Source organism: Streptomyces sp. NPDC032721, assembly GCF_055579625.1.
This window is the reverse complement of sequence record NZ_JBVIMX010000031.1, coordinates 1-57,205: the sequence shown is the minus strand read 5'-3', so window position 1 is coordinate 57,205 and position 57,205 is coordinate 1. Positions and strand designations below refer to the sequence as shown.

The following is a 57,205-nucleotide window of genomic DNA, read 5'->3' as shown; positions in this document are numbered from 1 at the left end:
GCGCCCGTACGGTGCACGTGGCGGGCGGGGTCAGCGGGTACGCGCTGGGCCGCGAGCGGCGGCTGCGCTCCGCCCTGGCCGCGCACGGCTGCGAGCTGGCGGTGCACGACGCGGTGGTCACGGTGCTGCCGCCGGGCGCGGAGACCCCGTCGGGATCGGGCAGCGACCACTTCGCGGTGTTCACCCCCTACCACCGCCGCTGGGCGGCAGCCGGGACGCGTGCGGTGCTGCAAGCGCCAAGGGTGGTGCGGGTGCCGGAGTGGATCGCCGGTGATCCGCTGCCGTCGCGGGACAAGGTCGAGGGCACCTCGCCGGGGCTGGCGGCCGGTGGCGAGCGGGAGGCCAGGAAGCGGTTCAAGTCCTGGCTGGCGGACGGCACTTCGGGCATCCAGGCGTACGAGGACCGTCACGACGACCTGCCGGGCGACGCCACCTCCAGGCTGTCCCCGCACTTCCACTTCGGCTGCCTGTCGCCGACGGAGGCGGTGCACCGGGCGCGGGCGAAGGGCGGTGCGGGCGCGGAGGCGTTCGTACGACAGCTGGCGTGGCGGGACTTCCACCACCAGGTACTGGCGGCCCGGCCCGCCGCCTCCTGGTCCAACTATCGCGACCGGCACGACAGTTGGCGGTCCGACCCGGCCGAGGTGGCGGCCTGGAAGGACGGGCTCACCGGATTCCCGGTGGTCGACGCGGCCATGCGGCAGCTCGCCCACGAGGGCTGGATGCACAACCGGGGCCGTCTCCTGGTCGCCAGCTTCCTCACCAAGACCCTGTACGTGGACTGGCGCGTCGGCGCCCGCCACTTCCTCTCCCTCCTCGTCGACGGGGACGTGGCGAACAACCAGCTCAACTGGCAGTGGGCGGCGGGCACCGGCACCGACACCCGCCCCAACCGGATCCTCAACCCGCTCGCCCAGGCCAAACGGTTCGACCCGCACGGCGACTACGTACGGCGCTGGGTGCCGGAACTGGCGGACCTCGCGGGCTCCGCCGTCCACCAGCCGTGGCGCCTCGAAGGACTGGACCGGGCCCGCTTCGACTACCCGGACCCGATCGTGGACCTCACCCAGGCCCGCACCCGATTCGAGCGGGCACGCGGCCAACACGCCTAGAACACTCAGGACTTGAACCGTGCCGCCACCGGGAGATGGTCGCTCCCGGTGGACGGCAGCGTCCAGGTCTCGGTCGGGGTGAGCCCCCGGTCGAGGATGTGGTCGAGCCTGGCCAGCGGGAACCCGGCCGGCCAGCTGAACCCGAACCCGCCGCCCACCGCGTCCTGCACCGGCCGCAGCCGCTGGGTGAGCGGGGCCAGGGCGCGGTCGGCGGTGGAGCCGTTGAGGTCGCCGAGCAGCAGCACCCGGTCCTGCCGCTCCTGGGCCAGTACGCGGTCGAGCTCCTGGATGTTGCGGTCGCGCGCCCCGGTGCCGAAACCGAAGAGTCCCACCCGTACCGACGGCAGATGGACCACGTACACGGCGATCGGACCGCCGGGCGCACGCACCTCGGCCCGCAGCGACCTGCTCCACCCCGGATCGAGGACCACCCGCCGGGTGTCGTTGAACGGGTAGCGGCTCCACAGCCCGACCGTCCCGATCCGCACATGGTGCGTGAGGACCGGCGACAGCACCCGCTCCACCGCCGTGAGACCCTCGTCGGTGAGCTCCTCCAGGGCCACCAGGTCGGGCCGGGCGTCGAGGAGGCCGCGTGCGGTGGCGGCCGGGTCGGGGTTGGCCGCGCCGACGTTGTGGGTGACCACGGTCAGCCGGGGCGTCGCGGCGGACGCCGTGCCGACCGTCACCGGCCAGAACACCGCGAGCCACACCACGGCGGCGAGCCCGGCCGCGACCGCACCGCTCGCGGACCGCTTGCGCAGCGCGGCCAGCAGCCCCAGCGGAACGACCAGCCCGCACCAGGGCAGCAGGGTGTCGAGCAGACTCCCCAGGTTCCCGAACGAGTTGGGCACCAGACCGTGCACCAGCGGCAGCATCCCGACGGCCCCGACGACCACGGCCCCGACCCGGCCGCGCCGCCAGGAGAGACGGCGGGACGCGCGGCGGGACGGCGGGCCCACCGGATTCACCGGGTCGGCCGGGTCCACCGGGTCCGCCGGGTCCGCCGGGTCCGCCGGGCTGGAGGGGTGCTCCTGCGGGTCCTGCGGGTCCAGCGGGTCCTGCGGCAGGTCGTCGTCCCTCATCGGATCGGAGAACCCGCCACCGATGAAGACGTCCGGACAGTGATCATCACGCAGCTGCGTCATTCGAGGGCTCCTCCGCTGTGGAATGCCCCCAGTCCAGCGGGCGCCGTGTTGTCCCGGTGTCTCGGATTCCGGATACGTTCGCGATATGTCCGCCGTAGTTCCCTTGAGGTGGGAAAACACACGAGGAGAAGATCACCGATGCGGGTGCTGATTGTCGAGGACGAGCTGTACCTCGCGGAGGCGGTGCAGGCCGGGCTGCGGCTGGAGGCCATCGCCGCCGACCTGGCCGGGGACGGCGACACCGCCCTGGAGATGCTGGACGTCCACGCGTACGACGTGGTGGTCCTGGACCGCGACATCCCCGGCACGCACGGTGACGACGTCTGCCGCACCATCGTGGAGCGCGGGCTCGGCTGCCGGGTGCTGATGCTGACCGCGGCGAGCCGGCTCGACGAGAAGGTGACCGGCTTCGAGATCGGCGCCGACGACTACCTGACCAAGCCCTTCGACCTCAAGGAGCTCGTCGTACGGCTGCGGTCGCTGGCCCGCCGCCCCAAGGAGGGCAGCCCGCCGGTCCTGGTCCACGGGGACCTGCGGCTCGACCCGTTCCGCCGGGAGGTCTACCGGCGCGGCCGCTATCTGGCGCTCACCCGCAAGCAGTTCGCCGTACTGGAGGTGCTGATGGCCGCCCGGGGCGGCGTGGTCAGCGCGGAACAGCTCCTGGAGAAGGCCTGGGACGAGAACGCCGACCCGTTCACCAACGCGGTCCGCATCACCATCTCCACCCTGCGCAGACAACTCGGCGAGCCTTCGGTCATCCTCACGGTGCCCGGTGTCGGCTACCGCCTCGGCGACGGATCGGGACCCACCTCATGAGCACCGCCACCGCACTCCCCGACGGCCCCCTCCTCGCCTGGCGGCCGCGCCGGCCCACCGCCAGGCTGCGGCTGACGCTGAGCTACGCCCTGTTCGCGGTCGTGGCGGCCGCGTGCGGGCTCGGGGTCATCTACGTCGCGATGTACAAGTTCCCCGACTATCCGCTGACCGCGTCCAATCCACGTGCCGGCGACTACGCGCCGAGCCGCTCCGAGGTCATGGACCTGGTGGTACGGGTCTCCGGCCTCGCACTCCTCGCTGTCACCGTGATCGGTCTGGTCGGCGGCTGGTTCATCGCGGGCCGGGTGCTGCGCCCGCTGCACGAGATCACCAGGGCGGCGGACCGGGCCGCCTCGGGTTCGCTGGAGCACCGCATCGGGCTCACCGGCAGGCGTGACGAGTTCACCGACCTCTCCGACACCTTCGACCACATGCTGGGCCGCCTCCAGGACTCCTTCGAGGCCCAGCGCCGCTTCGCCGCCAACGCCTCGCACGAGCTGCGCACCCCGCTCGCGGTCACCCGCACCATGCTGGATGTCGCCGCCGCCGACCCGGCCGGACAGGACTACACCCGGTTGGTCTCCCGGCTCCAGGAGACCAACCAGCGCGGCATCGAGATCATCGACGCGCTGCTCCAGCTCTCCGACCTCGACCACAGCGAACTCCCGCTGTCCGAGACCGACCTGGCCGACGCCGCCACCGAGGCGCTGTCCGTCGTCGGCGAGGAGGCCGCCGAAGCGGGCATCACCGTGAGCGCCGAAACCGGCCCGGCACCCGTGACCGGCAACCCCGTACTGCTGCGCCAGCTCGCCCTGAACCTGCTCCAGAACGGGCTGCGCCACAACCTCCCCACCGGCGGCACCGTCACCCTGACCACGGGCGGCGGTGCTTCGGGGACGAGCGTGCTGACCGTGACCAGCACCGGCGAGGAACTGCGGCCCGAGGCGGTCGCCACGTACGCCGAACCCTTCCTGCGCGGCCGTGGCCGGCTGGCGGGCACTGCGGGAGGCGCCCGCCGAAGCCACGGCCTGGGCCTGGCCATCGTCTCGGGCATCGTCGACGCACACGAAGGCAAACTGACCCTGGAGCCAGCCCCGGGCGGCGGCCTGACGGTGCGGGTCTCACTGCCCGGGTCGGGTGGATCGGGTACGGGGTCCAGGGCTTGAGCCACTGAGCCACGGCCCCCGGCTACCCGGCGCGCTTCCTCGGCGCCCACGGGAAGAACCCGTTGGTGCGCGCCGCGTACTCCGTGAATCCCGGCCGGTCCGCCATGCTCCGCTCCAGCAGCCGCTTCCCGCTGCCGAAGATCAGCAGGTAGCTCATCATCAGCGGGCCGATCACGCCGAGCCCGGCCGCCGTCCAGCTCCCGGCGGCGGCGAGGAAGAGGCCCCACCAGACGCAGAAGTCACCGAAGTAGTTCGGGTGGCGGGTGAGGCTCCACAGGCCCCGGTCCATGATCTTGCCCCGGTTGGCCGGGTCCGCCTTGAACCGGGCCATCTGCCTGTCCCCCACCCCCTCGAAGAACAGCCCCACGCCCCACAGCGCACATCCCGCCCAGGCGACCCACCCCAGCTCCACGGGCACGTACATCGCCGTCTGCACCGGCAGCGATACCAGCCACACCAGTGCCCCCTGGAGCAGGTAGACCATCCGGAAGGCGTACGCGTTCCGGCGGCCGCCGGGTGCTTTGGCGAGCATCGCCTCGTACCGGGGATCCTCCCCGTGCCCGCGCCCGCGCAGCCCGATGTGCACGGCGAGCCGCAGCCCCCAGACGCAGGTCAGCACGGTCACCAGCAGCCGCCGCCCGTCGTCCCCGAACCCGGCACCGGCCCCTGCCGACGTGATGTACGAGACGACGGCCACGGCCGCGAAGGCGGCGCCCCACGCCACGTCCACCACCCGGTGGAACCCCAGCCTGACGGCGATGCCGAAGGTGACCAGCATGACGGCGAGCGCCGCGGCCGCCGCCCAGAGGAGGCCGAGGGACCAGTCGGACCACGGGAATCCGTTCACCTGGCACCGGCCTCCGTCAGCAGCAGCTGGCGCACGTCGAGGTAGCCGGAGCGGAATCCGGCTTCCGAGTAGGCCAGGTAGAACGACCACATCCGGCGGAACACCGCGTCGAAACCGAGCGCCTCCACCGCGGCGGCACGCGCCTCGAAGCGTTCCCGCCACAGCCGCAGCGTCTCCGCGTAGTGCGCGCCGAAGCCCTCCGAGCGGGCCACCCGCAGCCCGGTGTGCCCGGCGGTGGTCTGTTCCAGGGCGTCCACCGAGGGGATGAGCCCGCCGGGGAACACGTACTTCTGGATCCAGGTGTACGTGTCCTTGCTCGCCAGCAGCCGGTCGTGCGGCATCGTGATGGCCTGCAACGCGACCCGGCCGCCGGGGGTGAGCAGCCGCTCCAGGGTGGCGAAGTACTCGGGCCAGAACTCCTCGCCGACGGCCTCGATCATCTCCACGCTGACCACCGCGTCGTAACTCCCCTCCACCTTGCGGTAGTCGTGCAGCAGCACGCTCACCCGGTCGGCGACCCCGGCCTCCGCGATCCTGCGCAGTGCGAGCTCCCGCTGTTCGGTGGACAGGGTCACGCTGGTCACCCGGGCCCCGCGCCGGGCCGCCCGGATCGCCAACTCGCCCCAGCCCGTGCCGATTTCGAGCATCTCGCTGCCGTCGCCGACTCCGGCGAGGTCGAGCAGCCGGTCGATCTTGCGGTGCTGGGCGGCGGGCAGCGCATCCGCGCTGGCGGGGAAGGCCCGGAAGACGGCGGAGGAGTAGCTGAGCGTCTGGTCGAGGAACAGGGCGAAGAGATCGTTGGAGAGGTCGTAGTGGTGGCTGATGTTGTCGCGGGACCCCTCGGGGGTGTTGCGCGCGGCGGCGGGCTGCTTCGGCGCCCAGATGCCGCGCAGCCGCTGGAGCGGTCCAGGGACCAGGGTCGCCGCGTGGTCGGCGAGCACGGTCAGTACGCCGACGAGGTCCTCCGCCGTCCACTCCCCCGCCATGTACGACTCGCCGAAGCCGATCAGACCGCCCGCACCCAGCCGCCGGTGGAAGGCGCCCGGCGCGTACACCCGCATCACGGGCCCGCCGCGCCCCAGCGTGGAACCGTCCCGGAACTTCACGCTCAGCGGCAGCCGGGCGAGCGCCTGCCGCACGATCAGCCGGGCGACGGCGGTACGCGCCGAGGACGCCTTCGGCAGCCGGGCCACGTCGGGCCACCGGGCCGGGTCCACCACGACGGTGGCCGGGGGCAGGGACACGCTCATTCGACACCCTCCTGGGGTTGGTGACAGGGGCGGCTGTGCACGGGCAGCCCGCGCAGGTACAGCAGGACGCCGTGCAGCCGGATCGCGGCGGAGACCGCGAGGGTGGACAAGGGGTGGCGCACCCCGGTACGGAGCAGGGCGGCCGTGGTGGCCGGCCTGCGTTCGCCGCGCACGGTCGCGGTGAAGGGGCTCGTACCCGCACGGTCGAGGCGGATACCGAGGCTGAGCCGCTCACCCGGTTCGGGCAGCCTCATGCGGTAGTGGCCGTCGACGGGGAAGAACGGTGATACGTAGAACTCCTTTGCCACGTCTGCCAGTTGACCGGTCCGCCGGTCGGCGCGCAACAGGTAGCAATGGCGTTCGCCGTAGGTGTTGTGGACCTCGGCGACGACGCAGCGCAGTACCCCGTCGGGGCCGTGGCACCAGTACAGGGTCAGTGGATTGAAGACGTACCCGAGGACGCGGGCGTGCGCGAGCATGGTCACCCGGCCGCCGCCGAGGTCGATGCCGCGTGCGGCGAGGAACCGCTCCAGCCCGGCGCGGATGCCGGGGGCGCCGCCGCCGAAGTGGTCACGGGCGTCGAACCGGGCGAACGGCCGCAGGGGGCGCGGCAGTCGGGGGAGCCGGTCCAGGTCGACGTACCACATGTAGGTGCGGTGCCTGAGGGAGTGGCGGCGGGGTGAGGTGCGGGCGTGGACGACGGTGCAGAGGTAGAGCGCGGCGGCCTCTCGGGCCGTGACGGGGACGGGTGCGGTGGTCACCAGATCACCCCCAGTGCGGCGGCCGCCTCGGCCCCCGAGCGGCAGCCGTCCTCGTGGAAGCCCCAGCCGTGGTACGCCCCCGCGAAGGCGGTCGTCGGCGTGTTGAGCGAGGGCAGCAGGGCCTGGGCGGCCACCGACTCCGTGGTGTAAAGGGGGTGTTCGTACACCATCCGCTCCACCACCCGGCGTTCATCGACGAGTTCGGCCCCGTTGAGGGTGACGAGGTACGTCTCGGGGGCGTCGAGCCGCTGGAGCCGGTTCATGTCGTAGCTGACCTGGACCCGTTCGGCGCCCGCGTCGCACCGGGGCATCAGGTAGTTCCAGGCGGCCCGGGCGCGTGGGCTGCGGGGCAGGACGCGGGTGTCGGTGTGCAGCAGCGTGGGGTTGCGGGAGTAGCGGAACGCGCCGAGCACCCGCCGCTCGGCCTCCGTGGCGTCGACGAGCAGCCGCAGCGCCTGCCCCGGGTGGACGGCGACGACCGCCCGGGCGTACTGCTCGGTGGTGCCGTCCTCGGTGGTCACCTCGACCCCGTCCGGGTGCCGCCGCAGCGCACGCACGGGGGTGGCGGTGCGGACCGCGGTGAGCTGTTTGGCGACGCGGTCGACGTACTCCCGCGACCCTCCGGTCACGGTCCGCCAGACGGGTGAGCCGCCGATGCCGAGCAGCCCGTGGTGGGCGAGGAAGCGGAACAGGTGGCGGGCCGGGTGACGGAGTGCGGTGGCGGGGTCGCAGGACCAGACGGCGGAGACGAGCGGGGTCAGGAAGTGCGCGACGAAGTACGCGGAGAACCGCCCGCGCCGCACGAACTCCCCCAGCGTCAGCACCTCTTGCGCCTCTGACGCCGCTGACGCGAGCAGCTGCCGGGCCCTGCGGTGGAACACCGGAACCTCGGCGAGCATCCGCAGGTAGGCGGGCCTGGCGGCGTTGCGCGGCTGGGCGAACAGGCCGCCGGGGCCGCGCGCGCCCGCGTATTCGAGGCCGCAGCCCTCGCACCGTACGGACATGCTCATCTCGGACTCCTGGGTGGCCACCCCGAGTTCGCGGAAGAGCCGCAGCAACTGCGGGTAGGTGCGCCGGTTGTGCACGATGAAGCCGGAATCGACGCGGTGCACCCGCCCGTCGGCGGACGGCACGTCATGGGTGTGCGCATGTCCGCCGAGCCGGGGCTCGGCGTCGTACAGCGTCACGTGGTGCGCGCGGGCGAGCACATGGGCGGCGGTCAGCCCGGCCACCCCGCCGCCGATGACGGCGACCGCCGACCGCTCCCCTGTACTTGTACCTATAGCTGTACTTGACACAGACCCTCCAGGTGTACGTGGCTCCCGTAGATGGTTCGGAGCCGTCCGCCCGGTGGATTGGTCGGGAACCCGAATGACGGAACCGGCCGATCGGACCAATCCGCGACCACCCGCCGCGCCGAATGCAGGGCGTGAGCGAGAAAACGGGAAGTCGACGCACCACCGCCGCACTGCGTGCCGCGGCGGCGCTCAGCGGCCTCATCGCCGGTTTCACGGCGCTGTGCGCGGCGGAGCTGGCGGCTGCGGCCGTACGTCCCGAGGCGGGGCCGGTCACGGCGGTGGGCGGCGCGGTCGTGGACCGTACGCCCGCCGCCGTGAAGGACTTCGCCGTCCGCACCTTCGGCACCGCCGACAAGCTGGTGCTCCAGCTCGGCATCCTGGCGCTGCTGGCACTGTTCGCCATGGCGACCGGAGCGCTGGCGGCCCGCCACCGCCGCACGGGCGCCCTGCTGGTGCTCGCCTTCGGCGCACTCGGCGCGTGGGCGGCCCTGAGCCGCCCCGACGGCCGCCCGCTGGACGTGCTGCCCTCCCTGGCGGGAGGCCTGGCGGGCGGCGCGGTGCTCCTCCTGCTCACCTCGAAGCTGGGCGCGGCGGGGACGAGGGATGCCGCGCCCGCACCGGGTGGGCGGCCGCAGGCCGCTGCGGGGCCGACGGCCGCCCACCCGGAAAGCCCCGCCGGCGCCCCCGGCTTCGACCGGCGCGCCTTCGTCCTGTCGGCCTCCGCCGCCGTCGCCGCCTCGGCAGGTGCCGGGTTCGCGGGCCGCCGGCTGAACTCGGGCCGGCAGGCCGACGCCTCGGCTGCCCGGGCCTCGATCACCCTGCCCGCGCCCGCCGACCCGGCCCGGCCGGTGCCGCGCGGCGCCGAACTGCGGGTGCCCGGCCTCGGCCCCCTGACCACGCCCAACCGGGACTTCTACCGGGTCGACACCGCCCTGGTCGTCCCCCGGATCGACGCCACCCGCTGGCGGCTGACCCTGCACGGGCGCGGTGTGCGCAGGCCCCTGACCTTCTCGTACGACGACCTCCTCGCGCGCCCGCTGGTCGAGCGCGACATCACCCTGACCTGCGTGTCCAACCAGGTGGGCGGCCCGTACGTCGGTAACGCCCGCTGGATCGGGGTCCGGCTGGCCGACCTGCTGCGAGAGGCCGGCGTACGGCCGCCCTCGCTCGGCGGCCCCGCCGACCAGCTGGTCGCGACGTCCACGGACGGCATGACCCTCGGCTCACCCGTCGAGACCGTCATGGACGGCCGGGACGCCCTCCTCGCCCTCGGCATGAACGGCGAACCGCTCCCCTTCGACCACGGCTTCCCGGTCCGGATGCTGGTGCCCGGCCTGTACGGCTACGTATCGGCGTGCAAGTGGCTCCGGGACCTCGAACTGACCACGTTCGACGACTTCGACGCGTACTGGGTGCGCCGCGACTGGGCCCGCGAGGCGCCCGTCAAGACGCAGTCGCGGATCGACACCCCGCGCCCGTTCGCCTCGCCCCGGGCGGGCACGGTGCAGGTCGCCGGGGTGGCCTGGGCGCAGCACCGGGGCATCGCCCGGGTGGAGCTCCGGGTGGACGGCGGCCCCTGGCAGGACGCGACGCTCGCCGCCGAGACCGGCCCCGACACCTGGCGCCAGTGGACGTGGCCGTGGCGGGCCACCCCCGGAAACCACCGCCTCGAAGTCCGCGCGACGGACCGCGAGGGCGACACCCAGACCGAACGCCGGGTCGGCACCGTTCCCGACGGCGCGACCGGCCTCCACTCGGTGGTGGTCACCGTGCAATGACCTGCCGACCCACCTCGTCCGCACCACCCACATCCACCAAGGAGAACGTCATGAGCACCACCCGTACCCTCGCCCGCCGTGCCGCCCTCGCCGTCTCCGCCGCGGCACTGCTCCCGCTGGCGCTGACCGGCTGTTCGGACGGCGGCAAGGACAAGGAAGCGGCGCCGAGCCAGAAGGCGAGCACGGCCGCCTCGCCGTCCGCGATGACCCCGGCGAGCGGCCCGTTCGGCCCGGGCTGTGCCGGAGTTCCGAAGGAGGGCAAGGGCAGCTTCGACGGCATGGCCAAGGACCCGGTGGCCACCGCCGCGTCGAACAACCCGGCCCTGTCCACGCTGGTCACCGCGGTGAAGAAGGCCGGCCTGGTCGACACCCTCAACAACGCGCAGAACATCACGGTGTTCGCCCCGACCAACGACGCCTTCGCCAAGCTGCCCAAGGCCGACCTGGACGCGGTCCTGGCCGACAAGGCGAAGCTCACGGACATCCTCACGTACCACGTGGTGGGCCAGAAGCTCACCCCGAAGCAGCTGGAGAACGGCACTTACCCGACCCTCCAGAAGACCAACCTCACCACGGCGGGCTCCGCCGAGTCCTACAAGATCAACGACACCTCAACGGTCGTCTGCGGAAACGTCCCCACCGCCAACGCCACGGTCTACATCGTCGACACCGTCCTCATGCCCCAAACCTGAGCGACGGGGCAGACCACCGCCCCCTCGGCCAGCGGGGCCGCCCCCACCCCCTAGCCCCCTTGGGCGGCGGGGCCGCCCCCCGGGGGCGGAACGGGCGGGCAAGGGGGCGGCCCCCGACGGAGTCGCACCCCTCACCCCCGCCCCACCTCCGCCCCCGCCCCCGCCCCCGCCCCCGCCAAACACCACCGCCCCACCCCACCCCCCACCCTCCGTACCCTTGACCCACCATGCCCCGAAGACCCCGCCCCCGCACCCCCCAATCCCCCCTCCCCCAACACCTGGGCATCGACCCAATCCGCCTGACCGTCCCCACCCCCGACACCCCCACCACCACTCCACCCCCACCCCTCCGCACCTACCTCCACACCCGCCTCGCCGCCGCCGGCCCCACCACCATCGACCGCATGCTCGCCAACGGCGCCTTCGTCGCCGCCGACGGCACCCCCCTCCCCCCGGACACCCCCTGCACCCCCGGCCTCACCCTCTGGTTCCACCGCGAACTCCCCCCGGAGCCCCCGGTCCCGTTCCCCATCTCCGTACTGCACCGCGACGCCCGCATCCTCGTCGCCGACAAACCCCACTTCCTGGCCACCACCCCCCGAGGCAGCCACGTCACCCAGACCGCCCTCGCCCGGCTCCGCCACGAGCTGGACCTGCCCGCGCTCAGCCCGGCGCACCGGCTGGACCGCCTGACCGCCGGCCTGGTGCTCTTCGTGGTCGACCCCACGCTCCGCGGCGCGTACCAGAACCTCTTCCGGGACCGCGAGGTGACCAAGGAGTACGAGGCCCTGGCCGCGTACGACCCCGCCACCGCCCCCGCCTTTCCCCGCACGGTCCGCAGCCGCATCGAGAAGATCCCCGGCATCGTCGCCGCCCGCGAAATCCCCGGCGAGCCCAACAGCGAGAGCCACATCGAACTCCTCGACCACCAACCCGGCCCCGGACCCGGCCCCGACCACCACCCCGGCCCCGGACTCGGCCGCTTCCGCCTCCTCCCCCACACCGGCCGCACCCACCAGCTCCGCGTACACATGAACGCCCTGCGGCTGCCGATCCTCGGCGACCCCTACTTCCCCGAGCTCGCGGACCCGCCCCCGGCCCCGGACGACTTCACCCGCCCGCTCCAACTCCTGGCCCGCACACTGGAGTTCACCGATCCACTCACCGGCACGCACCACCGCTTCGAGAGCCGCCGCACCCTGCGCGCCTGGACCGACCCCCAGGGCTGGGCCGCCCACACCACCGCATGACGAAGGCCCCGGCCGGAAAACATCCCGACCGGGGCCCTCACACCACCCCCAGCTCACCCCACCGAGCTGTAGGCCACCACCCCCCGCAGCACCGCATCCACCGCCTTGCGCGCGTTCTTCCCCACCGTGCTCCCGTCCCGGGGAGCCGCCGCGGCGACCTGTCCCAGCACGTCGATGACCTGCTTGCACCAGCGCACGAAGTCCCCGGCCGGCATCTCCGCCTCCCGGAGCACCTCGTCGAGGCCCTTGCCCGAGGCCCACATGTAGACCGCCCAGGCGAACCCGAGGTCCGGCTCGCGCTGGCCGACCCCCTCCGCCTGGTTGATCTTGTGGTCCTCCTCCAGGGCGTCCAGCCGCCCCCAGATCCGGACCATCTCGCCGAGCGCCGCCTTCGCGGCGCCCCCGGGCACCTTGGGCGCCACGGCATCGTCCGCCTGCCGCGCCTCGTACACCAACGCCGAGACGCACGCGGCGAGTTCGGCCGGGCTCAGGCCCTCCCACACCCCGTCGCGCAGGCACTCGGAGGCCAGCAGGTCCAGCTCGCCGTAGAGCCTGGCGAGCCGCTTGCCGTGCTCGGTGGCCTCGTCGCCGCGCAGGTAGTCCAGCTCGGTGAGCAGGGCGTAGATCCGGTCGAAGGTGCGGGCGATGGTGTTCGTCCGCCCCTCGATGCGGTTCTCCAGCTGCCGGGTGTCGCGCTTGAGCCGGTAGTAGCGCTCGGCCCACCGCGCGTGGTCCTCGCGCTCGTCGCACCCGTGGCAGGGGTGTGCCCGCAGGGCCGTGCGCAGCCGGGCGATCTCGCGGTCGTCGGCCGCCGCGGACCGCCCCTTGCGCTGCCGGTCGGGCACGATGTGCCCGGCCTTGGAGCGCAGTTGGGACGCCAGGTCGCGCCGGGACTGCGGCGAGCGCGGGTTGAACGACTTCGGGATGCGCATCCGGTCCAGCGCCTCCACCGGCACCGGGAAGTCGATCTGCGCCAGCCGCTTGACCTGCCGCTCGGCGGTCAGCACCAGCGGGCGCGGCCCGTCGTGGTGCTCGAAGCCGCCCCGGTGGCCGTTGCTGCGCCCCGCCGGAACCCCCGGGTCGAGTACCAGTGCGAGCCCCGCGAACTTCCCCGTCGGTACGTGGATGACATCGCCGACCTTGAGCTTCTCCAGCGAGTCGGCGGCGGCCACCCGCCGCTGGTTCGCGCCCTGTTTGGCGAGTTCGGTCTCGCGGTCCTTGAGGTCACGGCGCATCGCCGCGTACTCCTCGAAGTTCCCGAGGTGGCAGGTCATGCCCTGCTGGTAGCCCTCAAGCCCCTCCTCGTTCTTCTGGACCTGCTTGGAGATCCCGACGACCGACTTGTCCGCCTGGAACTGTGCGAACGAGGTCTCCAGGAGCTCCCTGGAGCGGTGCCGCCCGAACTGCTGGACCAGGTTGACCGCCATGTTGTACGACGGCTTGAAGCTGGAGCGGAGCGGGTACGTCCGGGTACCGGCGAGCCCGGCCAGCGCGCTCGGGTCCATGCCGCGCTGCCAGAGCACCGCCGCATGCCCCTCGACGTCGATGCCGCGCCGCCCGGCCCGCCCGGTGAGCTGGGTGTACTCGCCCGGGGTGATGTCGGCGTGCTGTTCGCCGTTCCACTTGACCAGCTTCTCCAGGACCACCGACCGCGCGGGCATGTTGATGCCCAGCGCGAGGGTCTCGGTCGCGAAGACCGCCTTGACCAGGCCCCGTACGAACAGCTCCTCGACGACCTCCTTGAAGGTCGGCAGCATCCCGGCGTGGTGCGCGGCGATGCCCCGCTCCAGCCCTTCGAGCCACTCGTAGTACCCGAGGACGTGCAGGTCCTCGCCGGGGATGGAGGCGGTCCGCTCCTCCACCAGCTCGCGCACCTGCTGGCGGGCGTCCTCGTCGTTGAGCCGCAGCCCGGCGTACAGGCACTGCTGTACGGCGGCCTCGCAGCCGGCCCTGCTGAAGATGAAGGTGATCGCGGGCAGCAGCCCTTCGGAGTCGAGGCGTTCGATCACCTCGGCCCGGCTGGGCGTCCAGATCCGGGTCCGCGATCTGCGCTCGCGCTCCCGGTCTGCCTCGCGGACCATCTTGCCGCGCCGCCGCTCGCGCGGGTTGTACGTCTTCTGGTTCTCCATCCGGGCCATCCGCAGCAGGTCCGGGTTGACCTCGCGGCGGCCGCCCCGGCCGTCGTCGGACTCCTCGAAGAGGTCGTACATCTTCCGGCCGGCCAGCACGTGCTGCCACAGCGGCACGGGGCGGTGCTCGGAGACGATGACCTCGGTGTCACCGCGTACGGTGTCGAGCCAGTCGCCGAACTCCTCCGCGTTGGAGACGGTCGCCGAGAGGGACACCAGGGTCACCGACTCGGGAAGGTGGATGATCACCTCTTCCCAGACGGCGCCCCGGAAGCGGTCGGAGAGGTAGTGCACCTCGTCCATGACCACGTACGCGAGTCCGAGCAGCGACTGCGAGCCCGCGTAGAGCATGTTGCGCAGCACCTCGGTGGTCATCACGACCACGGGGGCGTCCGGGTTGACGCTGTTGTCGCCCGTCAGCAGCCCGACCTTGTCCGCGCCGTAACGCTTCGCGAGGTCCTGGTACTTCTGGTTGGACAGCGCCTTGATGGGCGTGGTGTAGAAGCACTTGCCGCCCTGGGTGAGGGCGAGGTGCACGGCGAATTCGCCGACGATCGTCTTGCCCGAGCCGGTGGGTGCCGCGACCAGCACGCCCTTGCCCGACTCCAGCGCCTGACACGCCTCGATCTGGAACGGGTCCAGGTCGAAGTCGTACATGGCCCTGAAAGGGTGGAGCGCGGTGGCTTCCTCGGCAGCGTAGATCCGGGAGGCGGCGTATCGCTCGGCTGGTGAGAGGTCCTCTGTCATCTTGCTTCGAGCCTACCCGCCACCCCTGACACTCAGCCCGATCTTTATCCACCCTTGGACCCGGCCGGGCCGCGGGCCCCTCCTCACCCTGCCCGCACCCAGCCGCCCAGCACGCTCACCGCCCCCGCCACACACTCCACTCCCACCGGCAGCGCGCCCACCGGCTCCCCGTCCGCGTAGCCGTTCATGCCCGCCGCCGCCAGCCACACCCGCCGGGCCCGGTGCACCCGCACCTTCGGATGCCGCAGGTGGGTCCCCTTGTAGACCTGCGGGAACACCCTCACCAGCGTCCGCCGCGAGCACTCGCGCACCACCGTCACGTCCAGCAGCCCGTCGTCGGTGCGCGCCTCCGCACAGATCCGCATCCCGCCGCCGTACGACGTCCCGTTGCCCACGGCCACGAGCATCGCCCGGAACTCCTCCACCGGCCCGTCGTCCAGTCGCATGCGGTACGTCACCGGCCGGAACGCGGCCAGTTCGGCGACGATCGCCAGGTCGTACTTGGTCCGCCCGCCGGGCCACCGCATCCGGTTGCCCCGGTCGTTGACCCGCGAGTCGAACCCGGACGCGAGCACCCCTCCGTACCAGCGCCCGCCGCCTTCCGGGACCTCCGCCCCGGCCTGTCCGCCGGTGATCCGCCCCAGGTCGATCCTCCGCAGCCGTCCGTCGCGCAGCGCCCGGGCCGCGATCCGCCCGGCCGCCGCCGGGTCCCGTACGGGCAGCCCCAGCGTCCGCGCGAAGTCGTTGCCGGTGCCCACCCCGACGATCCCGAGCGGGGTCGCGGTCCCGGCGACGGCCTGGAGCGCCAGGTTCACCATGCCGTCCCCGCCGACGGCCACCACCGCCCCGGTCCCTTCGGCCACCGCCTCCCCGACCCGCCGCAGGGCGTCGTCGGGGCCGTCCCCCAGCACCGTACGCACCGAGAATCCGGCGTCCCGGAACGCCCGCGCGGCAGGCTGCGCGGCATGCGCTCCCCGGCCGCGCCCGGCGGTGGGATTGACGAACAGCGTGATCCTGTCGGCCGTGACAGCCGTGGACGGCGTGGAAGCTGTGGCATCGGACATGCGAAAGGTCCCCCCAGAGTGAATCCGGGGGGACCCTACAAGATCGGTGGCCGCCGCGTAACCCGCCGTAACCCCCAGCGGGCGGGCGCCGCTCGCGGCGCCTCAGGTGATGTCGTCGTACCCGTTCAGCTGCTTGCGCCCGCCGTCCGCCTGCGAGGGCAGCGGCGTCCGTCCCGCCGTCACGGGTTCGACCTCGTGGTCCAGCGGCTCCGGCGTCAGGTCGAGGTCGGACGCCTCGTCCGGGTCCAGGCCCGCGTCCGGGTCCTTGCGCGCACGGCGCTTGTCGTTGATCAGCGAGAAGCCGACCGCGACGAAGTAGAGGACGGCGATCGGGCCGGCCAGGGCCAGCATGCCGACGGGGTCGGTGGTCGGCGTGATCACGGCGCCGAAGACGAAGACGCCCATGATGACGCCCCGCCACCACTTGACCATGCGCTTCCCGGAGAGGACTCCGGTCATGTTGAGCATGATCAGGACCAGTGGCAGCTCGAAGGAGACACCGAACACGAGCACCATGCGCAGGGTGAAGTCGAGGACGTCGTTGAGCGCGAGGATGTTCGCCGAACCGGAGGGGGTGAAGCTGATGAGCACCTTCACACTGACCGGCAGGATCAGGTACGCGAGGTAGGCGCCGCCCGCGAACAGCGGCACGGCAGCGCCGACGAAGGCGTACGTGTACTTCTTCTCGTTGCGGTGCAGGCCCGGCGCGATGAACGCCCACAGCTGGTACAGCCAGATCGGGCTGGACGCCACGAGTCCGACGGTGAGGCTCACCTGGATCGTCACGCTGATCGGTGCCATCAGCGAGTTGAAGGAGACGATGGCGCAGTTGCCGCCGTCGCTCGTGATGTCCGGGCCGCACTTGGGCACCGGGTCCGTGATGAAGCGCAGCAGCGTCTGGCTGAAGTAGAGAGCCACGACGGTGGCCACCACGATCGCGAGCACACCCTTGGCGAGCCGGTTGCGGAGCTCGCGCAGGTGTTCCACGAGGGGCATCCGGCCCTCGGGGTCCTTCTCAGTCTTGCGGGCAGACTTGAGCAACCCACGTCCTCATCTCGTGCGGCAGGGAGTCACCGGTTGCGGTGCCTGCGGCGGACCTGGGTCAGCGCTGGGTGTCGGTCGGCTCGGACACCGGGCGCGAGCTGGTCACGTCACCGGGAGCGGCCTTGATGGTGCGGGGTGCCTCGGCGGCGGGGCTCTGGTTCTGCTGCTCGGCGGGAGCCTGCTCCGGGGCGTCGTCCTTCTTCATCGCCTTGGCCTCGCTCTTGAGGATGCGGGCGGACTTGCCCAGCGAACGGGCCATGTCCGGCAGCTTCTTGGCGCCGAAGAGCAGGATGATGACCACAATGATGAGGATGATTTCGGGGGCACCGAGGTTCATGCTGTTTACCTTCTTCACCGAGGCGACAGGGGGGTCTGGCACTCGACCGGCCGGACAGGTGTCCGGTCGCCGCGCTGCCAGCGATCGTAACCCGAGGGGGTAAACGCGGGGCAATGCCCGTGCGTCGCCCGGGTAGCGACCCGTCGCCTCGCTCCGGGGCCGCGTTCACCGAGCGTACCGCCCGTATGACCGGCGATGGAGACCCCGTACGCATCTCGCCCGGCCCATCGCACGGCCGGGCCGCTCCCCCGCTAGCGGAGCGCCTCTCCGGTCCGCGCCAGGCTCTCCGCGGAGCGTTCCAGTTCCTGCGCCGCGCGGTTGATCTGCTGCGAGCTCTTCGCCACCTGACGGCCGAGCCGCCGCACTTCGGCGAAGACCCTGACCGCCAGGACGCCGAGCACGGCGAGTCCGAGGAATCCGAGGGCGATGGCGAGCATGGGCCAGAACATGGGCAGAGCCTAGACGCTAGGGGGACCGACGAGGAACACGCAGCTCGGAGCGGACAGCGGCCCGGTGCGGGGGATACGGCTCAGAGCGCGGAATGCAGCCGCAGCGTCCGTACGCCGCCGCCCGTGAGCAGTTCCACAATGCGCTCGCCCGCGGGCTTGCGCACCGACGACCCGCACTCCGGGCACGTGAAGGAGTAGAAGGTCGTACGGCGGCTGCCGCCGATCGCGAGGCGCAGTTCCTGCGCGTCCAGCTCGAAGCGGGACCGGCAGTCGGGGCAGCCTGCCTTGAAGAGGACCGCTCCCACCGGAGCGGCCACACCAGACATCACGGACATGTCTCCAGCTCTCCTCGTACGTCGCTCTGTTGCTTCTCCACCACGGCCACGGCCACTCCCGGACCGCGGCCGTACCCGGCTCCTAGGCGAGCCCGCCCGGACCCCGGTCGTCCGCCGTCTCGTACGCGGCGAGCGCCTCGCGGGCAGCCGTCCGCGCACTGTCGGCGAGCGCGGGCGGCGACACGATCCGCCCGTCCCGGCCCAGCCGCAGCCCCAGCCGCCGCAACGACGCCGGGTCCGGGGTGCGCAGCGTCACCCGCAGCCCCCCGTCCGGCAGTTCCTCGGCACTGTCGTGCGGGTAGTACTCGGCGACCCACCGCCCGCCGGGCCCCACCTCGACGACCACCTCGGGGTCCTCCGCGGCCGGCTGCACGAGCCCCTCCGAGAGGTCCCGCAGCTCGATCTGCGGCGGTACGGAGGGCTCGTCGAGCAGCTTGATCTCGGCGACCCGGTCGAGCCGGAAGGTGCGCCGCGCCTCCGACAGGCGGCACCACGCCTCCATGTAGGTGTGACCCACCGCGAACAGCCGGATCGGATCCACCTCGCGCTCGGTCAGCTCGTCCCGGGCGGGCGAGTAGTAGCGCAGCCACAAACGCCGCCGCTCCGAGATCGCCCGGTCGACGTCGGCGAAGACGCCGCCCTCCGACTCGAAGGTCACCGAGAGCCGCGAGCTGGCCCCGGCCGCCTCACCGGCCGCCGCCTCCAGCTTCGCGGTGGCCCGCAGCAGCGCCTGCCGGTCGCCCTCGCGCAGCCCGGGCAGCGTGGACACCGCCCGCGCGGCCACCAGCAGCGCCGTCGCCTCGTCGGCTGCGAGCCTGAGCGGGGCGGCCACGTCGTCCGGGTTGTGCCACCAGATCCGCTCGCCGTCGGTGTCGATGTCGAGCAGGTCACCGCCCCGGAAGCTGGTCCCGCACATCGGCAGTACGTCCAGGTCGGAGATCAGCTCGTCCTGGCTGATCCCGAAGGCCCGCGCCACGTCGTCGACGTGCGCCCCGGGCCGCTCCCGCAGATACGTCACCAGCGACAGCATCCGCCGGGTCTGGTCGATCGCGTTCGTCGCCATAACAGTCCTACGCCCCTCAGCCCTTGGCCACGGCGCGCAGCCGGTCCACGACGTCCGCCCGCAGGTCCGCGGGCTCCAGCACCACCACGTCGGGGCCGAACTCCACCAGCCAGGCGTCCAGCCCGTGCCCGTACGGAATCGCCAGCTCGTCCCAGCCGTCACCCAGTTCACGCACCGCACTCGCCCGCGAACGCAGCGGATACCCGGCCCCCGCGCGCAGCTTGATCAGCGCGCTGCGGGTCGCGGTCTCCCCCGCCCAGCTCTCCACGGTCTCCCGTACGGTCACCACGTCCGGCACCTCGGCCCGGAACGCGCCCGCCCGCGAGCGCACCTTCCCGGTGATCCGCGACAGCCGGAACACCCGCTCCGCCTCCCGCTCCCGGTCCCAGCCCGCCAGGTACCAGTGGCCGCGCCAGCACTCCAGCGTCCACGGCTCGACCTGCCGCGTCTCCGGGCGGGCCGCGGTGGCCTTGCGGTAGTCGAAGACCACCGGACGGCGGTCCCGGCACGCCAGCATCAAAGGCTCGAAGGCCGCCTCGTGCACCGGGATCCGCGGCTCCAGCGCACTGTGCTGCTGTCCGTCGTACGGGTCCTCCGCCTCCGGCATCCCGGCGGCGCGCAGCTTCTGCAGCGCGCCGCTGGCCGCACCCGCGAGCCGGGCCTGCTGCCACACCTTCGCGGCAAGACCGAGCGCGGCGGCCTCCTCGGCGTCCAGGGTGATCGCGGGCAGCCGGTTGCTGTCGCGGCGGGCCAGATAACCGGCGTCGCCGTCCAGGTTCTCCACCGTCTCGATGACCAGGCCGAGTTCGCGCAGATCGTCCTTGTCGCGCTCGAACATCCGGTTGAAGGACTCCTCGTTGCCCGCCTCCAGGTAGGCCTCGATCGACTCCTTGAGCTCACGCTTGCTGAGCGGGCGCCGGGTCCCCAACAGGCACAGCGCCAGGTTCATCAAACGCTCGGCCTTGGCAATCGCCATCGACGCCCTCTCTCCCGAAGTGCGCGCCGCGAAACACCGGGCGCTACGACCGTCGACCGTACCGCCCCGGGGTGTCGCGGCAAAAGCCGAGGGCCCCTGCCGGTCCGGCAGGGGCCCTCGTCGCTACGCGCGGTGATCCGCGCAGCCGTGTTCCGCGATCAGACGGACACCAGGTCGCAGACGAAGATCAGCGTCTCGCCCGGAGCGATGACACCGCCGCCCGCGCCACGCTCGCCGTACGCCAGGTGCGCCGGGATGGTCAGCCGGCGGCGGCCGCCGACCTTCATGCCCTGCACGCCCTGGTCCCAGCCCTGGATGACCTGACCGGCACCGAGCTGGAACTCCAGCGGGTTGCCGCGGTTCCAGGAGGCGTCGAACTCCTCGCCGGTCGAGAAGGCCACACCCACGTAGTGGACCTTCACGTAGTCGCCGGCCTTCGCGACGGCGCCGTCGCCCTCCCAGATGTCCTTGATCTCAAGGTCGGTCGGGACGTCGCCCTCGGGGAAGTCGATCTCGGGCTTCTCGATGCTCACTGCTGTGCTCCTACTTCATGCCTTGTACCCGTTCGGGACAACCGGGACAGTCTTACATTGCCGCGAGGATGTCCACGACGAAGACCAGCGTGGAGTTGGCCGGCATGGTCTCCCCCTTGGCCTCCTTGCCGTATCCCATCTCCGGCGGGATCACCAGCAGCACGCGGCTGCCGACCTTCTTGCCGACCAGACCCTGGTCCCAGCCCGGGATGACCTGACCCGCGCCGATCGCCGTGACGAACGGGGAACCGGTCTTCCAGCTGGTGTCGAAGAGCTCCGCCTTCGGCTTGCCCTCGTTCAGCTTCCAGGCCGCACCGCTGTACTGCATGTACACGGCCTGGCCCTTCTTCACCTCGGGGCCGTCACCCTCGATCAGCGTGTCCGAGACCAGCTTCTTCGGCGGGTCGTTCTTCGGGATCGTGATCGTGGCGGCCTCTTCCTTGTCCGCCTGGATCTTCGGCATGTCGGCGGCGGTGTCCTTCTGCTTCCCCTCCGCCTTCTTGGGGACGATCTTCTGGATGTCCAGGACGAAGACCAGGTTGTCCTTGGGACCGACCTTCATCTCCGGCTTGCCCTGCGCACCCCAGGCCGCGGCCGGCGGCGCCACGATCAGCACACGGCTGCCGACCTTCTGCCCCAGCACGCCCTGCGAGAACGCCGGAATGACCGCCGGGGAGCCCGCCGCGATCATCTGCGGCGGCGCGGCCTTGCCCTTCTCGCCGTACGAGCCGCCGAGCGACTGGCTGCCCTTCCAGATCCTGGCCTCGTAACCGGCCATCACGAGGTCGCCCTTCTTGACCTCGGGGCCGTCGCCCGCCTTCACCGTGTTCACGACGAACTTGCCGCTCGGCTCGCCCTTGGGGATGGTGAGCTGCGGCTGCTTCATCACCTCGCCCTTGACCTCGGGCATCGGCGCGGCGGACTGGACCGGCTTGGGCGCCTCGGGCTGCTTGGCCGCCTTGTCGGGGGACGAGGAGGAACTCTTCTCGTCCTTCGGCTCCTTGGACTCACCGCCCCCGCAGGCGGTCAGCGCCAGGGCCGGAACGATCAACAAGGCTGCAAGTCGACGTCGCACAAGTGTCCTCAGGGGTTGCTGGGAGTGGTCAGTGGCCGCCACTCTACGGCCCGCTCCCCCGCGGATGTCGGAGGGCATGCGAAGGGCCCCGCGGACAGATGTCCACGGGGCCCGGGGGACGGCTCCCGCCCCCGCCCGCCGTCACCGGCGCCGGCTACATCCCGGCGATCAGCTTCTCCACCCGGTCGTCGACCGACCGGAACGGGTCCTTGCACAGCACCGTGCGCTGCGCCTGGTCGTTCAGCTTCAGGTGCACCCAGTCGACGGTGAAGTCCCGCCGCTGCTCCTGCGCCCGCCGGATGAAGTCGCCGCGCAGCCGCGCCCTGGTCGTCTGCGGAGGCACCGACTTGCCCTCGAAGATCTTCAGGTCGTTGCAGATCCGGGCCGCCTGACCCTTGCGCTCCAGCAGGTAGTACAGGCCCCTGCGCCGGTGGATGTCGTGGTACGCGAGGTCTATCTGCGCGACCCTCGGGTGCGACATCGTCATGTTGTGCTTTTCCCGGTACCGCTCGATCAGCTTGTACTTCATGACCCAGTCGATCTCGGTGCCGATCCGGTCCAGGTCCTCCGCCTCGATCGCGTCGAGCGTGCGGCCCCACAGCTCCAGCACCTGCGCCACGTTCCCGGTGCGGATGCCCCTGCGGTCGACGAAGTCCACGGCCTTCTCGTAGTACTCGCGCTGCACCTCCAGCGCGGAGGCCTCCCGCCCGCTGGCGAGACGCACCTTGCGCTGGCCGGTGATGTCGTGGCTGACCTCGCGGATGGCCCGGATCGGGTTCTCCAGCGTCAGGTCGCGCATCACCGTGCCCGCCTCGATCATGCGCAGCACCAGGTCGGTGGCACCGACCTTGAGCAGCATGGTCGTCTCGGACATGTTCGAGTCGCCGACGATGACGTGCAGCCTGCGGTAGCGCTCCGCGTCCGCGTGCGGCTCGTCGCGGGTGTTGATGATCGGCCGGGACCGGGTCGTCGCGGAACTGACGCCCTCCCAGATGTGCTCGGCACGCTGGCTCACGCAGTACACCGCACCGCGCGGCGTCTGCAGCACCTTGCCCGCACCACAGATCAGCTGACGCGTGACCAGGAACGGAATGAGGATGTCCGCGAGCCGGGAGAACTCTCCGTGCCTCGCCACCAGGTAATTCTCGTGGCAGCCGTAGGAGTTCCCGGCGGAATCGGTGTTGTTCTTGAACAGATAGACGTCGCCCGCGATTCCCTCCTCGTGCAGGCGGCGTTCGGCGTCGACGAGCAGGCCTTCGAGAATGCGCTCGCCGGCCTTGTCGTGGGTGACCAGTTCGGTCAGGTTGTCGCATTCGGGAGTTGCGTATTCCGGATGCGATCCCACGTCGAGGTACAGGCGGGCGCCGTTCCGCAGGAAGACGTTGCTGCTGCGGCCCCATGACACAACACGGCGGAAGAGGTAGCGCGCCACTTCATCAGGAGACAGTCGGCGCTGTCCCCTGAACGTGCACGTGACGCCGTACTCGTTCTCCAGCCCGAAAATGCGGCGGTCCATGTCTGAACATTACGCCTGATGGCCTGAGCTGAAACCGGGTTCGACCTCACCGATTCGATCATTTTCAAAAGCCCCGCCAGGGTTTACGGCGGCCGCGCCGCGCTCCGCAACCGGAGGAACCGTCAGCACCCGGCGCGTCGACAGCAGTACGAGCAGCGCCAGTACGCCGCCCACGGCCGCCACCGCGAAACTCGCCGAGGTGCCCCCGAGTTCGACCGCGGGCCCCGCCGCACCCGTACCGACGGCCGACCCGACACCGAACGTCGTCACCAGCCACGAGAACGCCTCGGTGACCGTCCCGCGCGGCGCGTGCCGGTCCACCACGATGAACGCGCACGCCAGCGCCGGCGCCAGGAACACCCCCGCCACCGCCGACAGCACCGTCATCGCGACGATCCCCGGCGTCAGCATCAACGGCAGATAGCCCGCCGCCAGCAGCGCCACGATCACCAGCAGCCTCGGCTCCGGCGCACCCGCCCACTGCCGCGCCCCGTACGCCAGACCGCCCACCAGCGCCCCGAGCCCGAGCGCCGCCATCAGCACCCCGTACACCCAGGTCTTGTGGTGGTCGTCGCCGTACGCCACCCCGGCCACCGTGATCGAACCCAGCGCCGTCCCGACGAAGAAGAACGACCCCAGCAGCGCCAGCAGCCCCTTCGAGCGCAGCGCCCCCAGCCAGTGCGCCTCGCGCGCCGCCGACCGCCAGGCCCGCGACGGCTTCGACACGACGACCGACAACGCCCCCAGCACACCTATCGCGTTGATCACCAGCAGGGCGGCGGCCGGCGACCAGAGCGACACGAGCAGCGTCACCAGCAGCGGGCCGACGGTGAACATGATCTCCTGCGCCACCGCGTCCATCGCGTACGCCCGGTGCACCTTGCCCTCGTCGCCCAGCACGCTCGGCCACAGCGCCCGCAGCCCGCCCTCCAGCGGCGGCGTGAACAGACCGGCCACGGCCACCGCCGCGTACGTGAGGACCAGCTGGTCGATCCCGCTCAGACAGAGCACGAGCATGCCGAGCGCCGACAGCAGCGCGGCCGGGAGCTGGACCTTCGGCTGACCGCGCAGGTCCACGGCCCGCCCCAGGAGCGGCTGCCCGACGGCGTTGGCCACCCCGTACACCGCAGCCAGCGCGCCGCCGAGGGTGTAGCTGCCGCCCTCGGCCCGGGTGAAGAGCATGATCGCGATGGGCGCCGTCGCATTGGGCAGCCGCCCCACCAGGGTCCCGGCCAGCAGGCGCGCGGCATGCCGCGTCCTGAGCAGTTCGGCATATCCCGCCGCCATCTGTCCCGCCCTTCTCCCTTGGCACCACTCCCGCGACCACCAAGGTGTTACGTATAACTAACACCGTCATACGTACCATGACCACAGCTGAAAGGTCCATCGCCCACCACGCCCCTCGTGCGGCGGGGCCACTTCTCCACCCCCCGCCCCCACCCACGGAGCCCCCGGTGACCACCCCCGCCCACCCCACCCGCCCCACACCCACCAGCCGCGACGTCGCCCGCGCCGCCGGGGTCTCCCAGGCCACCGTCTCCCTCGTCCTCGGCGACAAGTGGCGGGGCCGCGTCTCCGAGCCCACCGCCGCCCTCGTCCGCGACACCGCCCGCGACCTCGGCTACCGCCCCAACCTCGCCGCCCGCACCCTGCGCCTGGGCCGCACCCGCACCGCCCTCCTCGTCGTCCCCGCCCTCACCAACGAGTTCTTCGCCCGCGTCTACACCGGAGCCGCCGAGACCGCCGCCGAACACGGCTTCGGCGTCGTCCTCTACCCCTCCCCCGACGGCATCGGCCCCGCCCGCGACCCCTTCGCCTCCGCCCGCACCGCCCTCGACGGCGTCATCGCCTCCTCGATGGCCACCGGCGCCCTCGGCACACTGCGCGGCGCCGGACTCCCCCTCGTCATGCTCGACAGCGACCCGGCCGACCCCGCGGGCGACGCCGCCGCACACGTCAACCTCGCCATCGCCGACGGCATGCACCAGGTCACCGCCCACCTCCTGGAACTCGGCCACCGCCGCTTCGTCCACCTGGCATCCGCCGTCGACTCCTGGACCTTCGACGTACGCGCCCGCGCACTCGCCACCGCCCTGCACGACACCCCGGACGCCACCCTGCGCACCATCCGCTCCCCACTGGACGTTCACAGCGCCCGCGCCGCCACCGAAGCCACCCTCACCGAGCCGGCCGCCCGCCCCACCGCCCTGATCTGCGACGACGACATCCTCGCGGCCGGCGCCTGCAAAGCCCTGCGCCGCCTGGGCCTGCGCGTCCCCGAGGACATCTCCGTCACCGGCTTCGACGACCTCGCCCTCGCCAGCGCCGTCGAACCCGAACTGACCACCGTCCGCCTCCCCGCCGAACAGGTCGGCCGACGCGGCATGGCCGCCCTCCTCGCCGTACTCGAAGGACGCACCCCGGAAACCGGCGACCTCCCCGTCGAACTGATGGTCCGAGGCTCCACCGCCCCGGCACCCACCCGCGCCCCCTGACACACGTGTGGCCCCGGACCGCATCACACGGTCCGGGGCCACACGAGCCACCACTTCCCGGCCCTACTCCTCCTCGGTGTCCGAAGGCACCTCGGTCGGCGCCGACGCATCACCGTCGGCCTCCAGCAGACGCGCGAGCTGCCGCCCCACGATCCGCTTGAACTTCCGCTGCTGCGGCCGCGTACGGTCCAGCACGGCCACTTCCAGCCGCTCCGCCGGAATCTCCCGCTCCGTACCGTTGGTGTCCCGCGACAGCGCCTGCACGGCCAGCTTCAGCGCCTCCGCCAGACTCATGTCGTCACGGTGCCGCTGATCCAGGTAACTGCTGATCTGCTCAGCGTTGCCACCGACCGCGACCGAACCGTGCTCATCCACGATCGACCCGTCGTGCGGCAGCCGGTAGATCTGGTCACCCTCCCGCTCGGCACCGACCTCGGCAACCACCAGCTCGACCTCGTACGGCTTCTCCGCATTGCTGGAGAAGATCGAACCCAGCGTCTGGGCGTACACATTCGCCAGCCCACGCGCCGTCACATCGTCACGGTCGTAGGTGTATCCGCGCATATCGGCGTACCTGACGCCACCGATGCGCAGATTCTCGTACTCGTTGTACTTACCGGCGGCGGCGAAACCGATCCGGTCGTAGATCTCGCTGAACTTGTGCAGCGCACGGGACGGGTTCTCGCCGACAAAGACAATGCCGTCGGCGAACTGCAGCACCACAAGGCTGCGTCCACGGGCGATGCCCTTCCGCGCGTATTCCGCGCGGTCGGCCATGGCCTGCTGGGGTGAGACATAGAACGGCGTCGACACCGGCTATCCGTCCCTTTCTGTCAGAGGCAAACACATCGAAGAAACCGCGGAGACCGCAGAGATCACAGAGACCGAAGTCGTCAGAGCAGAGCGGCACGCGGCCCGTCGGGCTGCTCCAGCCGCTTCGCCAGAATCGTCCGGGCCAGCTCGGCGGACTCCTCCTCCGTCAGCCGCCTGAAACCGTCCTCCGTGATGACGGTGACGATCGGATAGATCCGCCGCGCCATGTCGGGACCACCGGTCGCCGAGTCGTCGTCCGCGGCGTCGTACAGCGCCTGGATGACCAGCGTCGTCGTCTCCTGCTCCGACAGGTCCTTCCGGTACAGCTTCTTCATCGAGCCGCGCGCGAACACGGAACCCGACCCGGTCGCCGCGAACCCGAGCTCCTCGGAGCGGCCCCCCGTGACGTCGTACGAGAAGATCCGGCCCTTCTCGCGATCGAGGTCGTACCCCGCGAACAGCGGCACGACCGCCAGGCCCTGCATGGCCATGCCGAGATTCGACCGGATCATGGTCGACAGCCGGTTCGCCTTGCCCTCCAGCGACAGCTGGGCGCCTTCCACCTTCTCGAAGTGCTCCAGCTCCAGCTGGAAGAGCTTCACCATCTCCACGGCCAGACCGGCCGTGCCGGCGATGCCCACGGCCGAGTACTCGTCGGCCGGGAACACCTTCTCGATGTCGCGCTGCGCGATCATGTTCCCCATGGTCGCCCGCCGGTCACCGGCGAGCACGACCCCGCCGGGGAACGAGGCGGCCACGATGGTCGTCCCGTGCGGTGCCTCGACGACGCCCTGCACGGGCGGCAGTACCCGGTTGCCCGGCAGCATCTCGGGCGAGTGCTCGCCGAGAAAGTCCATGAACGACGAGGAGCCCGGCGTCAGGAAGGCAGCTGGTAGACGCCCGGTGCTACGAGTGTTGGCTTCCACGCGGTTCCCTCCACGTATGCGGCGGCACGCCTTATGGCATCCGGCCGATCCTTCAACTGCCCCAGCGCCGCATTGCAGCTGAAGCACAGTACGCCTCGGACCCTACCCGTCTCATGGCAGTGATCCACATGCTCCGCAGGAGCAACTAGGCAGATACAGCAGACCCCTTGCTGGGAGGCGATCATCTCGTCCAGCTCGTCCGGCGTGATGCCGTACTTGCGCTGGAAGTAGCCGATCCGATTGCGCTCCGCCCTGCACACCCGGCAATAACTCGCCCAGCCGTCCGACGAAGACCGATTGGCCTCCCACTGGGAGTGGGGCTTGATCTCACCGCACTGCGGGCAACGCTTGTGCCCCCTTGGAACCGGCACCTTGACGCGGACCGATTTCCCCTTGGCCTCTTGCCGCTGCCGGTAGTACGCAGCTTGGCACTCCCGGCAATGCGCCTGGAGACCATCGCGCATGGACTTGTTACCGGCGAAGGAGTCTCGCGGAAGTACACGCCTGCACCGCGAGCACTCCTTCCCCATCAGGGAATCGGACATTTACCCCTATTCCCCACCTTTTTGCACAAATGACCTCACGAACTCCTCTGCGTTCTCTTCGAGCACATCATCGATTTCGTCGAGAACAGAGTCCACGTCGTCCGACAGTTTTTCCTGCCGCTCCTTGAGGTCCTCCGAAGCCTGCGCGTCCTGCGTCTGCTCCTCGGTCTCCTCGGTGGAACGCGTGGCCTTCTGCTGTCCGCCGCCGGTGTCCTTGGTCGCCATCTCTACCTCACCCCGCTCGGTTCGATGTCCTTGGTCCTTGATCAGACCCTACAAGCGGGGTCTGACATTTGCCCCGTACTTAACGAAGCCGCAGGAACCACCTGGATGATTCCCACCGGGGCCGCACTTCAGCCGCGATCAGCCGCCCGAGAGCACCCGGACCAGCTCGTCCGCCGTCCGGCAGCGGTCGAGCAGCTCCTTGACGTGGTTCCTGGTGCCCCGCAGCGGTTCCAGCGTCGGCACCCGCTGGAGCGAGTCCCGGCCCGGGAGGTCGAAGATCACGGAGTCCCAGGAGGCCGCCGCGACGTCGTCCGCGTACTGCTCCAGGCAGCGGCCGCGGAAGTACGCCCTGGTGTCCTCGGGGGGCTTGTTCTCGGCCCGCTCCACCGCGCTCTCGTCCAGCAGCCGCTTCATCTTGCCGCGGGCCGCCAGCCGGTTGTAGAGGCCCTTGTCGGGCCGTACGTCCGCGTACTGGAGGTCGACCAGGTGGAGCCTGGCCGCGTCCCAGTCGAGCCCGTCGCGCCGCCGGTAGCCCTCCAGGAGCTCCCGCTTGGCGATCCAGTCCAGTTCCCCGGACAGGCTCATCGGGTCGTTCTCCAGCCGGTTGAGCACGTCCTCCCAGCGGCTGAGCACGTCCTTGGTCTGGTCGTCGGCGTCCGCCCCGTACCGCTCCTCGACGTACTTCCTGGCGAGCTCGAAGTACTCCATCTGAAGCTGTACGGCGGTCAGTGAGCGCCCGCTGCGCAGCGTGACCAGGTGCTGGAGGTCCGGGTCGTGGGAGACCTGGTGCAGGGTGCGCACCGGCTGGTCCACGGCCAGGTCGACGTTGATGAAGCCGTCCTCGATCATGGAGAGGACGAGGGCGGTGGTGCCCAGCTTCAGATAGGTCGAGATCTCCGAGAGGTTGGCGTCGCCGATGATCACGTGCAGTCGGCGGTACTTCTCCGCGTCGGAGTGCGGTTCGTCCCGGGTGTTGATGATGGGGCGCTTGAGGGTGGTTTCGAGGCCGACCTCGACCTCGAAGTAGTCGGCGCGCTGGCTGATCTGGAAGCCGTGTTCGTGCCCGTCCTGGCCGATGCCGACGCGGCCCGCGCCGGTGATGACCTGCCGGGAGACGAAGAACGGGGTGAGGTGGCGCACGATGTCCGAGAAGGGGGTCTCCCGCTTCATCAGGTAGTTCTCGTGCGTGCCGTAGGAGGCGCCCTTGTTGTCGGTGTTGTTCTTGTAGAGCAGGATCGGCTGTGCGCCGGGGAGCTGGGCGGCCCGCTCGGCGGCCTCGGCCATGATGCGCTCGCCGGCCTTGTCCCAGAGGACGGCGTCCATCGGGTTGGTGATCTCGGGCGAGCTGTACTCGGGGTGTGCGTGGTCGACGTAGAGCCGTGCGCCGTTCGTGAGGATGACGTTGGCCAGGCCGATGTCCTCGTCGGTGAGCTGGCTGGAGTCGGCGGCTTCGCGGGCGAGGTCGAAGCCTCGCGCGTCCCGCAGCGGGTTCTCTTCCTCGAAGTCCCAGCGGGCGCGGCGCGCCCGGTGCATCGCCGCCGCGTAGGCGTTGACGATCTGGGACGAGGTGAGCATGGCATTGGCGTTGGGGTGGCCGGGGACGGAGATTCCGTATTCCGTCTCGATGCCCATTACTCGCCGTACGGTCATGCGGCCCTCCTTGCCCGGCGGCGCCCCCGTCCTGGGGCGGCGCTCAAGTACCGCTGGTTCTGGGGTGCGTGTGCGGTGCCGTCCCCGCACTGTGCGACCCGGCGGTGGCGGTACGGAAGAGCCTAGAACGCCTTTGCGCTGGTGGGGAGATCAAATCCGTCATTGCTCTGTTGTGTGCTGAAGTCCCGCCGGATTGGCCGGGTGGTGCGGGGAAAAGAACCGGCTGCGGATACCCCGCGGGGTATCCGCAGCCGGGTTGCGCTTTACAGGTACTGGCCCGTGTTCGCCACCGTGTCGATGGAGCGGCCGGTGTCCGCGCCCTGCTTTCCGGTGACGAGCGTGCGGATGAAGACGATCCGTTCGCCCTTCTTGCCGGAGATGCGGGCCCAGTCGTCCGGGTTGGTGGTGTTGGGCAGGTCCTCGTTCTCCTTGAACTCGTCCACGCAGGCCTGGAGGAGGTGGGAGACGCGGATGCCCTTCTGGTTGTGGTCCAGGAACTGCTTGATGGCCATCTTCTTGGCCCGGTCGACGATGTTCTGGATCATCGCGCCGGAGTTGAAGTCCTTGAAGTAGAGGACTTCCTTGTCGCCGTTGGCGTACGTGACCTCCAGGAAGCGGTTCTCCTCGGATTCCGCGTACATCTGCTCCACGACCGACTGGATCATGGCGTGGGCGGCGACGTCCTTGGAGCCGGAGTGCTCGGACAGGTCGTCCGAGTGCAGCGGCAGCCGGGACGTCAGGTACTTCGCGAAGATGTCCTTCGCCGCCTCCGCGTCCGGGCGCTCGATCTTGATCTTCACATCGAGTCGTCCGGGGCGCAGGATCGCGGGGTCGATCATGTCCTCGCGGTTGGAGGCGCCGATGACGATGACGTTCTCCAGGCCTTCCACGCCGTCGATCTCGGCGAGCAGCTGGGGGACGATGGTGTTCTCCACGTCCGAGCTGACGCCGGATCCGCGGGTGCGGAAGAGCGATTCCATTTCGTCGAAGAAGACGATGACGGGGGTGCCCTCGCTCGCCTTCTCCCGGGCACGCTGGAAGACCAGGCGGATGTGGCGCTCGGTCTCGCCGACGTACTTGTTGAGGAGCTCGGGGCCCTTGATGTTGAGGAAGTAGGACTTCCCTGCGGGCTGGCCGGTGACCTCGGCGACCTTCTTGGCAAGGGAGTTGGCGACGGCCTTGGCGATGAGCGTCTTGCCGCAGCCGGGCGGTCCGTAGAGCAGGATGCCCTTCGGTGGCCGCAGTTCGTGCTCCTTGAAGAGGTCGGGGTAGAGGTAGGGCAGTTCGACCGCGTCGCGGATCAGCTCGATCTGGTTGCCCAGGCCGCCGATCTTCTCGTAGTCGACGTCCGGGACCTCTTCGAGGACGAGCTCCTCGACCTCGCTCTTGGGAATGACTTCGTAGACGTATCCGGATCGGGGTTCCAGCAGCAGGGCGTCGCCGGGGCGGATGGTGATGTCCAGCAGCGGCTCGGCGAGCCTGACCACCCGTTCCTCGTCGGTGTGCCCGACCACCAGGGCCCGTTCGCCGTCCTCCAGGATTTCCTTGAGGGTGACGATGTCCCCGGCGCGCTCGTACTCCATGGCCTCGACCACGTTGAGCGCTTCGTTGAGCATGACTTCCTGGCCGCGCCTGAGCTCTTCGAGCTCGACGCTGGGGCTGACGTTCACCCGGAGTTTGCGTCCTCCGGTGAAGATGTCGGCCGTGCCGTCCTCGTTGGCCTCAAGGAACACACCGAAGCCGGCCGGCGGCTGTGCGAGCCGGTCCACTTCTTCCTTGAGGGCCACGATCTGGTCGCGGGCCTCGCGGAGTGTGTTGGCGAGCCGCTCGTTCTGTGCGGACACGCCTGCCAGGTTGGTCTGCAGCTCGACGATCCGCTCTTCGAGAATCCTCGTGTGACGCGGAGAGTCGGCGAGCTTGCGTCGCAGGACGGCGATTTCCTGCTCTAGATAGGCAACCTGTCCGGCGGGGTCCTCGGACCCTCGCGCGGGCCGGATGCCGCGGTTGATGTCGTCGTCGTGGGCTGCCACGGTCCTCACCTCCTCCAGGGGGAGCTGGACGCTTCCTGACCCTACCTGGGTAGGTGTTGGTTGAAACCCCTAGATCACAAACACGATCGAGGAGTGTCTGATCTTCACCCTTGCGTACTCCCTCACAGAGGGGGGATACCCACCCAGCAACATCGGAAAGCGGGCGGTTGTATCGTCGAAGTGTTCAACACCCGTCAGGGCTGGCTTCAATTGGTGCATACCGCGCAGGGAACGGCAGGAGATATGACCGTGCAGGAAGAGGCTCCCACCGCAGACGGTGCCCAGGTCGGGGACCCTCTTGAGGTGTGGATCGACCAGGACCTCTGCACCGGCGACGGGATCTGTGCGCAGTACGCGCCGGAGGTCTTCGAGCTCGACATCGACGGTCTCGCGTACGTGAAGAGCGATGACGACGAGTTGCTCCAGGCCCCGGGGGCCACGACGCGGGTACCGCTGCCGCTGTTGCAGGACGTGGTGGACTCGGCCAAGGAGTGTCCGGGCGACTGCATTCATGTACGTCGCGTTTCGGACAGGGTCGAGGTCTACGGGCCGGACGCCGGGTAGGTCCGGCCGGGATCGGGACGAAGGGCGGGGCCCGCGGCGTCAGACGCCGCGGGCCTCGTTGGTGGCGGAGCGGGTGAACTTCCCGTTCCGCCACTGCCATTTGATCTTCTGGGTCTTGTCCGGGCAGCAGCGGGCGACCGCGTCGGAGGAGTAGCCGAGGAGGGTCGCGGAAACGGTGTCGCCGGTGACGGAGAGTTCTGTCACGTTCTGCTCCTCGCCGGGCTCCAGGAGGGTCGCGACGACGCGGTTGGCTCCGGTGAGGACGTAGAGGGCGCTGGGCGGGGTGCCGATTCCGGAGTCGCAGCGTACGGCGGCGACGGTCTCCGGGTTCTTGTCGCCGTCGAGGTCGCCGACGGCCTGCTTGAGCAGAACGGTCTTGCCGCTGCGGCATTTCAGCGGGTACGCGGCCGCTTTCGCGTCCGGGGCGGGGAGCGCCTTCGCGGGGCCGGGGGCGGCCTGTGCGGCGGTGTCGGGTGAGGGGGCGGCGGCAGCGGGCTGGAGCAGGGCCGCGGCGGCTATGACGGCTGCCGTGGCGGCGGTGGTGGCCAGCCAGTGCACCGCGCGGGGCCGGGTGTGTGCGGGGGCCGTGGGCGCGGGGTTCTGCACGCGGGGTGTCTCCTGTGGGGCTGTGCCGGGAGGGACACCGGCGACGGGAGGGTGGCGAGCATCGTGCCATACGGGGCGGCGGGGCGGAACGCCGGGGTGGGTGTCGGTGGGCCCCAACGTGAAGGCGCCGCCGTCCAGTTCTCGTGTCGGTCCGGGAACTGGACGGCGGCGCCGGTCTGTTGGGAGGTGCGGCGGGGCTCAGCCCTGGCTGCCGCGCTCCTTGTTGGGGCCCTCGTAGTCCTCGCCGTAGGCACCCTTGGAGGGGCGGCGGCGGCGCATGGGGGGCTCGACGCCGTCGGCGAGGCGGCGGGCGGTGACGAGGAAGCCGGTGTGGCCGATCATGCGGTGGTCCGGGCGGACGGCCAGGCCCTCGACGTGCCAGTTGCGGACCATCGACTCCCACGGCTGGGGTTCGGCGAAGCAGCCGATCTCGCGGATGGACTCGACGGTCCTGGCGAGCTGCGTGGTGGTGGCGACGTACGCGCACATGATGCCGCCGGGGACGAGCGCCTTGGAGACGGCTTCGAGGGTTTCCCAGGGGGCGAGCATGTCGAGCACGACGCGGTCGACCTCGGTGTCGGACAGGTTGTCCTGGAGGTCGCCGACGGTGAGGGTCCACGCGGGGTGGGGGCCGCCGAAGTAGCGCTCGACGTTGCCCTGCGCGATGTCCGCGAAGTCCTGGCGGCGCTCGTAGGAATGCAGCATTCCGTGGTCGCCGATGGCGCGGAGGAGGAAGGCGCTGAGGGCGCCGGAGCCCACTCCCGCTTCGACGACGCGGGCGCCGGCGAAGATGTCGGCGAAGGCCAGGATCTGCCCCGCGTCCTTGGGGTAGACCACGGCTGCGCCGCGGGGCATGGACAGGACGTAGTCGGGGAGCAGGGGGCGGAGTGCCAGGTAGGCGACGTTCCCCGTGGTACGGACAACACTGCCCTCGGACGCGCCGATCAGCTCGTCGTGCGAGAAGGCACCCTTGTGGGTGTGGAACTGCTTCCCGGCTTCGAGCGTGAACGTGTAGTGGCGGCCCTTGGGGTCAGTCAGCTGGACCTGGTCCCCGACCTTGAAGGGCCCGCGTCGGCGGGCGGCACCGGTCGGTTCGGACATGTGACCAGACTACCGGCTGTTTGAGGGGCCGTACGCCGCTGCCCGGCCCGCCCCTGGGCCGGTGGGGGGTCACGGCTGGGGGCGGGCCATCGCCTTGACGAAGGCGCGCTCGACGTCGGCGGTGGACAGGACGCCGTAGATCTCGCCGGTTTCCTCGATGACGAGGTACTCGGTGGCGGGGGCGGCGCGGAGCCGGTCGAGGAGTGCTTCGCCGGCGAGTTCGGCGGGGATGCGCATGTCGTCGGTGAGGTCGGCGGCGAGTCCGCTGACGGCGACCCAGGGGCGGCGGTGTTCGGGCACGTTGCCGATGGCGGCTTCGCGGACGACGGCGGTGGGGTTGCCGTGGCCGTCGACGACGACGAGTGCGCGGGCACCGGCCTCGTTGGCGCGGCGGAGTGCCTCGGAGAGCGGGGTGGCGGATTCGACGGGGACGGCGCGGCGGGTGAGGGTGCGGGCGCGCAGGTCGGGGAGGTGCTGGCGCAGCCTGGCCATCCGCAGGCTGTTTCCGGCGCCGGTCCAGATGATGGCGGCGAGGATCGCGGCGAGGAGTGCGTCCAGGACGGTGTCCATGCCGGTGATGTCCTCGGTGGCGTTGCCGAGGGCTCCGGTGTGGGTGAGCAGGGGCAGTCCGATGAGGACGGCGACGGCGAGCGCGCGGCCGACCCAGGCGGCGGCGACGGTGCCGGTCATGGGGTTGCCGGTGATCTTCCAGATGACGGCGCGGAGCATCCGGCCGCCGTCCAGGGGCAGGCCGGGGAGCAGGTTGAACGCGGCGACGATGAGGTTGGAGATCATCAGCCCGGCGAGCAGGACACCGGGCACGGTGCCCGCTTCGACGAGGTCCATGGCGAGGTAGAAGGCGCCGCCGAGGACGAGGGAGAGGAGGGGCCCGACGAAGGCGAGGACGAATTCGCGGCCAGGGGTTTCGGTCTCCTTCTCGATCTCCGAGACACCGCCGAAGAACTGGAGCTGGATGCGCCGGACGGGCAGCTTGAAGCGGAGGGCGGCGACGGTGTGGGCGAGCTCGTGGACGAGTACGGAGGCGTAGAAGGCGACGGCGAAGAAGAGGGAGACGAGGTACCGGGCGGCACCGAGCTCGGGCAGCACGAGGTCGAGCTGCCCGCCGAACACCCAGGTGATGAGCGCGGCCACGAGGAACCAGCTGGGCGCCACGTAGACGGGCACCCCGAACGGCCGCCCCATGAGCAGCCCCCCACCGGAACTGGAGGTGGTGTGCTCGCGGGAGGGATCGGGGGCGGGGGCCTTGGCGGGCGTACCGGCCTGGGCGTTGGCGGGTTCGGTGGCCGGGGTGGCTTCCTGGGCATTGCTCGACGCGGCGGCCCGGGCGGCGCCGTGCGGTGCTGCTGCCGGAGCGGCGCCCGTGTCGGCGGCAGGGGCGGGGCTCGGGTCGCTGCCCGGGACGGTATCCGGGGCCGTTCCTTGGACGCTGCCCGCAGGGGCGGGGCTTTCCGGCATGGTCCCGGTGCCCGCGCCCGCAGCGGTGTCCCGGGCGGTGTCGGCGGCCGGAGGGGTTGCCTGGGCGTTGTCCGTTGCCGTGGCCCGGTCGGGGGTGTTCGGCGGGGTGGTGCCCCGGGTGGTGTCCGTGTCGGACTTGGGGCGGTCGCCGTCGCCGTTCTTCTCGTCGGCGGTGCGCTCGTCGCTCTCGTCCACGGGGTCCCTTCGATGTCGTCACGCCGGTGTCGCCCTGATGCCGTTGTGCGGGGCAATGCCCTGATCATGCAGTGCGGGAGGGTCTGCCGTCGATGGTAGGGGGGCGTTGTCAGTGGCGGGTCGTAGGGTCTTAGTCATGAATACGAGTACCGGCACGGCGGACGGGGCGAGGCGGCCCACGGGGCTGTCACCCTCCAGGGCGAGCGACTTCATGCAGTGTCCGCTGCTGTACCGGTTCCGGGTGATCGACAAGCTGCCGGAGAAGCCGAGCGAGGCGGCTACCCGGGGGACGCTGGTGCATGCCGTGCTGGAGCGGCTGTTCGACGATCCGGCGGTGGAGCGGACGGTGCCCAAGGCGCGGGCGATGGTGCCGGGGCAGTGGGACCGGCTACTGGAGGCCAAGCCGGAGCTGTCCGAGCTGTTCGCGGACGATGCCGAGGGCGAGCGGCTGGCGCGGTGGCTGGGGCAGGCGGAGGACCTGGTCGAGAAGTGGTTCTCGCTGGAGGATCCGACCCGGCTGGAGCCGGCGGACCGGGAGCTCTTCGTCGAGACGGAGCTGGAGTCGGGGCTGCGGCTGCGCGGGGTGATCGACCGGGTGGACGTGGCGCCGACGGGCGAGGTGCGGATCGTCGACTACAAGACGGGGAAGGCGCCGCGTCCCGAGTACGCGGAGGGTGCGCTGTTCCAGATGAAGTTCTACGCGCTGGTGATCTGGCGGTGGAAGCGGATCGTGCCGCGCAGGCTTCAGCTGGTGTATCTGGGCAGTGGCGATGTGATGACGTACGACCCGAACGAGGCGGATCTGGAGCGGATGGAGCGGAAGCTGCATTCGTTGTGGGACGCGATTCGGGAGGCTACGGAGACGGGGGATTGGCGGCCTCGGCCGACGAAGTTGTGTGGGTGGTGTGATCATCGGGCGGTTTGTCCGGAGTTTGGGGGGACTCCGCCGGTGTATCCGTTGGAGGTTCGGGCGCCGAGGGGGGCGTCGGAGTAGGGGCGTTTTCTGGAGTGGGGCCATGGCGGGGGTGGGGCGGGGGCGTGGGGGTTCGGCTCCGCCGGGGGCCGCCCCCTTGCCCGCCCGTTCCGCCCCCGGGGGCGGCCCCGCCGCCCAAGGGGGTGGGCAGGGCAGAATGGGGGTGGTCTAGGGAAGAGGAGTTCACGTGGCTATCCGCGTCCTGCTGGTGGACGACCAGCCGCTGCTGCGTACCGGGTTCCGGATGATTCTGGAGGCCGAGCAGGACCTTGCGGTCGTCGGCGAGGCCGGGGACGGTCTGCAGGCGCTCGATCAGGTGCGGGCGTTGCAGCCCGATGTGGTGTTGATGGACATCCGGATGCCGCGGATGGACGGTGTCGAGGCGACCCGGCAGATCACGGGTCCCGGACGGGACGGCCCGGCGAAGGTGCTGGTGCTGACCACGTTCGATCTGGATGAGTACGTGGTGGAGGCGCTGCGCGCGGGGGCCAGTGGGTTCCTGCTGAAGGACGCGCCCGCGCACGAACTGGTGCAGGCGATCCGGGTGGTGGCGGCGGGTGAGGCGATGCTCGCGCCGAGCATCACGCGCCGGCTGCTGGACAAGTACGCGGATCACCTGCCGTCCGGTGAGGACGAGGTGCCGGACACTCTGCACACGCTGACCGAGCGTGAGGTGGAGGTGCTGAAGCTGGTGGCGCGCGGCCTTTCGAACGCGGAGATCGCCGCCGACCTGTTCGTGAGCGAGACCACGGTGAAGACGCACGTGGGTCACGTACTGACGAAGCTGGGGCTGCGTGACCGGGTGCAGGCCGCCGTCTACGCGTACGAGAGCGGTCTGGTGCGTCCTGGCGCCCAGTAGGTGCGCCCGACGGTTCGGTACGAGGAAGGGCCCCGCCGGGTTTCCGGTGGGGCCCTTCCTGGTGCTGTGCGCGGGGTGGGTCAGCTCTTGCTGATCTCCCAGAAGCGGAAGACCGTCGAGGGGTCGAGGGTCCACTCCAGGCCCGCGACGTTGCTGTGGGCGACGGCGTACTGCTTGCCCTGCCACAGCGGGAGGACGGGGACGTCCTCGGCGACGATGTTCTGGAGGCGGCCGAAGTCGTCGGCGGTGTTGCCCCGGTCGGCGACCGCTGCCGTGCCGGGGATGATCTTGTTGGTGATCTCGGCGTTCTCGTACCCGTTGGACAGGACGTTGCCCTTGCCGAAGAACGGCTGGGTGAAGTTGTCGGGGTCCGGGTAGTCGGGGATCCAGCCCTTGACGTAGACGCCGTACTTGCCGGCGGCGATGTCCTTCTCGTACTGCTTCTCGTCGACGGACTTCACGTCGGCGTCGAAGAGTCCGCTGCGGTTGAGCTGCTGGGCGAGGGCCTTGAACTCCTGGACCGTGGCGGGGCCGTAGCGGTCGGGGGTGGCCCAGAGGGTGAGCTTGACCTTGTTCTTGATGCCGGCTTCGCGCAGTGCCTGCTTGGCCTTCGCGGGCTGGGGGCTGCCGCCGTACTTGTTGTAGAAGGCGGTGTTGTGGCCGGTGATGCCCGCCGGGATGATCGAGTACAGCGGGGTGGCGGTGGACCGGTAGACCTCGCGGACGAGGGCCTCGCGGTCGACGAGGTAGGCGATGGCGCGGCGGACGCCGACGTTGCCGGTGACCGGGTGCTTGGTGTTGAAGACCAGGTGCTGGACCTCGGCGCTGCTGCCCTCGACGGGGGTGACCGGCTTGTCGTCGCCGGGGGCGGCGGACTCGGCGGCGGCGATGTCCTGGGCGGTGAGACCGCGGTAGGCGAGGTCGATGCTGCCGTCCTTGAGGGACTCCCCCAGTGCCTTCTGGTCGCCGTGGAAGAGCTGGAGGGTCATGCCGGTGTTCTTGATCTTGGCATTGCCCCGGTAGCGGTCGTTGACCGCGAAGGTGGCCTTCTCCTTGCCGAAGGAGTCCAGCCGGTACGGGCCGGAGCCGACGGCCTTGTCGTCGGTGCGCAGCTTGTCCGCGGGGTACACGCTGTGGTCGACGATCGAGCCTGCGCCGGAGGCGATCTTGCTGGGGAAGGTCGCGTCGGGGACCTTGAGGTGGAAGACGACGTGCCGGTCGTCGGGGGTCTCGATGCTCTTGATCGACGAGAGCATCACGGCCGGGCCGGCCTTGTCGTTGATCTTCAGGGTGCGCTCGAAGGAGTACTTGACGTCCTTGGCGGTGAGCGCGTGGCCGTTGCTGAAGGTGAGGCCGGCGCGCAGGGTGCAGCGGTAGACGGTGCTGCCCTCGTCGAAGGCGCAGCTCTCGGCGGCGTCCGGTTCGGGTTCCGCGCCGCTCTTGGGGAAGGCCATCAGCGACTGGAAGACGTTGTTGAACAGGAGCCAGGAGCCCGGGTCGTAGCCGGAGGCCGGGTCGGTGGCCTTGATCTCGTCGGACATGCCCATGGTGACCGGCTGGCCGGTTCCGGCGGTCGGTTCGGCCCCGCCGCCGGTCGCGCTGCCGCAACCGACGAGGAGACCTGCCGAGAGTCCGGCCGCGAGGGGGGCGGTCAGCCATGGCTTACGTATCTGCACCGTGCGTTTCACACTTTCGAAGGGGTGTACGTCGTACGTGGGGGGATTGTTCGTGCGGGATCAGACGCCTCGGCCGAGCTCCCACAGCTGGAGGTCGGCGGCGAAGTTGACGGCCCATTCGGTGCCGGTGATGTCGCTGCGGGCGGCGAGGTACTGCTTGCCCTGCCAGAGCGGCAGGATCGGCACGTCGTCGGCGACGATGTCCTGGATCCGCTCGAAGACCGGGACGGCCGCGCCGCGCTGGGCCTCGCGCCGCGACTGCGGGATGAGGGTGCCGCGGATCTTCTCGTTGGCGTACGGGCTGTTGAGGAAGTTGTCCTTGTCCAGGAACGGGGCCACGTAGTTGTCGCCGTCGGTGAAGTCGGGGAACCAGCCCATGCCGTAGACGGCGTATTTGCCGGCCTTCTGGCTGCCGGAGTACTCGCTCCAGGGGGTGCCCTTGAGTGAGACGTCGAAGAGCTTGGTGTCGTTCAGCTGCTTCTGGAGCGCCTCGAACTCCTTCTTGGTGACCGCGCCGTAGTGGTCGGTCGTGTAGTTGAGCGTCAGCTTCAGCGGGGTGGTGATGCCGGCGCCGCGCAGCAGGTTCTTGGCCTTGGCGGCGTCCGGTGCCGGGAACTTGTTGAAGAAGGAGTTCTTGTGGCCGGTGATGCTCGACGGGATGATCGAGTACAGCGGTTCGGCGGTGGCGCCGTAGACCTCGCTGGTGAGCTTGGCGCGGTCGACGACCGCGGCCATGGCCTGGCGTACGGCCTTGTTCTTCACGGCGGGGTCGGCGGTGTTGAAGCCGAGGTAGCGGATCTCCAGGCCGGGGAGTTCGACCAGCTTGACGTTGGGGTCCCGGTTGGCCGACATGTCGTTGATCTGCTGGGGCGACATGGTGCGCGAGACCATGTCGATCTCACCGCTGCGCAGGGCCTTCTCCATGGCTGCGGAGTCGGCGAAGGAGCGGATCTCGACCTTGTCGTTCTGGAGCTTGATGTCGCCCTTGTAGTGCGGGTTCTTGGTGAAGACGGCCTTGGTGGCGGTCTTGCCCCTGGTCTCCACGTGGAGGGTGTACGGGCCGGAGCCGTTCACCTCGAAGCCCGCGCGGACCTTGTTGGGGGCGTAGGTCTCGTCGTCCACGATGGAGGCGGCGGGGGTCGACAGCTTGTACGGGAAGGTGGCGTCGGGGGTCTTGAGGTGGAAGACCACCTCGCTGTCGCCCTTGGCCTCGACGGTGTCGATGCCGCTGAGGAGGCCGACGGGGCCGTTCTCGTCCTTGATCTTCAGGACGCGCTCGACGGAGAACTTCACGTCGGCGGCGTTGAGGGCCTTGCCGTCGGCGAACTTCAGGCCGCTGCGGAGCTTGCAGCGGTAGCTGGTGTTCTCGGTGTCGGTGAAGCCGCACTGTTCGGCGGCCTCGGGCACCGGTGCGCCGCCGCCGCGCGGGACGCGCAGCAGGGTCTGGAGGGACTGCCGCAGGACGTTCCAGGCGCCGACGTCGTAGGCGTACGCCGGGTCGAAGGGGGCGGGGCCCGTCTGGGTCGCGACGAACTGGTCCGTGGTGCCGACGACAATGGGCTTGCCGGCCCCGTCCCCGCTGTCGGCCTCGCCGCCGCATGCGGCGAGCACCGGTGCGAGCAGGCAGACGGCTGCGGGCAGCACCCATGTCTTGCGGTTCATCCTGGACGTTCTCCCTCAACCGGCGCTGCGCTGCAGCCTTGTGCGAACACTTCGCCGTTATCCGCCAGTTGGGGATGAGCAGATCGGGCCGGTTACCGAACCGCAGTGGGGTCCGGCGAAGTTCTCGCGTTGAGATTAGTGGGAATTCGTGAGGGTGTCCGACCGCAGTCCCCGGCCCGCTCGGCTCTCCGAACCGGGGAATTTTTCGTACACCTCTTCACCAATCCGGACACAAGGGCACCCGAAATGCCCTGTCGGCCAGGGTTTTTGTCGTCACGGGCAGACACCCGGAGGTCAACCCGTGACCAAGCTCACTCAAGGAATACATTTACGGAGCAGTGAATTCCCAATAGGGATCTCACGCAATACGCACGACCCGCTGCCCTGTGTTTCCGTCCATTCGGAAAGCCACGCAGGGTGTCCGTATCAGTGCATTCCCGTGATGAGCTTCCGGAGAAATGCGAGATCGACTTCTTCGAGCGAGCCGACGACCGCGCGGCCCGCGGCGGGGGCGATCGGCGCCACGGACGGTACGGCGACCACCCGGCAGCCGGCCGCCTCTGCCGAGGCCACTCCGGTCGCGGTGTCCTCGATCACCGCGCATCTCACCGGGTCGGCGCCGAGCCGGTCCGCCGCGTGCAGATAGGGGTCGGGGTGCGGCTTGGTGCGGGCGACCTCGTCGCCCGCGACGGTGAAGTGGAAGGTGTCGGGCCCGAAGGAGTCGAGGATCCGGTCGATGATGCGCCGGTGCGAGGCAGAGACCAGGGCCGTCGGGATCTCGTACGAGCGCAGTTCGGCCAGCAGCCGCTGGGCGCCCGGCATCAGGGGGACGCCGCGTCCGATGCGCGCCTCGAAGCGGTCGTTGAGCAGGACGGTCAGCTCGGGCACGGTGATGTCGGCGCCGGTGGACTCGATGAGGAAGCCGGCGCTGCGGGTCATCGGCCCGCCGACGACGATCTCCCGCCAGGATTCGTCGAGTTGGTGCCCGAGGTCGGCGAAGGCCTCCTTCTCCGCGTCCCACCAGAAGCCCTCGGTGTCGACGAGCGTGCCGTCCATGTCGAGGAAGACCGCCTGGAGGGCGGAGTCTTCGGCCGTACGGGTACTGAGCGCGGGGACGGTGCTGGTCATCCGGGCACACCTCCTGAGGGGACGAAAGGCCGGTTGCCCTCTCCAGTGGAGAGGGCAACCGGCCTGCACTGGGCCGACCAGTGTACGTCCGGCCCGGTGAACGCGCGTTCCCATATTCCCGCGCCCCGGGTGAACGGGGGTGGAAGGAGTGGCTCGGCGTGCGTGGTGCCTCAGCGCGCGTTGAAGTACTTCGCCTCGGGGTGGTGGATGACGATGGCGTCGGTGGACTGCTCCGGGTGGAGCTGGAACTCCTCGGAGAGGTGCACGCCGATCCGCTCGGGCTGGAGCAGCTCGGCGATCTTGGCGCGGTCCTCCAGGTTGGGGCAGGCGCCGTAGCCCAGCGAGAAGCGGGCGCCCCGGTACTTCAGGGCGAACATGTCCTCGACGTCGGAGGGGTCCTCACCGGCGAAGCCGAGCTCGGAGCGGACCCGGGCGTGCCAGTACTCGGCGAGGGCTTCGGCCAACTGGACGGAGAGGCCGTGCAGTTCGAGGTAGTCGCGGTAGGCGTTGGCCTCGAAGAGCTTGGCGGTCTCCTCGCCGATCTTCGAGCCGACGGTGACGACCTGGAGGCCGACCACGTCGACCTCGCCGGACTCCTCCGGGCGGAAGAAGTCCGCGAGGCACAGGCGGCGGCCCCGGCGCTGGCGGGGGAAGGAGAAGCGGGTGCGCTCGGAGCCGTCCTCGTTGAGGAGGATCAGGTCGTCGCCCTTGGAGACGCAGGGGAAGTAGCCGTGCACGACGGCCGCTTCCAGGAGGCCCTCGGTGTGCAGCTTGTCGAGCCAGCCGCGCAGGTGCGGGCGGCCCTCGGTCTCCACCAGCTCCTCGTACGTCGGACCGCCCTTGCGGGCTTCCTTGAGGCCCCACTGCCCCTTGAAGAGGGCGCCCTCGTCCAGCCAGGACGCGTAGTCCTTGAGCGGGATGCCCTTGATCACCCGGGTGCCCCAGAAGGGCGGGGTGGGGATCGGGTTGTCGGTGGAGGTGTCGGAGCGCACCGAACCCTCGGGCTCCTCGACCTCCAGGACGGCGACGTTCTCCCGCTTGGGTACGCGGCGCTGCTTGAGCTCGGGGAGCTTGGCGCCGGGGACGCCGCGCTTGACGCCGATGAGGGCGTCCATGAGGCGCAGGCCCTCGAAGGCGTCGCGGGCGTAGCGCACCTCGCCCTCGTAGATCTCGTGCAGGTCCTGCTCGACGTACGCCCTGGTCAGGGCGGCGCCGCCGAGGATGACCGGGAAGTCCGCGGCCATCTTGCGCTGGTTGAGCTCCTCCAGGTTCTCCTTCATGATCACCGTGGACTTGACGAGGAGGCCCGACATGCCGATGACGTCGGCCTTGTGCTCCTCGGCGGCTTCCAGGATCGCGGAGACGGGCTGCTTGATGCCCAGGTTGACGACGTTGTAGCCGTTGTTGGACAGGATGATGTCGACGAGGTTCTTGCCGATGTCGTGGACGTCGCCGCGGACGGTGGCGAGGACGATGGTGCCCTTGCCGTCGGCATCGCTCTTCTCCATGTGCGGTTCCAGGTGGGCCACCGCGGTCTTCATGACCTCGGCGGACTGGAGCACGAACGGCAGCTGCATCTGGCCGGAGCCGAAGAGCTCGCCGACCACCTTCATGCCTTCGAGGAGGGTGTCGTTGACGATGTCGAGGGCCGGGCGGGTGGTCAGGGCCTCGTCGAGGTCGGCCTCAAGGCCGTTCTTCTCGCCGTCGATGATGCGGCGCTGGAGGCGCTCGTCGAGCGGGAGGGCGAGGAGTTCCTCGGCGCGGCCCGCCTTCATCGACTTCATGTTGACGCCCTCGAAGAGCTCCATGAGCTTCTGGAGGGGGTCGTAGCCCTCGGCGCGGCGGTCGTGGATCAGGTCGAGGGCGACCTTGACCTGCTCCTCCTCCAGCCGGGCGATCGGCAGGATCTTGGAAGCGTGCACGATCGCGGAGTCGAGGCCGGCCTTGACGCACTCGTCGAGGAAGACGGAGTTGAGGATGACGCGGGCGGCCGGGTTGAGGCCGAAGGAGATGTTGGAGAGGCCCAGCGTGGTCTGGACGTCGGGGTGGCGCTTCTTGAGCTCGCGGATGGCGCCGATGGTGGCGATGCCGTCCTTGCGGGACTCCTCCTGGCCGGTGCAGATGGTGAAGGTGAGGACGTCGATGAGGATGTCCGACTCCTGCACCCCCCAGTTGCCGGTCAGGTCGGCGATCAGGCGCTCGGCGATGGCGACCTTGTGCTCGACGGTACGGGCCTGGCCCTCCTCGTCGATGGTCAGCGCGATCAGGGCGGCGCCGTGCTCGGCGGCCAGCTTGGTGACCTGCTGGAAGCGGGACTCGGGGCCGTCGCCGTCCTCGTAGTTGACGGAGTTGATGACGGCGCGCCCGCCGAGCTTCTCCAACCCGGCCTGGAGTACGGGGAGTTCGGTGGAGTCGAGCACGATGGGCAGGGTGGAGGCGGTGGCGAAGCGGCCGGCCAGTTCCTTCATGTCGGCGACGCCGTCGCGGCCCACGTAGTCGACGCAGAGGTCGAGCATGTGGGCGCCCTCGCGGATCTGGTCGCGGGCCATCTCCACGCAGTCGTCCCAGCGAGCCTCCAGCATGGCCTCGCGGAACTTCTTCGAGCCGTTGGCGTTCGTCCGCTCGCCGATGGCGAGGTACGAGGTGTCCTGGCGGAACGGCATCGTCTGGTACAGCGAGGCGGCGCCCGGCTCGGGGCGCGGCTCGCGGGTGGCGGGGGTCAGACCGCGTGCCCGGTCGACGACCTCGCGCAGGTGGGCGGGGGTGGTGCCGCAGCAGCCGCCGATGAGGGAGAGGCCGTAGTCGTTGACGAACGCTTCCTGGGCGTCGGCGAGTCCCTCGGGGCCGAGCGGGAAGTGGGCGCCGTTCTTGGTGAGTACGGGCAGACCGGCGTTGGGCATGCACATCAGCGGGGTGCGCGAGTGGCGGGCCAGGTAGCGCAGGTGCTCGCTCATCTCGGCGGGGCCGGTGGAGCAGTTGAGGCCGATGAGGTCGATGCCGAGCGGTTCCAGGGCGGTCAGTGCCGCGCCGATCTCGGAGCCGAGCAGCATGACGCCGGTGGTCTCGAAGGCCAGCGAGCAGATCAGCGGGACGCTGACGCCGAGGGCGTCCATGGCCCTGCGGGCGCCGATGAGGGAGGACTTGGTCTGCAGCAGGTCCTGGGTGGTCTCGACGATCAGGGCGTCGGAGCCGCCGGCGAGGAGGCCCTCGGCGTTCTGCTGGTATCCGTCGCGCAGGATGCTGTACTCGGTGTGGCCGAGCGAGGGGAGCTTGGTGCCGGGGCCGATGGAGCCGAGCACCCAGCGCTGGCGGCCGTCCTCGGCGGTGAACTCGTCGGCGACCTCGCGGGCGATCCGGGCGCCGGACTCGGAGAGTTCGACGATGCGGTGGGCGATGTCGTACTCGTTGGCGGCCGAGTGGTTGGCGCCGAAGGTGTTGGTCTCGACGCAGTCGACGCCGACCGCGAAGTACTCCTTGTGCACGTTGCGGACGATGTCCGGGCGCGTGATGTTGAGGACCTCGTTGCAGCCTTCGAGGTCCTGGAAGTCTTCGAGCGTGGGGTCCTGGGCCTGGAGCATCGTGCCCATCGCGCCGTCGGCGACCACTACTCGGGTGGCGAGCGCCTCGCGGAGGGCTTCGGCTCGGGTCCTGGCGTCGGACGTGGAGTTCGGCAACGAGGCCATGGATGTGCTCCCAGGGTTGCGACGGCTGTCGGCTTTGCGCGTGCCCGGCGGCGCGCGCACCCGGTCAGGGTAGCGGGGCCCGTCCCGGGAGTGTGCATGTGTATCGCACGGCGGACAGATGATCCGCAGATGTCCGGTCGGCCGGTGCACAGATGTCCGGTGCCGGTGGCCGAGGGTTCCGGTGACACGGGTCGGCATCGGCCGATACTGTTCAGCATTGCCGAACGTCCGGTTGCCGCCGGAGGGGACGCACCCCGAACTTTGTCTAACCCAGTGGAGGTGATCGGGCGATGGCTCGCAACATCCAGTCGCTGGAACGGGCGGCCGCCATGCTGCGACTGCTCGCGGGCGGTGAGCGGCGGCTCGGCCTGTCGGAGGTGGCCGCGTCCCTGGGCCTGGCCAAGGGCACCGCGCACGGCATTCTGCGCACCCTGCAGCACGAGGGCTTCGTGGAGCAGGACCCGGCGTCCGGCCGCTACCAGCTGGGGGCCGAGCTGCTGCGGCTGGGCAACAGCTATCTGGACGTGCACGAGCTGCGGGCCCGCGCCCTGGTGTGGACCGACGACCTGGCCCGCTCCAGCGGCGAGAGCGTCTATCTGGGCGTGCTGCACCAGCAGGGCGTACTGATCGTGCACCACGTTTTCCGGCCCGACGACAGCCGCCAGGTGCTGGAGGTGGGGGCCATGCACCCGCTGCACAGCACCGCACTGGGCAAGGTGCTCGCCGCGTACGACCCGGTGGCGCACACCGAGGCCGTGGAGAGCGAGCGGGAGTCGTTCACCCCGCGCACCCTGACCGCCCCGGCGGACTTCGAGGGCGTACTCGATCTCACCAGGGCCCGCGGCTGGGCCGCCGACGTGGAGGAGACCTGGGAGGGCGTGGCGTCGATCTCCGCCCCCATCCACGACCGCCGGCGGATGCCGGTGGGCGCGGTCGGCGTCACGGGCGCGGTCGAACGGGTCTGCCCCGACGGGGAGTTGAAGCCCGAACTGGTCGCGGCGGTGCGGGACTGCGCGCGTGCGGTGTCGCGGGATCTGGGCGCCGGGCGGTTCTGAGCCGCTCCCCCGGGGCGTGAAAGCCGGATCACAAACCCTTGACTCGCTGGTAACGGGGGTGAAAACTGCCGTTCATCGGTCGGCATTGTCGAACACCTACCGGCAATACGGGTTAGAGTGTGACAACGCCAGGAACCGACTGGGCTCTCATCGAGGGTCTGAACCTGGACGAAGGACAAAGGAGTCGCGGGTGTCCAGCCTCGACATCTTCACCGGCGAGACCATCGGTACCGCCGTGCTCATCCTGCTGGGCGGTGGCGTCTGCGCGGCGGTCACCCTCAAGCGCTCGAAGGCGTTCAACGCCGGCTGGCTCGCCATCACCTTCGGGTGGGGCTTCGCCGTCCTGACCGCCGCGTACATCTCCGGCGGGCTCTCCGGCGCCCACCTGAACCCGGCCGTCACGGTCGGCCTCGCGGTCAAGGGCGGCACCGCCTGGGGCGACGTCCCGGTCTACTTCGCGGGCCAGATCCTCGGCGCGATGATCGGTGCGCTGCTGGTCTGGGCGTCGTACGCCGGACAGTTCCGCGCCCACCTCACGGACCCGGAGATCCTCGCGGCGCAGCCCGTCGAGGACGGCATGGTCGACCAGAAGACGGCCCCCAAGGCCGGTCCGGTGCTCGGCATCTTCTCCACCGGCCCCGAGATCCGCAACGCGGTGCAGAACCTGACGACCGAGATCATCGCCACCGCGGTGCTGGTCCTGGCCATCCTGACCCAGTCGACCATCGGCGGCGTGCTGCCCGCCGACCCCAAGGGTCCCGGCGTCATGGGCGCGATGATCACGGCGTTCGTCGTCGTCGGCATCGGCCTCTCCCTCGGTGGCCCGACCGGGTACGCCATCAACCCGGTCCGTGACCTCGGCCCGCGCATCGTGCATGCTCTGCTCCCGCTGCCCAACAAGGGCGGCTCCGACTGGGGCTACGCCTGGATCCCGGTCGTCGGCCCGCTGATCGGCGGCGCCCTGGCGGGCGGCATCTACCAGCTCGCCTTCGCCTGAGCACCGCACGCGACAGAGCCGTACGACCACAGACTTCGAGGAGCACACCGTGACCGACGCACACACCACAGGCCCGTTCATCGCGGCCATCGACCAGGGCACCACCTCCAGCCGCTGCATCGTCTTCGACAAGGACGGCCGGATCGTCTCGGTCGACCAGAAGGAGCACGAGCAGATCTTCCCGAAGCCGGGCTGGGTCGAGCACGACGCGAACGAGATCTGGGAGAACGTCCAGGAGGTCGTGGCGGGCGCCGTCGTCAAGGCGGGCATCACCGCCGCCGACGTCAAGGCGATCGGCATCACCAACCAGCGCGAGACCACGATGATGTGGGACAAGCGGACCGGTGAGCCCGTACACAACGCCATCGTCTGGCAGGACACCCGCACCGACGCCCTCTGCAAGGAGCTCGGCCGCAACGTCGGCCAGGACCGCTTCCGCCGCGAGACCGGCCTCCCGCTGGCCAGCTACTTCGCCGGCCCCAAGATCCGCTGGCTGCTGGACAACGTCGAGGGCCTGCGCGAGCGCGCCGAGGCCGGCGACATCCTCTTCGGCACCATGGACTCCTGGGTCATCTGGAACCTCACGGGCGGCGTCGACGGCGGCGTGCACGTCACCGACGTCACCAACGCCTCGCGCACCCTCCTGATGAACCTCCACAAGATGGAGTGGGACGAGAAGATCCTGCACTCCATGGACATCCCGGCCGCCGTCCTCCCGGAGATCAGGTCCTCCGCCGAGGTGTACGGCACGGCCGCCGACGGCGTCCTGGCAGGCGTGCCCGTGGCGTCCGCGCTCGGTGACCAGCAGGCGGCTTTGTTCGGCCAGACCTGCTTCTCCGAGGGCGAGGCGAAGTCCACGTACGGCACCGGCACGTTCATGCTCATGAACACCGGCGAGGAGCCCGTCAACTCGTACAACGGCCTGCTGACCACCGTCGGCTACCAGATCGGCGACCAGAAGCCGGTGTACGCGCTGGAGGGGTCGATCGCCGTCACCGGATCGCTCGTCCAGTGGATGCGCGACCAGATGGGCATGATCAAGACCGCGGCCGAGATCGAGACGCTGGCCTCCAGTGTCGAGGACAACGGCGGCGCGTACATCGTGCCCGCGTTCTCCGGCCTGTTCGCCCCGTACTGGCGCTCCGACGCCCGCGGTGTGATCGCCGGTCTCACCCGGTACGTCACCCGGGCGCACATCGCCCGCGCCGTCCTTGAGGCGACGGCCTGGCAGACCCGTGAGATCACCGACGCCATGACCAAGGACTCCGGCGTCGAGCTGACGGCCCTCAAGGTCGACGGCGGCATGACCTCCAACAACTTGCTGATGCAGACGCTGTCGGACTTCCTGGACGCCCCCGTCGTCCGTCCGATGGTCGCCGAGACCACCTGTCTCGGTGCTGCCTACGCGGCCGGCCTCGCGGTCGGCTTCTGGTCCGGTACGGACGAGCTGCGCGCCAACTGGCGCAGGGCCGCCGAATGGACCCCCCGCATGGACGCGGACACGCGGGACCGTGAGTACAAGAACTGGCTCAAGGCCGTTGAACGCTCCATGGGCTGGATCGACGGAAACACTGGCGAGGAGTAATCGACATGACCACCCTGCAGAGCGCCCCGGTCTCCGGGACGCGCCCGGCCGACGGTTCGACCGCGAGCCGCGCCGAGACCCGGGAACGGCTTTCCAAGGCGACGTACGACCTCCTGGTGATCGGCGGCGGCATCCTGGGCATCTCCACCGCCTGGCACGCCGCGCAGTCCGGACTGCGGGTGGCCCTGGTGGACGCCGGTGACTTCGCCGGCGCCACCTCGTCCGCCTCCTCGAAGCTGCTCCACGGCGGGCTCCGCTACCTCCAGACCGGTGCGGTCAAGCTGGTCGCGGAGAACCACTTCGAGCGGCGGGCGGTCTCGCGGGACGTCGCCCCGCACCTCGCCAATCCGCTGACCTTCTACCTCCCCGTCTACAAGGGCGGCCCGCACGGCGCGGCCAAGCTGGGCGCCGGCGTCTTCGCCTACTCGGCGCTGTCCGCCTTCGGCGACGGCGTCGGCCACGTCATCTCGCCCTCGCGGGCCGCTCAGGACGTCCCCGAGCTGCAGACGGACGGCCTCAAGGCCGTCGCGGTCTACAAGGACGACCAGATGAACGACGCACGGATGGCGCTGATGACGGTCCGCGCGGCCGTCGAGGCGGGCGCCACCGTGCTCAACCACGCCGAGGTCACCGGGCTGCGCTTCACGCACGGCCGGGTCACGGGCGCGGAGCTCAAGGACCGGATGGACGGCACCGAGTTCGGGGTGAACGCCCGTCTGGTGCTGAACGCCACCGGCCCGTGGGTGGACCACCTGCGCAAGCTGGAGGACCCCAACTCGGCGCCCTCCATCCGCCTCTCCAAGGGCGCGCACCTGGTCCTGAAGCGGACCGCGCCGTGGCGGGCCGCGCTGGCCACGCCGATCGACAAGTACCGGATCACCTTCGCGCTGCCGTGGGAGGACCAGCTGCTGCTGGGCACCACCGACGAGGAGTACGAGGGCGACCCGGCCGACGTCGCGGTGAACGAGAAGGACATCGCCCAGATCCTCGACGAGGCCGCGTTCTCCATCCGCGACCAGCAGCTGTCGCGGGACCTGATCACGTACTCCTTCGCGGGTCTGCGGGTGCTGCCGGGCGGTCCCGGCGACACCTCGAAGGCCAAGCGCGAGACGGTCGTCACCGAGGGACGCGGCGGCATGCTGTCGGTGGCCGGCGGCAAGTGGACGACTTTCCGCCACATCGGCCGTACGGTGATGAACAAGCTGGCTGACCTCCCCGGCCACCCGCTGGGCGAGGACATGGAGCCCATCTCGCACCTGCCCAAGAAGCTGCCGCTGCCGGGCATCTCGAACCCGAACGCGGTCGCCCACCGGCTCCTGGTGGACGGCGGGACGCCCGGTCCGAGGATGGCCCCCGAGACGGCACGGCACCTGGCCACGCACTACGGCTCGCTGTCCTTCGACATCGCGCGCCTGGCGAGCGACGACCCGGCGCTGGCCGAGCGGATCCACCCGGACGCCCCGGAGATCATGGCGCAGGTCGTGTACGCCAGGGACCACGAGTGGGCGGAGACCGCGGACGACGTGCTGCGCCGCCGGACGACCCTGACGATCCGCGGTCTGGCGACGGACGACGTGCGGGCGAAGGTCGAGCGGGTACTCTCTCGCGAGAGCTGAACCGATCCTGCGTGATCCGGCGCGATCCGGCCTGATCCGACTTGATCCGGCCTGGTCAGAGCCTTGAGGCGGAGGGCGGACCCCGTTGGGGGCCGCCCTTCGGCGTGCGAGGATACGTCGGAGGTCTGGCGGCGGTGCCGGGCGGGAGCAGGAGGTCGTCCATGGCCGTCACCGACGAAGCCATCGAACGCATCAAGGCCATGATCGTCTCGGGTGCGCTGCGTCCGGGCGACCGGCTGCCCAAGGAGAGCGAACTGGCGGCCGAACTGGGCCTGTCGCGCAACTCCCTGCGGGAAGCGGTGCGGGCGCTGTCGCTGATCCGGATCCTGGACGTACGGCAGGGCGACGGCACGTACGTCACCAGTCTGGACCCGCAGTTGCTGCTGGAGGCGATGAGCTTCGTGGTGGACTTCCACCGCGACGACACAGTGCTTGAGTTCCTGGCGGTACGCCGGATCCTGGAGCCGGCCGCCACGGCGATGGCCTGCGAACGGCTGACCGAGGACGAACTGGACGCGCTGGAGACCCAGTTGACGGACCTGGGCACGGCACCCTCGGTGGAGGAGCTGGTCGCGGCCGACCTGGAGTTCCACCGCTCCATCGTGCAGGGCTCGGGGAACTCCGTCCTGTGCTCGCTCCTCGACGGGCTCTCCGGCCCCACCACCCGGGCCCGGATCTGGCGCGGGCTGACCCAGGAGGACGCACTCAGCCGCACCCTGCGCGAGCACCGGGCGATCCTGGGGGCGCTGCGCGACCGCGACCCGGAGGCGGCCAGGTCCTGGGCGACGGTGCACATCGCGAGTGTGGAGCAGTGGCTGCGGTCGACGCTGTAGCGGTACGTACCGGAGAGATCCGGGGGATGCGGGGAGGATCCGGGGAATCCGGGGAATCCGTGGGCGAAGATCGGATCTCTCCGATCCGGCCGATTTCGATTGATTCAGAGCCCTGAGGGCACGCTTCCCGCATGCGTAAGGTGTGTCCCTGGACAGGGGGAACACCCGATGAAGTCGGAAGAAGGAGGCGCTGGGTGATCGAGCTCGACGGGGTTCCCGAGCTGGTCGACCCGGTCATGGTGGCCGCGTTCGAAGGCTGGAACGACGCCGGTGACGCCGCCTCGGCCGCGGTCGCGCATCTGGACCGGGAGTGGAAGGGCGAGGTCTTCGCGGCGCTCGACGCCGAGGACTACTACGACTTCCAGGTGAACCGGCCCACCGTCTTCCTGGAGAACGGCGTACGGAAGGTCACCTGGCCGACGACCCGGCTCTCAGTGATCCGCACCGGCGGCGAGAAGCCGCGCGACCTGGTGCTGGTGCGCGGCATCGAGCCGTCCATGCGATGGCGTTCGTTCTGCAACGAGATCCTGGGCTTCGCGCACGAGCTGGGCGTGGAGATGGTGGTGGTCCTGGGCGCGCTGCTCGGCGACACCCCGCACACCCGCCCGGTCCCGGTCAGCGGCGTCACGTCCGATCCGGACCTGGCGCGCACGATGGACCTGGAGGAGACGCGGTACGAGGGTCCCACGGGCATCGTCGGCATCCTCCAGGAGGCGTGTACGCATGCGGGGGTCCCCGCGGTGAGCCTCTGGGCGGCGGTGCCGCACTACGTCTCGCAGCCCCCGAACCCGAAGGCCACCCTCGCCCTCCTGAACCGGCTGGAGGACCTCCTCGGGCTGCGCATCCCGCTCGGCGAGCTGGCGGAGGACGCGCGGGCCTGGCAGGTCGGCGTCGACCAACTGGCCGCCGAGGACAGCGAGGTGGCGGAGTACGTCCAGTCGCTGGAGGAGGCGCGGGACACCGCGGACCTCCCCGAGGCGTCCGGCGAGGCCATCGCCCGCGAGTTCGAACGGTACTTGCGCAGGCGCGATCCGGCGGCGGGCCCCGGCCCCGGCGAGGGCGGACCGCCCAGCCACGCCACGGACGGCGGCGACGCCTACCTCCGCGACACCGCGAGCGGCCGGTCCGGCTCCACCAGGCCGCCCAAGAAGCCGAGGGGGACCGGTACGGAGGCGGGCTCCGAGGACGGTTCACCGTCGTCGGACGCCGACGACGGCGGCGAGAGCGGGCCTCCCGAGGGCTCGGGGAGCGGCGGGGAGTAGCCGAGGCGGGGAGCAGCCCCGCACCGCACCGCCCCGCACCGCGCACGTACGGGCCCGCCCCCCGGAACGAACAGGGGGCGGGCCCGCCGCGTCGGCAGGGGTCAGACCACGGGTACGGAGACCGCGTCGTACTCGGTCGTGGGGGTCGGCTCCGTGTCGAAGCGGGCGTTCGGCAGGTAGAGGCAGTTGCCCCAGGAGGCCGCCGTGGTGGGGATGCGGAAGCGGGGGTCCGTGATCCGGGTGACGGGGCGGCCCCGGGTGCCGGCGTCGTCCAGGCGGATCACGTCGACCGCGTTCTGCGCCTGCTGGACGACGTACAGGATCCGTCCGCGCAGCAACAGGCCGTCCGCGTTGGGCAGTCGCAGCGGGCCTGTGTCGATCCGGCGGGCCACCCCGGTGCGGGCGTCGACGCGCATCAGCGAGCCGCCCTCCACAACCGTGTTGGCCACGATCAGGGCCCGCCCGTCAGGGGTCCGCTCGATGCCGTTGGCGGTGAACCCGGGGCCCTGCGCCCAGTCCCCGGACAGCGGGCGCACCAGGATGTCCCGGGCCGAGGGCAGCCGCCCGCCGCGTCCGAGCGGGAGTCCGTAGAGCGTGGGCCGGTAGGAGTCGGTGAACCACGCGATGCCGGGGCGCAGCACCACGTCGTTGATCATTCCCGCGGCGGGCAGGTCGTAGACGGCCAGGTGGCGTCCGCTGCGCGGGTCGGCGACCCGGATCTGCCGGGATTCGCCGCCCGCGAGGAAGAGCCGGCCGGCGTCGTCGGTCTTGAGGCCCACGGTGAAGCCGCCGAGGCCCCGGACGACGATCTCGCCCCGCCCTGTGGCTAGGCTCGCCCGGTACACCGATCCGTCGGCCAGGGAGCCGAAGTAGGCGTACGGCTGGTGGCCGATGGCGATGCCCTCGGGCTGGAAGCCGTCGGGCAGCGGGAACGCGGTGGGCCACCGGCCGGTACCGCCGTCGCCCCCGCTCCGGGCCCCTTGCCCGGCCGCGTGCGCCGTCATCGCCCCCAGCGGGGACAGGAGCGCCGCGCCGCCCAGTGCGGCGCTCGCGGTGAGAAGCCTTCGACGTGCCAAGGATCCGCTCACTGAACGTCCTTCCGACGAATTTTTCTTCCGACGAATGTTTCTTCCGAACCTATGAACGCATAGACCTCAGCACATCCGCCCTTTTCCGCGCAGCCGTTGGCCGGAATGGTGCGTGACATCTGGTTCAGGCCGAATTGGCCGGGCTTCCCCGTTCCGCTTTTGTTCAAACGCAGTTGGCGTGTTTCGGGTGGACGGATCGCCCGAGCGGTAGCAGGGTGGGCCACCGAGGTTCCGAGTCGAGACCGGACAGGCACGCAGCGCACGGCACCCGAGGGGAGCGGTGGAAGCGATGACCGATCAGGTACATCCCGGAGAGGGCCCCGGCAACACGGGCCCGGGACCGGGCGGAGCGGGATTCACCTACCGGGGCGCCGACCCCGAACTCATCGTCGTGGCCAGCGGCGAGGCCCGGCTGCGGGCGGGCGCCGAGGGCGTCCGCTCGGCGGCGGGCTCGGACGTGTCGGCCCTGAACATGTTCCTCAGCGACGAACAGCTCGCCCTGGAACCTCTGTTCGGCAACGAGGAGCGGCACGGCGGCGCGGCCCGCGAGGACGAGGAGCTGGCGCTCTACTACCGGGTACGCGGCGGCGAGGACCGGGCACAGGAGCTGACCGCACGGCTGGCGGCGCTGCCGGGCATCGAGACGGCGTACGTGAAACCGGGCGCGGTCCCGGCGGCGTACCCGCAGGAGACCAAGCGCCTCAAGGAGGGCACCCCCGCCACTCCCGACTTCACCGGCCGGCAGGGCTATCTGCGGCCCGCCCCGGAGGGCGTGGACGCGTACTGGGCGTGGGCGCGTCCCGGCGGCCTCGGCGAGGGCGTCACCGTCATCGACATCGAGGGCGCCTGGCAGCTGGGGCACGAGGACCTGGCGGACAAGCTGGCCGGTGTCGTCATCGGCACCCCGGTGCAGGACCTGGCCTGGCGCAACCACGGCACCGCCGTCCTCGGCATCATCGGCGGCGACCTGGGCGAGCGCGGCATCACCGGCATCGCGCCGCAGGCCACCACCGCCGCCGCCTCGTTCCGCGGCCTCGGCACGGCGGCGACCATCCAGAACGCCGCGGCCCGGCTCTCCCCCGGCGACCTCCTGCTCATCGAACTGCACCGCCCTGGGCCGAGGTTCGACTTCGAGGAGCGCGACGACCAGCGCGGTTACATCGCCCTGGAGTGGTGGCCGGACGACCTGGCGGCGATCCGCTGGGCGACGTCCCGGGGCATCGTCGTCGTCGAGCCGGCCGGGAACGGCGGCGAGAGCCTGGACGACGCGCTGTACGAGCGCAGGCCCGACGAGTTCCCCGAGCAGTGGCGCAACCCCTTCAACCCGTCGCACGGGACCTCGGGCGCGGTCCTGGTGGGTGCGGGCGCTCCCCCGCCCGGGACGCACGGCCGCGATCACGGTCCGGACCGCTCGCGGCTGGCGTTCTCCAACTACGGCGCCCGCGTGGACGCCCAGGGCTGGGGCCGCGAGGCCACCACCACCGGCGGCTCCTGGGACCGCCCGGGCGACCTCCAGGGCGGTGCGGACGAGATCGCCTGGTACACCGACACCTTCGCCGGTACGTCGTCGGCGTCGCCGGTCGTGGCCGGCGCGCTCGCCTCCCTCCAGGGCATCCTCAAGGCGGCGGGCCTGGCACCGATGGATGCGCAGCGGGCCCGTGAGGTGCTGCGCGCCACCGGCTCCCCGCAGCAGGACGCGCCCGGCCGGCCGGCCTCGCAGCGGATCGGCAACCGGCCCGACATCAAGTCCGCGGTCACCCGGCTGCTGCCCTCCGCGGTGGGCACCGGGCAGGCCGAACGGTACTGGGACGAACTGCTCCCGTACCCCCGTGAACTCCCGCCGCGGCTGCGGCTGTTCGTGGCGGGCGCTTGGCGCAACCTGAACGACCCGGACCCCGAGATCCGCCGGGCGGTGCACGCCGCCTTCGCGGGGGGCCGGCCGGACGTACGTGTGTGGTTCTCGGACGAGGAGATCGTCGGTCTCGTCGTCACCGGCTGAACGGAACGCAACGACCGGAAGGTGGCAACAGCATGAGCACCACCCCGCAGATGCAGGGCCAGGGTTACGGGCAGCAGACCTACGGCCAGCAGCAGGGCTTCGGCCAGCAGGGCCAGGGTCAGCAGGGCTTCGGGCAGCAGGGCTTCGGGCAGCAGGGCTTCGGCCAGCAGGGCTCGGACTCCACCGCCCCGCCGCCGCCCCAGTTCGGACAGCAGGGCCAGGGCCAGGGCCAGCAGGGCTTCGGCCAGCAGGGTTCCGGCCAGGGCCAGCAGCACATTCCGCCGCAGATGCAGCAGCAGCTCCAGCAGCTCGGCCAGCAGCAGCCGTACCAGCAGCTCCTCCAGCAGCTCGGCCAGAGCCAGCAGGGTCAGGGTCAGCAGGGCCAGGGCCAGGGTCAGCAGCAGCTCGGCCGGCCGGGCATGGAGCAGCAGGCCATCAGGAGCAACACCGCCACGGCGTACTGGGACGTCGTGCAGCCCCTCCCCGGCCAGCCGCCGATCCTGTACCTGCTGGTCGACAACACCTGGCGTCAGCTGGTCAACCCGAGCCAGGTCGTGCACGACGAGGTCCAGCGCGCGTTCGGCTTCGGACACCGGGTGATCGGGTTCTACGACGACCAGTCACCGGCCTTCATCACGGCGATCGTCGTCACCAAGTAGCAGAGCAGCACCGGGCAAAGACCGGCGGGGGGGGGGGGGGGGGGGGGGGGGGGGGGGGGGGGGGGGGGGGGGGGGGGGGGGGGAGGGGGGGGGGGGGGGGGGGGGGGGGGGGGGGGGGGGG

Annotated in this window: 49 protein-coding genes (1 of these 49 cut by a window edge); 18 read left to right on the top strand and 31 right to left on the bottom strand. The window is 70.6% G+C overall.

Translation table 11 applies throughout. From position 1 onward, the window contains the following. Window positions 1-1,112, top strand: partial view of a cryptochrome/photolyase family protein gene (locus ACZ5PB_RS40055; protein ID WP_468698312.1) — the 3' portion only. It extends 298 nt beyond the left edge of the window; 1,112 of the gene's 1,410 nt are visible here — the last part of the coding sequence; the start codon falls outside the window, past its left edge; the stop codon is at window positions 1,110-1,112. 5 nt (window positions 1,113-1,117) lie between these two features. Here ACZ5PB_RS40055 and ACZ5PB_RS40050 read toward each other — a convergent pair whose 3' ends face one another. Continuing rightward, window positions 1,118-2,257 (bottom strand): endonuclease/exonuclease/phosphatase family protein, encoded by a 1,140-nt coding sequence (locus ACZ5PB_RS40050; protein ID WP_468698310.1) that lies wholly within the window; start codon window positions 2,255-2,257, stop codon window positions 1,118-1,120. 138 nt (window positions 2,258-2,395) lie between these two features. On the opposite strand from ACZ5PB_RS40050, the gene ACZ5PB_RS40045 reads away from it, so the two are divergent. Next, window positions 2,396-3,073 (top strand): response regulator transcription factor, encoded by a 678-nt coding sequence (locus ACZ5PB_RS40045; protein WP_468698308.1) that lies wholly within the window; start codon window positions 2,396-2,398, stop codon window positions 3,071-3,073. Continuing rightward, on the top strand, window positions 3,070-4,239 hold the full coding sequence (locus tag ACZ5PB_RS40040; protein ID WP_468698306.1) for a sensor histidine kinase: 1,170 nt from the start codon (window positions 3,070-3,072) through the stop codon (window positions 4,237-4,239). Before ACZ5PB_RS40045 ends, ACZ5PB_RS40040 begins: the two co-directional genes overlap by 4 nt. A 22-nt stretch (window positions 4,240-4,261) precedes the next feature. Here ACZ5PB_RS40040 and ACZ5PB_RS40035 read toward each other — a convergent pair whose 3' ends face one another. From ACZ5PB_RS40035 to ACZ5PB_RS40020, 4 genes are read right to left on the bottom strand one after another with little or no spacing between them, the layout of a single operon-like run. Next, window positions 4,262-5,086, bottom strand: a complete 825-nt coding sequence (locus ACZ5PB_RS40035) for a DUF1295 domain-containing protein (RefSeq protein ID WP_468698304.1) — start codon at window positions 5,084-5,086, stop codon at window positions 4,262-4,264. Next, a complete protein-coding gene (locus ACZ5PB_RS40030) occupies window positions 5,083-6,336 on the bottom strand; it encodes a class I SAM-dependent methyltransferase (protein ID WP_468698302.1) in 1,254 nt (417 codons plus the stop codon). Before ACZ5PB_RS40030 ends, ACZ5PB_RS40035 begins: the two co-directional genes overlap by 4 nt. Beyond that, on the bottom strand, window positions 6,333-7,097 hold the full coding sequence (locus tag ACZ5PB_RS40025) for a DUF1365 domain-containing protein (protein ID WP_468698301.1): 765 nt from the start codon (window positions 7,095-7,097) through the stop codon (window positions 6,333-6,335). The genes ACZ5PB_RS40030 and ACZ5PB_RS40025 overlap by 4 nt, the downstream gene beginning before the upstream one ends. Continuing rightward, on the bottom strand, window positions 7,094-8,395 hold the full coding sequence (locus tag ACZ5PB_RS40020) for an NAD(P)/FAD-dependent oxidoreductase (protein WP_468698299.1): 1,302 nt from the start codon (window positions 8,393-8,395) through the stop codon (window positions 7,094-7,096). The genes ACZ5PB_RS40025 and ACZ5PB_RS40020 overlap by 4 nt, the downstream gene beginning before the upstream one ends. 122 nt (window positions 8,396-8,517) lie before the next feature. On the opposite strand from ACZ5PB_RS40020, the gene ACZ5PB_RS40015 reads away from it, so the two are divergent. The 3 genes from ACZ5PB_RS40015 to ACZ5PB_RS40005 all read left to right on the top strand — a co-directional run bounded on the left by ACZ5PB_RS40015 (window position 8,518) and on the right by ACZ5PB_RS40005 (window position 12,115). Then, entirely contained in the window at window positions 8,518-10,173 is a 1,656-nt protein-coding gene (locus tag ACZ5PB_RS40015) for a molybdopterin-dependent oxidoreductase (protein WP_468698298.1), read from the top strand. 50 nt (window positions 10,174-10,223) lie between these two features. Then, window positions 10,224-10,865 (top strand): fasciclin domain-containing protein, encoded by a 642-nt coding sequence (locus tag ACZ5PB_RS40010; RefSeq protein ID WP_468698297.1) that lies wholly within the window; start codon window positions 10,224-10,226, stop codon window positions 10,863-10,865. A 227-nt stretch (window positions 10,866-11,092) separates the two neighbouring features. Beyond that, window positions 11,093-12,115 (top strand): pseudouridine synthase, encoded by a 1,023-nt coding sequence (locus tag ACZ5PB_RS40005; protein WP_468698295.1) that lies wholly within the window; start codon window positions 11,093-11,095, stop codon window positions 12,113-12,115. 53 nt (window positions 12,116-12,168) lie between these two features. On the opposite strand, the gene ACZ5PB_RS40000 is transcribed toward ACZ5PB_RS40005, so the two are convergent. The 12 genes from ACZ5PB_RS40000 to ACZ5PB_RS39945 form a co-directional block, all read right to left on the bottom strand. Next, complete coding sequence (locus ACZ5PB_RS40000; protein ID WP_468698293.1) at window positions 12,169-14,991, bottom strand: DEAD/DEAH box helicase; 2,823 nt, start codon at window positions 14,989-14,991, stop codon at window positions 12,169-12,171. An 83-nt stretch (window positions 14,992-15,074) separates the two neighbouring features. Beyond that, complete coding sequence (locus tag ACZ5PB_RS39995; protein ID WP_468698291.1) at window positions 15,075-16,055, bottom strand: diacylglycerol kinase; 981 nt, start codon at window positions 16,053-16,055, stop codon at window positions 15,075-15,077. Window positions 16,056-16,157: 102 nt separating this feature from the next. Beyond that, complete coding sequence (gene tatC / locus ACZ5PB_RS39990) at window positions 16,158-17,051, bottom strand: twin-arginine translocase subunit TatC (RefSeq protein WP_468698328.1); 894 nt, start codon at window positions 17,049-17,051, stop codon at window positions 16,158-16,160. Window positions 17,052-17,157: 106 nt separating this feature from the next. Then, on the bottom strand, window positions 17,158-17,436 hold the full coding sequence (tatA, locus tag ACZ5PB_RS39985; RefSeq protein ID WP_468698288.1) for a Sec-independent protein translocase subunit TatA: 279 nt from the start codon (window positions 17,434-17,436) through the stop codon (window positions 17,158-17,160). Between the two features lie 251 nt (window positions 17,437-17,687). Continuing rightward, window positions 17,688-17,885 carry a hypothetical protein gene (locus tag ACZ5PB_RS39980; RefSeq protein WP_468698287.1) on the bottom strand — a complete coding sequence of 66 codons (198 nt, stop codon included), beginning with the start codon at window positions 17,883-17,885 and terminating at the stop codon, window positions 17,688-17,690. 80 nt (window positions 17,886-17,965) lie between these two features. Continuing rightward, window positions 17,966-18,211, bottom strand: a complete 246-nt coding sequence (locus ACZ5PB_RS39975; protein ID WP_468698326.1) for a hypothetical protein — start codon at window positions 18,209-18,211, stop codon at window positions 17,966-17,968. A gap of 91 nt (window positions 18,212-18,302) precedes the next feature. Further along, entirely contained in the window at window positions 18,303-19,283 is a 981-nt protein-coding gene (locus ACZ5PB_RS39970; protein WP_468698285.1) for a helix-turn-helix transcriptional regulator, read from the bottom strand. A gap of 16 nt (window positions 19,284-19,299) precedes the next feature. Continuing rightward, window positions 19,300-20,259, bottom strand: coding sequence for a helix-turn-helix transcriptional regulator (locus ACZ5PB_RS39965; RefSeq protein WP_468698284.1), 960 nt, complete (start codon window positions 20,257-20,259; stop codon window positions 19,300-19,302). Window positions 20,260-20,417: 158 nt separating this feature from the next. Beyond that, window positions 20,418-20,792: an FKBP-type peptidyl-prolyl cis-trans isomerase gene (locus ACZ5PB_RS39960; protein ID WP_468698282.1), complete on the bottom strand. Its 375-nt coding sequence runs from the start codon at window positions 20,790-20,792 to the stop codon at window positions 20,418-20,420. Window positions 20,793-20,844: 52 nt separating this feature from the next. Continuing rightward, a complete protein-coding gene (locus tag ACZ5PB_RS39955; RefSeq protein WP_468698280.1) occupies window positions 20,845-21,867 on the bottom strand; it encodes an FKBP-type peptidyl-prolyl cis-trans isomerase in 1,023 nt (340 codons plus the stop codon). A 154-nt stretch (window positions 21,868-22,021) separates the two neighbouring features. Next, window positions 22,022-23,383, bottom strand: coding sequence for a Pup--protein ligase (gene pafA, locus ACZ5PB_RS39950; protein ID WP_468698279.1), 1,362 nt, complete (start codon window positions 23,381-23,383; stop codon window positions 22,022-22,024). A 9-nt stretch (window positions 23,384-23,392) separates the two neighbouring features. Next, window positions 23,393-24,670: an MFS transporter gene (locus ACZ5PB_RS39945; RefSeq protein ID WP_468698278.1), complete on the bottom strand. Its 1,278-nt coding sequence runs from the start codon at window positions 24,668-24,670 to the stop codon at window positions 23,393-23,395. Window positions 24,671-24,837: 167 nt separating this feature from the next. Between ACZ5PB_RS39945 and ACZ5PB_RS39940 the strand changes: the two genes are divergently transcribed. Beyond that, window positions 24,838-25,878, top strand: coding sequence for a LacI family DNA-binding transcriptional regulator (locus ACZ5PB_RS39940; protein WP_468698277.1), 1,041 nt, complete (start codon window positions 24,838-24,840; stop codon window positions 25,876-25,878). A gap of 63 nt (window positions 25,879-25,941) precedes the next feature. Here ACZ5PB_RS39940 and prcA read toward each other — a convergent pair whose 3' ends face one another. The 6 genes from prcA to arc form a co-directional block, all read right to left on the bottom strand. Then, the gene (prcA, locus tag ACZ5PB_RS39935; RefSeq protein WP_468698275.1) at window positions 25,942-26,691 is read right to left on the bottom strand and encodes a proteasome subunit alpha; all 750 of its coding nucleotides are present in this window, start codon (window positions 26,689-26,691) and stop codon (window positions 25,942-25,944) included. Window positions 26,692-26,771: 80 nt separating this feature from the next. Next, complete coding sequence (gene prcB / locus ACZ5PB_RS39930; RefSeq protein ID WP_468698273.1) at window positions 26,772-27,617, bottom strand: proteasome subunit beta; 846 nt, start codon at window positions 27,615-27,617, stop codon at window positions 26,772-26,774. Next, window positions 27,569-28,081 (bottom strand): endonuclease VII domain-containing protein, encoded by a 513-nt coding sequence (locus ACZ5PB_RS39925; protein WP_468698271.1) that lies wholly within the window; start codon window positions 28,079-28,081, stop codon window positions 27,569-27,571. The genes prcB and ACZ5PB_RS39925 overlap by 49 nt, the downstream gene beginning before the upstream one ends. A gap of 87 nt (window positions 28,082-28,168) precedes the next feature. Beyond that, a complete protein-coding gene (locus tag ACZ5PB_RS39920; protein WP_468698270.1) occupies window positions 28,169-28,387 on the bottom strand; it encodes a ubiquitin-like protein Pup in 219 nt (72 codons plus the stop codon). 138 nt (window positions 28,388-28,525) lie between these two features. Next, complete coding sequence (dop, locus tag ACZ5PB_RS39915; protein WP_468698268.1) at window positions 28,526-30,037, bottom strand: depupylase/deamidase Dop; 1,512 nt, start codon at window positions 30,035-30,037, stop codon at window positions 28,526-28,528. Between the two features lie 263 nt (window positions 30,038-30,300). After that, on the bottom strand, window positions 30,301-32,067 hold the full coding sequence (gene arc / locus ACZ5PB_RS39910; RefSeq protein ID WP_468698267.1) for a proteasome ATPase: 1,767 nt from the start codon (window positions 32,065-32,067) through the stop codon (window positions 30,301-30,303). Between the two features lie 243 nt (window positions 32,068-32,310). Here arc and ACZ5PB_RS39905 point away from each other — a divergent pair, with 243 nt between their 5' ends. Then, window positions 32,311-32,631: a ferredoxin gene (locus ACZ5PB_RS39905; protein WP_468698265.1), complete on the top strand. Its 321-nt coding sequence runs from the start codon at window positions 32,311-32,313 to the stop codon at window positions 32,629-32,631. A 39-nt stretch (window positions 32,632-32,670) separates the two neighbouring features. Here ACZ5PB_RS39905 and ACZ5PB_RS39900 read toward each other — a convergent pair whose 3' ends face one another. The 3 genes from ACZ5PB_RS39900 to ACZ5PB_RS39890 form a co-directional block, all read right to left on the bottom strand. Beyond that, window positions 32,671-33,237, bottom strand: coding sequence for a hypothetical protein (locus tag ACZ5PB_RS39900; RefSeq protein WP_468698263.1), 567 nt, complete (start codon window positions 33,235-33,237; stop codon window positions 32,671-32,673). Window positions 33,238-33,435: 198 nt separating this feature from the next. Next, window positions 33,436-34,338, bottom strand: coding sequence for a tRNA (adenine-N1)-methyltransferase (locus ACZ5PB_RS39895; RefSeq protein WP_468698261.1), 903 nt, complete (start codon window positions 34,336-34,338; stop codon window positions 33,436-33,438). A 69-nt stretch (window positions 34,339-34,407) separates the two neighbouring features. Further along, window positions 34,408-36,009 (bottom strand): site-2 protease family protein, encoded by a 1,602-nt coding sequence (locus ACZ5PB_RS39890; RefSeq protein WP_468698260.1) that lies wholly within the window; start codon window positions 36,007-36,009, stop codon window positions 34,408-34,410. Between the two features lie 136 nt (window positions 36,010-36,145). Between ACZ5PB_RS39890 and ACZ5PB_RS39885 the strand changes: the two genes are divergently transcribed. Then, window positions 36,146-37,003 (top strand): RecB family exonuclease, encoded by an 858-nt coding sequence (locus ACZ5PB_RS39885; protein WP_468698259.1) that lies wholly within the window; start codon window positions 36,146-36,148, stop codon window positions 37,001-37,003. Between the two features lie 166 nt (window positions 37,004-37,169). Continuing rightward, a complete protein-coding gene (locus tag ACZ5PB_RS39880; RefSeq protein ID WP_384358208.1) occupies window positions 37,170-37,841 on the top strand; it encodes a response regulator in 672 nt (223 codons plus the stop codon). A gap of 80 nt (window positions 37,842-37,921) precedes the next feature. Here ACZ5PB_RS39880 and ACZ5PB_RS39875 read toward each other — a convergent pair whose 3' ends face one another. The 4 genes from ACZ5PB_RS39875 to metH form a co-directional block, all read right to left on the bottom strand. Next, complete coding sequence (locus ACZ5PB_RS39875) at window positions 37,922-39,517, bottom strand: ABC transporter substrate-binding protein (RefSeq protein ID WP_468698257.1); 1,596 nt, start codon at window positions 39,515-39,517, stop codon at window positions 37,922-37,924. A 60-nt stretch (window positions 39,518-39,577) separates the two neighbouring features. Next, the gene (locus ACZ5PB_RS39870; protein WP_468698256.1) at window positions 39,578-41,179 is read right to left on the bottom strand and encodes an ABC transporter substrate-binding protein; all 1,602 of its coding nucleotides are present in this window, start codon (window positions 41,177-41,179) and stop codon (window positions 39,578-39,580) included. Between the two features lie 426 nt (window positions 41,180-41,605). Next, window positions 41,606-42,307 (bottom strand): HAD family hydrolase, encoded by a 702-nt coding sequence (locus ACZ5PB_RS39865; protein WP_468698255.1) that lies wholly within the window; start codon window positions 42,305-42,307, stop codon window positions 41,606-41,608. 170 nt (window positions 42,308-42,477) lie between these two features. Beyond that, window positions 42,478-45,990: a methionine synthase gene (gene metH / locus ACZ5PB_RS39860; protein ID WP_468698253.1), complete on the bottom strand. Its 3,513-nt coding sequence runs from the start codon at window positions 45,988-45,990 to the stop codon at window positions 42,478-42,480. 290 nt (window positions 45,991-46,280) lie between these two features. On the opposite strand from metH, the gene ACZ5PB_RS39855 reads away from it, so the two are divergent. The 6 genes from ACZ5PB_RS39855 to ACZ5PB_RS39830 all read left to right on the top strand — a co-directional run bounded on the left by ACZ5PB_RS39855 (window position 46,281) and on the right by ACZ5PB_RS39830 (window position 53,338). Continuing rightward, window positions 46,281-47,045, top strand: coding sequence for an IclR family transcriptional regulator (locus tag ACZ5PB_RS39855; RefSeq protein ID WP_468698252.1), 765 nt, complete (start codon window positions 46,281-46,283; stop codon window positions 47,043-47,045). A gap of 190 nt (window positions 47,046-47,235) precedes the next feature. Next, entirely contained in the window at window positions 47,236-48,042 is an 807-nt protein-coding gene (locus ACZ5PB_RS39850; protein ID WP_468698251.1) for an MIP/aquaporin family protein, read from the top strand. A 49-nt stretch (window positions 48,043-48,091) separates the two neighbouring features. Next, entirely contained in the window at window positions 48,092-49,627 is a 1,536-nt protein-coding gene (glpK, locus tag ACZ5PB_RS39845; protein ID WP_468698250.1) for a glycerol kinase GlpK, read from the top strand. A gap of 5 nt (window positions 49,628-49,632) precedes the next feature. Continuing rightward, on the top strand, window positions 49,633-51,243 hold the full coding sequence (locus ACZ5PB_RS39840) for a glycerol-3-phosphate dehydrogenase/oxidase (RefSeq protein WP_468698248.1): 1,611 nt from the start codon (window positions 49,633-49,635) through the stop codon (window positions 51,241-51,243). A gap of 161 nt (window positions 51,244-51,404) precedes the next feature. Beyond that, window positions 51,405-52,076, top strand: a complete 672-nt coding sequence (locus tag ACZ5PB_RS39835) for a FadR/GntR family transcriptional regulator (protein ID WP_468698247.1) — start codon at window positions 51,405-51,407, stop codon at window positions 52,074-52,076. Between the two features lie 194 nt (window positions 52,077-52,270). Continuing rightward, window positions 52,271-53,338 carry a PAC2 family protein gene (locus ACZ5PB_RS39830; protein WP_468698245.1) on the top strand — a complete coding sequence of 356 codons (1,068 nt, stop codon included), beginning with the start codon at window positions 52,271-52,273 and terminating at the stop codon, window positions 53,336-53,338. A 101-nt stretch (window positions 53,339-53,439) separates the two neighbouring features. Here the strand turns inward: ACZ5PB_RS39830 and ACZ5PB_RS39825 are convergent, their stop codons facing one another. After that, window positions 53,440-54,414, bottom strand: coding sequence for an SMP-30/gluconolactonase/LRE family protein (locus ACZ5PB_RS39825; RefSeq protein ID WP_468698244.1), 975 nt, complete (start codon window positions 54,412-54,414; stop codon window positions 53,440-53,442). A gap of 301 nt (window positions 54,415-54,715) precedes the next feature. On the opposite strand from ACZ5PB_RS39825, the gene ACZ5PB_RS39820 reads away from it, so the two are divergent. Both ACZ5PB_RS39820 and ACZ5PB_RS39815 read left to right on the top strand, forming a co-directional pair. After that, on the top strand, window positions 54,716-56,425 hold the full coding sequence (locus ACZ5PB_RS39820; RefSeq protein ID WP_468698242.1) for a S8 family peptidase: 1,710 nt from the start codon (window positions 54,716-54,718) through the stop codon (window positions 56,423-56,425). 32 nt (window positions 56,426-56,457) lie between these two features. Further along, a complete protein-coding gene (locus tag ACZ5PB_RS39815; protein WP_468698240.1) occupies window positions 56,458-57,084 on the top strand; it encodes a hypothetical protein in 627 nt (208 codons plus the stop codon). The last annotated feature ends 121 nt before the right edge of the window (window positions 57,085-57,205 follow it).

What these genes read in the sequence shown, in the direction of transcription:
- ACZ5PB_RS39920 (WP_468698270.1), bottom strand. Translation starts at nt 28,387, where the DNA reads ATGGCGACCAAGGACACCGGCGGCGGACAGCAGAAGGCCACGCGTTCC.
- ACZ5PB_RS39905 (WP_468698265.1), top strand. Translation starts at nt 32,311, where the DNA reads ATGACCGTGCAGGAAGAGGCTCCCACCGCAGACGGTGCCCAGGTCGGG.
- ACZ5PB_RS39945 (WP_468698278.1), bottom strand. Translation starts at nt 24,670, where the DNA reads ATGGCGGCGGGATATGCCGAACTGCTCAGGACGCGGCATGCCGCGCGC.
- ACZ5PB_RS39995 (WP_468698291.1), bottom strand. Translation starts at nt 16,055, where the DNA reads ATGTCCGATGCCACAGCTTCCACGCCGTCCACGGCTGTCACGGCCGAC.
- ACZ5PB_RS39855 (WP_468698252.1), top strand. Translation starts at nt 46,281, where the DNA reads ATGGCTCGCAACATCCAGTCGCTGGAACGGGCGGCCGCCATGCTGCGA.
- ACZ5PB_RS40040 (WP_468698306.1), top strand. Translation starts at nt 3,070, where the DNA reads ATGAGCACCGCCACCGCACTCCCCGACGGCCCCCTCCTCGCCTGGCGG.
- ACZ5PB_RS40030 (WP_468698302.1), bottom strand. Translation starts at nt 6,336, where the DNA reads ATGAGCGTGTCCCTGCCCCCGGCCACCGTCGTGGTGGACCCGGCCCGG.
- ACZ5PB_RS40050 (WP_468698310.1), bottom strand. Translation starts at nt 2,257, where the DNA reads ATGACGCAGCTGCGTGATGATCACTGTCCGGACGTCTTCATCGGTGGC.
- ACZ5PB_RS39835 (WP_468698247.1), top strand. Translation starts at nt 51,405, where the DNA reads ATGGCCGTCACCGACGAAGCCATCGAACGCATCAAGGCCATGATCGTC.
- tatA (WP_468698288.1), bottom strand. Translation starts at nt 17,436, where the DNA reads ATGAACCTCGGTGCCCCCGAAATCATCCTCATCATTGTGGTCATCATC.
- ACZ5PB_RS39820 (WP_468698242.1), top strand. Translation starts at nt 54,716, where the DNA reads ATGACCGATCAGGTACATCCCGGAGAGGGCCCCGGCAACACGGGCCCG.
- ACZ5PB_RS40045 (WP_468698308.1), top strand. Translation starts at nt 2,396, where the DNA reads ATGCGGGTGCTGATTGTCGAGGACGAGCTGTACCTCGCGGAGGCGGTG.
- ACZ5PB_RS39870 (WP_468698256.1), bottom strand. Translation starts at nt 41,179, where the DNA reads ATGAACCGCAAGACATGGGTGCTGCCCGCAGCCGTCTGCCTGCTCGCA.
- metH (WP_468698253.1), bottom strand. Translation starts at nt 45,990, where the DNA reads ATGGCCTCGTTGCCGAACTCCACGTCCGACGCCAGGACCCGAGCCGAA.
- dop (WP_468698268.1), bottom strand. Translation starts at nt 30,037, where the DNA reads ATGACCGTACGGCGAGTAATGGGCATCGAGACGGAATACGGAATCTCC.
- ACZ5PB_RS39980 (WP_468698287.1), bottom strand. Translation starts at nt 17,885, where the DNA reads ATGTTCTGGCCCATGCTCGCCATCGCCCTCGGATTCCTCGGACTCGCC.
- ACZ5PB_RS40000 (WP_468698293.1), bottom strand. Translation starts at nt 14,991, where the DNA reads ATGACAGAGGACCTCTCACCAGCCGAGCGATACGCCGCCTCCCGGATC.
- ACZ5PB_RS39865 (WP_468698255.1), bottom strand. Translation starts at nt 42,307, where the DNA reads ATGACCAGCACCGTCCCCGCGCTCAGTACCCGTACGGCCGAAGACTCC.
- ACZ5PB_RS39975 (WP_468698326.1), bottom strand. Translation starts at nt 18,211, where the DNA reads ATGTCTGGTGTGGCCGCTCCGGTGGGAGCGGTCCTCTTCAAGGCAGGC.
- ACZ5PB_RS39970 (WP_468698285.1), bottom strand. Translation starts at nt 19,283, where the DNA reads ATGGCGACGAACGCGATCGACCAGACCCGGCGGATGCTGTCGCTGGTG.
- ACZ5PB_RS39925 (WP_468698271.1), bottom strand. Translation starts at nt 28,081, where the DNA reads ATGCGCGATGGTCTCCAGGCGCATTGCCGGGAGTGCCAAGCTGCGTAC.
- ACZ5PB_RS40015 (WP_468698298.1), top strand. Translation starts at nt 8,518, where the DNA reads ATGCAGGGCGTGAGCGAGAAAACGGGAAGTCGACGCACCACCGCCGCA.
- ACZ5PB_RS39840 (WP_468698248.1), top strand. Translation starts at nt 49,633, where the DNA reads ATGACCACCCTGCAGAGCGCCCCGGTCTCCGGGACGCGCCCGGCCGAC.
- ACZ5PB_RS39815 (WP_468698240.1), top strand. Translation starts at nt 56,458, where the DNA reads ATGAGCACCACCCCGCAGATGCAGGGCCAGGGTTACGGGCAGCAGACC.
- ACZ5PB_RS40005 (WP_468698295.1), top strand. Translation starts at nt 11,093, where the DNA reads ATGCCCCGAAGACCCCGCCCCCGCACCCCCCAATCCCCCCTCCCCCAA.
- ACZ5PB_RS39895 (WP_468698261.1), bottom strand. Translation starts at nt 34,338, where the DNA reads ATGTCCGAACCGACCGGTGCCGCCCGCCGACGCGGGCCCTTCAAGGTC.
- tatC (WP_468698328.1), bottom strand. Translation starts at nt 17,051, where the DNA reads ATGCCCCTCGTGGAACACCTGCGCGAGCTCCGCAACCGGCTCGCCAAG.
- pafA (WP_468698279.1), bottom strand. Translation starts at nt 23,383, where the DNA reads ATGGACCGCCGCATTTTCGGGCTGGAGAACGAGTACGGCGTCACGTGC.
- ACZ5PB_RS39885 (WP_468698259.1), top strand. Translation starts at nt 36,146, where the DNA reads ATGAATACGAGTACCGGCACGGCGGACGGGGCGAGGCGGCCCACGGGG.
- ACZ5PB_RS40010 (WP_468698297.1), top strand. Translation starts at nt 10,224, where the DNA reads ATGAGCACCACCCGTACCCTCGCCCGCCGTGCCGCCCTCGCCGTCTCC.
- ACZ5PB_RS39965 (WP_468698284.1), bottom strand. Translation starts at nt 20,259, where the DNA reads ATGGCGATTGCCAAGGCCGAGCGTTTGATGAACCTGGCGCTGTGCCTG.